Here is a 53782-nt window from a genome sequence, read left to right as displayed (position 1 = left end):
CCAGAATGCGGCGGACCGCTTCGAGCTTGAACTCTCGGCTGAAAACACGGGGAGATTTGTTGGGCATACGTTCTCCGTTAGAGAACTGTCCCTAATTTCCCGTGTCTCACTTTTGGGGGGCACTCCACTACCGGCGGTCCCGGGTTACGCTGGCGCTCCACCCGGGCTACGAGGCTACAGGACGCAGTTGGCCCTGCTCGCGCAGCACGCGCCGCCCCGCTAAATGAAAAGGGCGGCGGATCGCTCCGCCGCCCTCTTGATCCACGTGTATGGAACTTACTTCAGGTTCGAGATCGCGGTCAGGTCAGCCGAGAGCTTGGCGATACCCGTGGCGCCGCACCAGTTGGAGCTGAAGCCACCCGGGTTGATCGGCGTGAAGCTGCCGTCGAAGCGGGCGGTGTAGTCGCTGGTGAAGGCGTTGCAATCACCCTTCGAGAGGTTGGTGTCGGTGTAGCGCAGATCGAGCGTGAACACCTTGTAGGTGAAGCCGATGCCGATATTCCAGGTGTTGTAGCTCGGCTCCGGGATACCGCCGGGGAACGGTCCGCCGCCAAGCGGGCTGGCAACGGTGGTGCCATAGAAGGAGTCGGAGGTGCCGAGCCACTGCCGACCGAACTCGCCCGAGATGTACATGCCGACGCCGGAAGAACCGAAGATGGTCGAGGGCGCGGTCCACTTGGCGGTGACCGACGCGTAGTTGCCCCAGGCGCCGAGGTTCAGGAAGTTCGGCGAGTAGTACTCGTTGAAGCCAACCGCCCACTGGTCGTTGATGTTGATGTTGAGCTTGGCGTAACCTTCATAGAAGCTCGCGCTCTTCTTGGCGAAGTTGCCGTTGATCGGCAGGCCGCCCGTGATCGGGTCTGAATTGCCGAACGGGCTGGCGGCGCAGCTCGAGTCCGACCCCGGAATGCCGGAGCCCGGGAGCGCGGCGGAATTGAAGCACGAGCCGCCCGGATACAGGTAACCCCAGACACCGAAGTCGAAGGCGAAGATGCCGAAGGTCGGGCGGATACCGCCGTAGATGTCGATCTCGGCAGCGGCGCGGTTCGGGAAGGAGATGCTCTCACCGGCGGCGCCGATGTAGAGCTGCAGGTCCTTGGTGACGTTGTAGCGCGGTTCGAAATAAGCCGCGACCGAAGGCTTATGGTTCGACTGGGTGATGCCGCGGAACACGTAGTCGCTCATCAGTGCAGCGCCGAAGGCGAAATCCCAGGGTTCGAACGCGGGCGGCGGCGGCGCCTTGACGGCCTTCACCGCCATATCGGCAGCCATTGCCGAGCTTGAGAACGTTGCCAGCGCCGTTGCTAACAAGGCCAGTTTCTTCATGAAGGATCCCCACACGTTCAAAAAACAGTCCAGCTCTTCCGGCCCCCGGGGCGAGCGATCACCGACTGCGACCAAAATCCGCAGCCAATCTGGAACGCGACCCCCCTTGTGTTGAAGCAAAAAAGACGAGCATGTGCCGACTTTTTAGGCGTTCTGCCCCTTTTGAAAGAGGTTGTTGACGGGTGTTGCAATCTCACAACAACTTTACCGACTTCCCCTCCTCGTGAAGTGCGCCCGCGCCGCCCAACCGTGGCGGGCTGAGTCTCTTCTGCAACGGTCCGACGAATCATCCCTGTAGCGCTACGATCCATGCGCCTGAAAACGAAAGAGCCGCAGCGGTAAAGCGCTGCGGCTCTTGCGTCAGGTTTGGCTTGGTTGCGTCAGGACGGACTGGATGAGTCCTCCGAGCCTTCCGACCTCTCCGAAGGGCTGGGGGTAGCCCAGCTCGGACCGAGTTCAGGCTCCGGCGCGGGAGTGGGGGCAGCGACCGGGGCCGCCGGCTTGGGAGCTGCAGCTTTCTTTGCCGCGCTCTTCTTGGCAGCCTTCTTCGGCGCGGCCTTTTTGGGCGCCGCCTTCTTGGCGGCTTTTTTCGCGGCCTTCGTTACCGACTTCTTCGCGGTCTTCTTGGCAGCCTTCTTGGCAGATTTCTTCGCGGCCTTCTTGGCGACCTTCTTCGCAGACTTCTTCGCCGCTACCGCCTTCTTAACCTTCTTGGCCTTTTTCCCCTTCTTACCCTTCTTCGCTTTAGCCATCGTGATCCTCCTGTTGCCGCTGATTCAGTCTGTCGAGCGCTTCGAATAGTCCGCTTGCCCGGATCAGGATCGTGCTTGTTCGAAGCACCTCCCGCCCCGTCCTTGGTCGTGCATGGCCTCCGCGCAAACGCGTGCGCCTGTCGTGGAGAAAACCGCTACCCGCATCGCCCCAACACGGCCCCCGGGTCCGGTTCATGCTCGATAGGCAATCGATCAATTCACCCCTGGCCGAGGACCTCCTGTCGCCCAATCGAGAAGCTCAATCGTGTGCACCACAGGAACTGACGTACCGCTGGCAATCTGAACCATGCAGCCAATATTGCCCGCAGCGATCATGTCCGGCTTGATTGTCGCGAGGTTGGCGAGCTTCCGATCGCGCAACCTCATCGCAATGTCGGGCTGGAGAATGTTGTAGGTCCCCGCCGAACCGCAACACAAATGGCTCTCCGGCACATCTTTCACCACGAATCCATTCTTGGAAAGCAATACTTTCGGAAGGCCTGTGATTTTCTGCCCGTGCTGCAGCGAACAAGCGGAGTGATAGGCGATGGTGACCTCGTCTTCGAGGCGCGGCGGATCGAGCTCGATGCCGGCCAGATATTCGGTGATGTCCTTTGCCAGCGCGGAGACCTTTGCGGCCGGAGCAGCGAATTCGCGGTCCTCGCGCAGCATGAAACCATAGTCCTTGATCACGGTGCCGCAGCCTGACGTGGTCACCAGGATGGCGTCGAGGCCGCGCTGTTCCGCCTCCCTCCCCCATGCCGTGATGTTGGCCCGGGCGCGCGCGAGCGCATCGCCATCCTGTCCGAGGTGATGGGTCAACGCGCCGCAGCATTGCTCGTCCTTGACCAGCACCACCTCGATGCCGTGGCGGGTCAGTACGTTGACGGCGGCCTTGTTGATGCGCGGCGCGAGCACCTGCTGGGCACACCCCTGCAACAGCGCGACCCGTCCCCGCCGTGTCCCAACCGCCGGAAACACGCTTCCCGATGGCGGGCCCGCCGGCGGCAGATTGGATGGCGCCAGCGCCAGCATCGCCTTGATTCGCCGGAGCAGGCTTGGGGTGGGGTCAGCCTTGGGCGTCAGCAATAGCGCCGCGAACGGACGAGCCAAGCGGGCGAGCACCATGCTGGTGCGGAAGGCGGCGGGTCGCGGCAGCACGAAGCCGAGCACGGAGCGCAGCAGTCGCTCGGTGAACGGCCTCTGATAGTCCCGCTCGATCCTGCCCCGGGCCTGGTCGACGAGATGCATGTAATGCACGCCGGACGGACAGGTGGTCATGCAGGCGAGGCAAGAGAGGCAGCGGTCGATATGCTTGACCACCTCTGCCGTCGGCGGCTTGTCCTTCTCCAGCATCTCCTTGATCAGGTAGATGCGGCCGCGCGGACTATCGAGCTCGTCGCCGAGCAGCACATAGGTCGGGCAGGTCGCGGTGCAGAAGCCGCAATGGACACAGGCGCGCAGGATCTTGTCGGCCTCGGCGATATCGGGATCGGCGAGTTGAGCGAGCGAGAATTCGGTCTTCATGATGCATTCCCCCGCGTCAGTCGGCCGCGGTTGAGGATGTTCTTGGGGTCAAAGCTCTGGCGCACGCGCTCGCTGAGATCGGCGAGCCCGCGCGGCTGCGGATGGAACACGTCGACGGCGCGCCGGACCTCCTCGGATGCGCGGATCAGGGTGGCGTGGCCGCCGGCAGCCTCGATGCGGCCCCTCACCTGCGCGGCCTGCGCATCCGCCTTGGGCGGCACCGCCGCCCAGATCAACCCGCCGCCCCAATCGTAGATCACATCAGCGCCGGTCTCCCGTGCCAGTGCCTGCCCCAGCGCGCCGCCCGAGGCCGGGGGACAGACGATCCGCCATACCGGCCAGGCGCCGAGCGTGCCAGCCGCCGCGAACGGCGCGACGTCGCGCAGCGCGCTCCAGATCGAGAGGGAGGCGGCGTCCTCGATGGTCTCGACCGCGCCGTAGGAGGCGAGCGTCTTGGCGAGGTGGGCCGCACGGTGCGCGGCCGATGCCGCAATCCCCTCGAGCCGCAACAGCGTGACGGCCTGCTCCGGCGCCCCCAGAGCAGCGAGCGCGGCAACGGTCGGCCGGAACGCCGAGTTGGGCAGATGCGCCGCACCGGAGACATCGAAGGGCGAGCCGAGCGCCGCGGTCATGGCACGGCCCGCCGTGACGTCGTCCAGACCGCGCAGGACGAGCGTCCGCTCGGCTTCCGGCTTCGGCATCACCTTCAGCGTCACCTCGGTCATCACCGCCAGCGTTCCCCAGGAACCGCTGAGCAACTTGCAGAGGTCGTAGCCGGTGACGTTCTTCACCACCTTGCCGCCGGTCTTGAAGCTGTCGCCGAAGCCGGAGACGGCATGGGCGCCGAGCAGATGGTCGCGGACACCGCCGGACTTGATCCGGCGCGGCCCGGCGAGCCCCGCCCCGATCATGCCGCCGATGGTGCCGCTCCCTTTGGTGCCGAGCAGCACCGAGGTATCGACCGGCTCGAAGGCGAATTGCTGGTTCTTGGCGTCGATCAGCGACTGCACGTCGGCAAGCGGCGCGCCGGCCTGCACGGTGATGATCAGCTCGTTCGGCTCATAGGAGACGACCGCGTTCAGCGCGGCGAGATCGACCACCGCATTGGTCGCCATCGGATGGCCGATTTCTCGCCTGGAACCGTGGCCGATGATCTCGAGCGGCTGCTCGGCGGCGATCGCCGCCCGGACCACCTGCTCGACGTCTGCAGCATCCCGTACCTTCCTGATGTCCACGCCTACCGCCTTGCCCTTCCACCGCAACCGCTGCTGTTCTTGCCATCCCTTCTATAGGCATCGATGCCGGACACAAGGGCACGATGGTGGAAGATAACGCTTTCGCAGTCGCCCGCCGCCGATCGATTCGGCACGCGATCCCGGCGCCTCCATCCGCTTAGATATTTCGATCACCATCGAAGCGATTTCGAACATCCTTCGCTCGATATCGAATTATCTACGGCGGCAGGAGATGTAGGAAATAGCTTCTACGCAACCCAGTCAAAGGAGCAATGGCTATGGGTCAATATGCAATCGACAAGACCGTGAAAGACGCCGTCGAGGGCGGCGGCTTGCTGGTGGTCGCGCAATGGGAGGCGAAGGAAGGCCAGGCCGACCGGATCGCCGATATCCTGTCGCGCTTCCTGCCCGAGGCGCAGCGCGAGGCGGGTGCAAAGCTGTTCCTGATCTCGCGCGCCAAGGACAATCCGGCGCAGTTCCTGTTCTATGAACTGTTCCGCGACGAGGCCGCCTTCAAGGCGCATCAGGACAGCGCGCATTTCAAGACCTACATCGCCGGCGAAGCGCTGCCGCTATTGGCGAAACGCGAACGCACGCAATACGCGCTGCTGTGATGGTCGATAGTCGCGTGCCGCGGCGCCAATTGCCGCGCCCTCTCCCCTTGTGGGAGAGGGCTACTCCGGCGCGAGCAACGTATTCGCTGGGGTGAGGGATCTTCCCACGAGCACCTGCGCCCGCCGAGAGAACCCCTCATCCGGCGCTTCGCGCCACCTTCTCCCACAAGGGGAGAAGGGAAGAACGCCTTCGCGGCGCCAGTTGATGCGCCCTCTCCCCTTGTGGGAGAGGGCAGCTCCGCTGCCGGCAGCGAGCTCGCTTGGGTGAGGGGTCTCTCCCCACGAACACCTGCGCCCGTGGAAACAAGCCCTCATCTGGCGCTTCGCGCCACCTTCTCCTGCAAGGGGAAAAGGAAAGGCTAGAACCGCGGAATATCCGGAAATGCCAGCTTGCCGCCATGCACGTGCACGCGGCCGAGTTCGGCGCAGCGGTGCAGGGTCGGAAACACCTTGCCGGGGTTGAGCAGGCCTTGCGGATCGAAGGCGCATTTCAGGCGCTGCTGCTGGTTGAGATCGATCTCGGAAAACATTTCCGGCATCAGGTCGCGCTTCTCGATGCCGACGCCATGCTCGCCGGTGAGCACGCCGCCGAGCTCGACGCAGCAGCGCAGGATGTCGGCGCCGAAAGCTTCCGCCCGCTCCATCTCCCCGGGCTTGTTGGCATCATAGAGAATCAGCGGATGGAGGTTGCCGTCGCCGGCGTGAAACACGTTGGCAACGCCAAGCTGGTACTTTTCCGACAGCTCGCGGATGCGCGCCAAGGCCTTCGGCAGCGCGCCGCGTGGGATGGTGCCGTCCATGCAGAGGTAATCGGGCGAGATCCGCCCGACCGCGGGGAAGGCCGCCTTGCGGCCGGCCCAGAACAGGTTGCGCTCGGCTTCCGAATTGGAGATCTGGCAAGTCACCGAGCCACAGCCCTGCGCGATGGTCTCGACCCGCCGGATCAACTCGTCGACCTCGATGCTAGGGCCGTCGAGCTCGATGATCAGGAGCGCCTCGACGTCGAGCGGATAGCCGGCATGGACGAAGGCTTCGGCGGCATGGATCGCCGGCTTGTCCATCATCTCCATGCCTCCAGGGATGATGCCGGCGCCGATGATGCGCGCGACGCATTCGCCGGCGGCCTCGACTTCGGCAAAACCGACCATCAGCGCGCGCGCCGTCTCCGGCTTCTGCAGGATGCGCACGGTGATTTCGGTGATGACGCCGAGCAGGCCCTCCGAGCCCGTGATGATTCCCATGATGTCGTAGCCGGCGTTCTCCGCCGACTTGCCGCCGATGCGCAGGACCTCGCCGTTCATCAGCACGATCTCGCAGCCGAGCACGTTGTTGGTGGTCATGCCGTATTTCAGGCAATGCACGCCGCCGGAATTCTCCGCGACATTGCCGCCGATCGAGCAGGCGATCTGCGATGAGGGATCGGGCGCATAGTAGAAGCCGGCATGCGCCACCGCCTGGCTGATCGCGAGATTGGTGACGCCTGGCTCCGTCACGACGACGCGGTTGTCGAAATCGATCTCGCGGATGCGCTTGAATTTGCCGAGGCCCAGCAGCACGCCGTCCGCCAGCGGCAGCGCGCCGCCGGACAGCGACGTGCCGGAGCCACGCGGCACCACCTTGATGCTCCGCTGATGGCAATATTTCAGGACCTTGGAGACCTGCTCGGTGGTATCGGGCAACACCACGACCATCGGCGGCTGGCGATAGGCCGTGAGGCCGTCCGATTCGTAGGCCAGCATCTCGGCCGCACTGTCGATCACGCCCTCGCCCGGCACGATCGCCCGCAATGCAGCAACGATCTCGCTGCGGCGATTGAGAACCGCCTGATCGGCAGCCGGCATCATGATGGCCATGCGGGTCCCTCCAAGCTTTGCGCTTTATCGGTTTATCCGGGAAAATCAAGCATTTCCGGGCCCAAATGGGAAGCCCGGGCGAAACTTGCCGCCCGCAGATCAAAGTTCTCTCTCGGGCAAGCCTGCCGTCGTGAACACTGTCAAAGTTTCGTCACTTGTCCAATCGAGGCAGGCCTGCCACAAGCGACCCGCCCACCTACCAGGGAAGAAACAAAGAGCACCACATGAAAACATCGATCTTGAGCGCGCTGGCCGTCGTCACCTCAGTGTTCGTTGCGTCGGGCGCGCAGGCGCAGGATGTTGCCGCCGGCAAGACCTCGTTCAACAAGTGCCTCGCCTGCCATGCGATCGGCGAAGGCGCCAAGAACAAGGTCGGCCCCGAGCTCAATGGCATCGACGGCCGCCACTCCGGTACCGCGCCTGACTACAACTATTCGGACGCCAACAAGAACTCCGGCATCACCTGGAACAAGGAACAGTTCCTCGAATACATCAAGGACCCCAAGGCCAAGATTCCCGGCACCAAGATGGCATTCGCCGGCATCAAGAACGAGACGGAAGCCAACAACCTCTGGGCCTTCCTCTCGCAGTTCGACAAGGATGGGAAAATCAAGCAGCAGTAACGCTTCTTGACCGGCTACGGCGCTTGGGCGCGCCGTAGCCGGCCTCTTCACTTCCGACGCGTGAAGCGTTTCTACTATCCTCCCGCCGCAGCACTATGCGGCTTCCTAATCATCTTTTCGATCTCCCGGATCACCAAGCTAGGTGCAGCGTTCTGGATCATGTGGCCGGTGCCCGGCAGCACGATCAGCTTGGCATGCGGCACGGCGGCCGCGAGCGGGCGGGAGTGGATGTCGGTCGACACCGTCTTGTCGGCGTCGCCGCTGATGATGGTGAGGGGCGCCTTGATCATGCCGTAGCGCGGCGCCTGCTCGGCCACCGCTGCCTTCAACGTCACCAGGTCACGCGCGTTGGCGATGAATTCGCGCGGCCGCAGCAAAAGCGGCGTCGCGGTATCTTTTACGAAACCGTCCGGCATGGTCTGCGGCAGGAATACACCGCGCGCGCCCGGGCCGGCGAGCAGGGTACCAAGCGGCAGAGTGATCGTGTAGGCGAACAGCGGGCCGATCACAGGCGTGGCGATCAGTTCGTTATACCTGCCGACGCCGCCCCTCCAGGGATAGGCGACCGGCGCGAGCAGCACGAGGCCGGCTATGCGGTCGGGATCATCGAGCGCCAATCTCAGGCCCAGCGCGCCGCTCCAGGAATGCGCGACCACGACCGCCCGCTCGATGCCGAGCTTCGTCAGCGCCTCCGAGATCATCCGGCCCTGGATAGCAGGCGTGGAGTCGCTGGCCCGTGCGCGGGTGCTCCAGCCATGGCCGGGACGGTCGATCAGGATCACGCGGTGATCTCGGGCGAGGCGCTCGCCGAGCGGGCGGCGCATCACCTCGAGATTGGAGCTTGCGCCGTGCAGCATCACGATCGGTGGCGAGGGCCCCTCGCGCGGGCCGATATCGAGGACATGCAGCACATCGCCTGTCACCTCGATCATCACGCCCTGCGCGGGAAAGGCCCGTTGCACCAGCGCGACGCCTAGCTGCGTGGCTGCGGCCAGCAACGCCAGCGCCGCCACCGCGATCACAATCGTCATCAATGAGGCCCGGTTGATCTGTTGCAGGGGAAATTACGGCGCCCGGCGATGCCGATGTCGTATCGTCAGGCCCCTCCGGTTTTCCACAATGCGTCCAGCCTGTGGATAGCGGGTTCATACCAGCGTCATTACCTATTCCGTAGATTCTCGCCGGCATTCTGCCAAAACACGCGGCTTGATCGAGATGGAACACGGCAAGCCTGTCCACGCAATCCACAGGAACAGGACGCCGCAGCAACAGTTCATAAGGAAATTCGGAGGAGTATCAATGAGTTCCGATCCGTGCGAGACGGCTATCGACCAGATCGTCGCAAGCTGCAATGGTGACCTGCATGGCGCATTGAGGGCGCTGCTGCTGGTCAATGAACAACTCGAGGCCGAGCTGCAACAGCTCTATGCGGCAGCGGCGCGCGACCAGTTCACCCGCAGCGGCAGACTGCTGCATTAAGTAGGGCTCGATCCGGCGCCGTCACTTGAGCCCCTATTTGGGGTTGTCGGCCGGCGGTTGATCCTTTGGGCATTGGCTGATCGTGGAGCGCGCGAGCTTGGCGTCATCGACCGAGTTGTAGGGGCCGTCGGCAAACCAGATGTTCCCGTCGACGATCGGGTTGCTGGTGACGATGTCGCAGGTGTTGGTGGCGCGATTGCCCACCACCCAATAGAGCCCTTCGGCAAGACCGACGGCGGTCGTTGCGACGATCACCGTGCCAGCCAACAGCAAGGATTTCATGGCTTCGCTCCAGGCGGGTTCGAGCGTGAACCAAGCCGGGTAGCGGCAATTGTTCCGCGCTGCAATCGGCTGCCGGAAGTCGTGGTTAATCCCGTGAGACTAGATATCGCGGCCTTCGACCTTTTCGCCGAGCTGCTTCACCAATTCCGGCACCTTCTCCAGGTGCGGATTGATGGCAAGCGCCTTGCGGAAGGCGTCCAGCGCGCGCCTGTCGTCGCCGAGGTCCTGCATGATCATGCCAAGGCCGGCCAACGCGCCGAAATGGCGAGGTTCGCGGATCAGGACCTGCTGGATGTCCTCCAGCGCATGCGCATAATCATTCTTCAGGTAATAGAGCGTCGCGCGCCGGTTCCAGCCCTCGATATAGTCGGGGCGCAGCTTGATGACGGCATCGAGCAGTTTCAGCGCGACATCGGCGTTCTGGGCGTCCATCGCCGCTTTGGCGCGCACCATCAGAAGCATAGCGGTATCGCTCGGCGTCTGCAGCCACTGCGCCCAAATCCGCGCCTCCACGTGCTTCGCGCTGGCCTCATCAGGCGCCGCTTTCAGCGCCCCGAACAGGAAATCCAGTCCGCGGGTGCGGTCGGCGCCAACGTTCGGCAACTTGGTGGGCGCTTCGGGGAGCTTCTTCTGCTCCTTGGGCGGAGGGATGACCCGGGGATCGCCCTGGGCAAGCGCTGCCGCCGGCGCCGCAATCACGATCGCGGCGATCAGGAGCGCAAGCTTGCGGGTTATGAGCGTGAGGAATCTCAATTCCATCAGCATAGCTTAAACGCACAACGTCGCGCTGCAAAGCAGCGCGACGTCAAAGACGTGTGAAACGATTGCGTCCGGGCGAGCCGGCGGAACGACCCGCGATCAGCCTTGGCGGGCCTTGAAGCGGCGCTGCACCTTGTTGATCACATAGACCCGGCCCTTGCGGCGGACCAGACGGTTGTTGCGATGGCGGCCGCGCAGCGATTTCAGCGAGTTACGGACCTTCATGGGACAATCCTGATGCGTTGAAAGGCCGTGCTCAAGCCCGAACCTAAAACCTGCCCAAATGTGGCAAAATGGGATTCATCCCGAAAAACGGCTCTGCCGCCCGGGACGGCCGCGTTCTAAGCGATCGGTGGCATAAATGTCAATCCGAATAGGCTGCAACCCGCGGGCTTTCTGGCTGCCTTGCGGAATTCGTTATATAGTATAATCAATTTTGGAAACCAAACAAGCCGCCGGGAACCCCAAGGACGCCCAAGAATGCCCAAGCTCAAGCTGCCCGACATCGACAATGTCGTCGCGATCGACATCCACACCCACGCCGAGGAGCCCTGCGGCATGCATGGCGACGACGGCTATGACGATTTCCAGGCGCAGATGGCGGAGTACTTCAAGTCGCCGCATAAGCATCCGCCGACCGTGCCGGAAACCGCGGCCTATTACCGATCCAAGAACATCGCGGCCGTGATCTTCCCTGTTGATGCCGAGCGCGAGACCGGCTTCCGCCGCTACAACAATTACGAGATGCTGGAAGTCGCCTCGGAAAATCTCGATGTGCTGATTCCCTTCGTCAGCATCGATCCGCACAAGGGCAAGCTCGGCGTGCGCGAGGCGCGGAAGCTGATCGAGGACTACGGCGTCCGCGGCTTCAAATTCCACCCGACCATGCAGGGGTTCTATCCGAACGACCGCCTGGCCTATCCGCTCTATGAAGCGATCAATGACGGCGGCGCGATCGCGCTGTTCCACACCGGACAGACCGGCGTCGGCAGCGGCATGCCGGGCGGCATGGGGATGCGGCTGAAATATTCCAATCCGATGTACATGGACGATGTCGCCGCCGACTTCCCCGACCTGAAGATCATCCTCGCGCACCCATCCTTCCCCTGGCAGGAAGAGGCGCTCTCGGTCGCGACCCACAAGCCGAACGTCTACATCGACCTCTCCGGCTGGTCGCCGAAATATTTCCCGCCGATCCTCGTGCGCTACATCAACTCGATCCTGCAGGACAAGATGCTGTTCGGCTCGGACTGGCCGGTGATCACGCCGGACCGCTGGCTTGCGGATTTCGCCAAGCTCGACATCCGCGAGGAGATCCGCCCCAAAGTGCTGAAGGCCAACGCGCGGAAGATTTTGGGTATATAAGCGATCTTTGGATCATGATCCGATTAGACGAAATCGGATCATGATCTTATCTCTTTTGTTTGAGCATGATCTTTTCGGAAAACCGGTTTCCACTTTTCCGGATCATGCTCTAGATCGCCGGCAGGCGAGCGAACGGGAGGTGGTCGATGCCAAGCCTCGCCAAGGTCGCTGCCACTATCGCTGCCATCGTCGCTGCACTCCTGACCGCGAGCGCGACCGCGTGCCTCGCGACTGATCTACCCGAGGGCCGTCTCGTCGAGATCGAAAATCCGTTGGCGAGCCCCCAGCCCCTGCAAGGTTACCTGCGGCAGCCCCGCGATGCCGGCCCGTTGCCGGCCGTGGTGCTGCTTCATGGCTGCAATGGCGGCTGGCGCCAGCTCGACCAGCGCTGGGGCAAGCTGATCGTCTCCTGGGGCTATGTCACGCTCACGGTGGACCGCTTTGGTCCGCGCGGCCTCAGCAGCACCTGCACCGGCGGCCCGCCGCCCGCAACCGTCTTCGACGCCTATCGGGCGCTGGACTTCCTCGTACAGCAGCCTTTCGTCGATCGCGATCGTGTCGCGGTTCTCGGCTTCTCGCAGGGCGGATTGCTGGCGCTGACCTCGGTCGAGCGCGGCATGATCGAGCGGATATCGAACGACAAATTCCACGCGGCGATTGCATTCTATCCGCCGTGCCTCGGCATCAAGGACAGCATGACTGTGCCGACGCTGATCCTGATCGGCGAGCTCGACGACTGGACGCTGGCGAAGGAGTGCCGCAACCTTGTCGAAGGCCGCGATGACTACGGCATCTCGCGCCAGAAGGGCCTCGGCGTTCCGATCGAATTCATCGTCTATCCCGGCGCCTATCACGGCTTCGATGTTCCGGGCCTCGCAACGCCGATACAGTTTCTCGGGCATCGTCTCGAATTCAACCAGGCAGCCCGGGATCAATCGGTCGACGCGGTCCGCAAATTCCTGTATGCGACGATCGGCGGGCAAGAGAAGTGACAATGACCATCAAAGCCGTCGTCTTCGATGCCTATGGCACGCTTTATGACGTCCAATCGGTCGCAGAAGTGACCGAGGATGCGTTTCCCGGCTATGGCGAGATCATTACGCAGATCTGGCGGATCAAGCAGCTCGAATATAGCTGGCTGCGCTCGCTGATGCGGCGCTACCAGGATTTCTCCGTCGTCACGCGCGACTCGCTCGCCTACACACTGTGTAGCCTCGGCCTGCAATATGATGCCGGAACATTCGACAGGATCATCGACAAATACCTGCATCTTGATCTCTATCCGGATGCGCTCGCCTCACTCGAAGCGATGAAAGACAAGAAACTTGCGATCCTCTCCAACGGCAGCCCCGACATGCTGAACGCGCTGGTGCGCAACAGCGGGCTCGACCGCGTGCTGGACGCAACCATCAGCGTCGATACCAAGAAGGTCTTCAAGCCGAGCCCGGAGGCCTACACGCTGATCGAAGACGTGCTTGGCGTGCCCCCCGCGGACGTCCTGTTCATCTCCTCAAATCCGTGGGACGCCTGCGGTGCCAAGGCGTTCGGCTTGAATGTCGCCTGGATCGAGCGGGTGACGCCGCAGGCCATGGCGCTCGCCTGCGTCGAAAGCGAGACCTTGCCACCGCTCACGATGTTCAAGGCGCTGCGCACCCAGATGGACGAGCTCGGCGTTGTGCCCGACCATCGCATCCATGCACTATCCGACCTTCCCGCGCTGCTGTCTTCCCACAGGTCTTAGAATATGAGTCTCGAATCCGTTCGCGCCTTCTTCGCCGAGAAGGCGCCCGACGTCGCCGTGATCGAATCGACCAAGAGCTCCGCAACCGTTGCGCTGGCGGCGGAAGCCTATGGTGTCGAGCCGGGGCGCATCGCCAAGACGTTGTCGCTGCGGGTCGGCGAGCGCGTGGTGCTGATCGTCACCAGCGGCACTTCGCGGATGGACAACAAGAAGGTGAAGGCGCTGTTCGGCATCAAGCCGAAGATGCTGGGGCTGCACGAGGTCGCCAAAATCACCGGGCACGAAGTCGGCGGCGTCTGCCCCTTCGGCCTGAGGACACCGCTGCCGGTCTATTGCGATATGTCGCTGAAGGCTTTCGACATCGTCGTGCCGGCTGCGGGCTCGACCCACAGCGCGGTCAGGATCGCGCCAGCACGGATGGCGGAATTGACGTCGGCCGAATGGGTCGACGTCTGCGAGCATCGGCCGCAGGAAGAAGTGTCGGCCTATTCGTCGTAACGTCTCGACGGCGCCGACTGATGCTGCTGCACCGGCGGTGGCGCTCCCCGTGCACGCGGAGTGGCTTGTGGCGGCACACGTGAAGGCGGCTGCTGGGCGCTCGCGCTGGATTCGAATACCGCACGGCAATCATGGGAGAGCTGCGGCGTGTTCTGCCGCAAACATGCGGTGATCCGGTTGGCATCAGGAATTTGATCGCTGCAGAGCCGCCAGACGTCGGGCGTGCAGGCCATCTGCTGTTCCCAGGTTCCGCGATACTCTTCGGAGAATGCCGGGTTTTGCACGAGTAGTCCGGAGCCGATCAGGATTACATAACCCAAGGCAACGCGCGGCGTTCGCATGCGGGATCCTCTTCCAATATCTCGTCGATAAACATCTCGTTCAATTGCATCTCGGCGCGCCGGTTCCAGCACACGCCACGTTTTAACTATGACAAATGAATGAGACTGCGGAAGGTTCGCGACCCGCAACAAAACGTGAAATCGCCTACTCCACTTTGCCGATTTTCTTGACCGCCGCGATCAGCCGCGCGCTGTCGTCGTCGACGAATTTGGAAAACTCCGGCGCATCGAGATAGGCGACTGGACTGCCGGCGGTCTCGAAGATCTTGACGACCTCCGGCGCCTTCACTGCTTCCGCCATCGCCTCGCGCAGTCGCGTCATGACCGGCGCCGGCAATGCGCGCTGCGCAAACAGGCCGGCCCAGATGTAGAACTCGACATCCTTGTAGCCGAGCTCCTTGAACGTCGGCAGGTCGGGAAAGCTGGCGACGCGTTCGGCGCCCCAATTGGCAAGCACCCGCATCTTGCCGTCGGCGACCTGCTGTTTCAGCGTGCCCGGGGCGGATGCCACCGCCTGCACCGTGCCGCTCAGCAGCGCGGTCAGCGCCGGGCCCGCGCCGCGGAACGGCACGTGCAGCAATTTGATGCCGGCGCTCGCGGCAAACATTTCCATCGCGACGTGAAGCGTGCCATAGGGACCGGACGAGCCATAGGGAATCTGGCCCGGGCGCTGTTTGGCATCATCGACAAAATCCTGCAGCGTCTTCCATGGGGCGGAGGCCGGCACCGCGAGCAGCGTCGGATCGGCGAGCACGCGCGCGACCGGCGCGAATTGCGAGACCTCATAGGCGACGGGGCGATCGGACAGCCGATCGGCTTCGGGCAGCACGGCGAGCGAGGACAGCGTCATCAGCAGCGTGTAGCCGTCCGGCTCGGCGCGTGCCGCCTGCGCATTGCCGACGGAGCCGCCAGCTCCGCCGGCGCGGTTGTCGACGATCACGGGCTTGCCGAGGATCCGCTCCAGCGCCAGCGCCACCGGCCGCGCCGCAAGATCAGCCTGCCCACCGGCCGGAAACGGCACGATCATGGTGACGTTGCGGTTGGGATAGACAGTGCCTTGCGCAAAGGCAGCGTGCGAAAGCGCGGCATGCGCAAGCGGCAAGACGGCGGCAGTTTTCAAAAGCTCGCGGCGATTCATCGGCATTTTCTCCCCAGTGGTTTGTTTGGTTTCTGGAGAAGAGCCTAACCACAAATTGTAGGGTGGGCAAAGCGAAGCGTGCCCACCATTCACTCACCGAACGATCCTCGAATCTGCTTCATATCCCCGCCCCAATCCGCATCAAGCAACCCGCGCTCGACGTAGCGATGAAAACTGCTATGCGGCCAGTCCGCAACGCGCGTGACATGCCCGTGCTTCACCGGATTGAAGTGAATGTAGTCCACATGCCGCTCGAGATCAGTGTCATCGCGGATCGCATGCTCCCAAAAGCGACGCTGCCAGATACCTTTCTCCCGCTTGACGATCTTGCTTGGGGATTGCGGCTCGTTCTCAACACCGCGTAAGAAACCACTTTTGATCAGGCTCCAGCGAGCGGAGAAGTCCGCATCTTGCTCTGGAAGGGTCCAGACGGTGTGAATGTGGTCCGGCAAAATACAGATTGCGACGGTCTCAAACGGACGACGTTCGCAGACCATTCGATAGATCCGTCGCAAGCGGTCAATTCCGCTGACGAGCAAGTTGCTCGATCGATCGGCGAGGACAACCGTGAAGAAGAAAGTGCTGCCTTTTGCACGTCGGCACTGCGGCATGGTCTCTCCACCGCCCTAGAATGGTGGGCACGCTTCGCTTTGCCCACCCTACCGCCTCTTGCCCTTTACGAAATGCTTCGCCAGGAAATCGGCGAGCACTTCGACACGCGCGGGGCGCGGGCCGCCGGGAGGCGTCACCAGGTGCACGGCAGCTTCTGGCTGCTTCCAACCCTTGAGGATCACCTCGACCTCGCCGCGCGCGATGGCTTCTCCGATGATGAAATCAGGGAGATCGGCGATGCCGAGGCCGGCGACAACCGCCGGCAGCAGCGCTTCGCCGTTGTTGACACGCAACTGTCCGGCGGGACGCACGCTCGCCTGCTCGCCGGCCGCGTTAGTGTAGTGCCAGACGCCTGCGGTCGAGAGATAGGCGTAGCCGAAGCATTTGTGCTCGGCGAGATGCATCGGATGCGTCGGCCGGCCGTAGCGCTTCAGGTAGGATGGCGCCGCCACCGTGTAACGCGGCATCGGGCAGAGCCGCCGCGCGATCAGGGATGAATCCGGCAGGCGCGCGATGCGCAGGCCGGCATCGAAACCTTCGCCGATCAGGTCGACAGTGGCGTCGCTCAAATGCAGGTCGATCGACACTTCCGGATATTTCTCCAGAAACTCCGGCAACAGCGGCGCGACCGATTTCACCCCGAAGGTCATGGGCACCGCGAGCCGCACCAGGCCGCGCGGGGTGACTGATTGTGCCAGGGCCTCATTCTCGGCCGCCTCGCCGTCGGCAAGCAGCCGCGCGGCGCGCTCGGACAGTTTTTGCCCGGCATCCGTCAGCGCCAGCCGCCGCGAGGTGCGGTTGAACAATCGGGCCCCGAGCCGCTCCTCAAGCCGGCTGACCGCCTTGGAGACAGTGGCCTTCGACAGCGCAAGCTCGGTTGCGGCGGCCGCAAATGACCGTAATTCCACGACTTTTGCGAAGATCGCGAGCGCTTCGAAATCCGGGAGCTTTGACATTTTGGCAACCGCCTCTGCCACAAACGGAAACAATGAGTTTCGATAGTTTCTATTTCTATACCACGTGCGCCGGCATATCCAAACGCAATCGAAATTTGAGGAAGCATCCGATGATCGAACTCAGACCCTATGCGAAGCTAGGCAGCGCGAACCATGGTTGGCTGAAGGCGAGGCACCACTTCTCCTTCGGCAGCCATTACGACCCCAGCAATATGGGCTACGGCGCCCTGCGCGTGTGGAACGACGACGAGATCGCGCCGAACACCGGCTTTCCGCCGCATCCCCATGCCAACATGGAGATCATCACCTACGTCCGCGAAGGCGCGATCACGCACCAGGATTCGCTCGGCAACAAGGGGCGGACCGAGGCCGGCGATGTGCAGGTGATGAGCGCGGGGAGCGGCATCCGCCATGCCGAGTACAATCTCGAGCCCTCGAAGACGAAGATCTTCCAGATCTGGATCGAGCCGACGACGCAAGGCGGCGAGCCGACCTGGGGCTCCAAGCCGTTTCCAAAAGGCGATCGCTCCGGCAAGCTCGTCACGATCGCGAGCGGCTTTGCGGACGATGCCGATGCGCTGCCGATCCGCGCCAAGGCGCGGGTGCTTGCCACCACGCTGAAGGCCGGCGAAAGCGCGGAATATGCGCCGGAGCGAAAGCGGCATCTCTATCTCGTGCCTGCGGCCGGCAGCATCGAAGTCAACGGCGTGCGCGTCGATGCCCGCGACGGCGCCGCGATCCGCGACGAAGCCAAGCTGACGATCACCGCGCTGGAAGATTCCGAGCTGGTGCTGGTCGACGCGGCGTAAGTCCACTCGTCATGCCCGGGCGCCTGTCCCCAGCCTGATCGGGGACGACTTCAACAACACCCAACCAAAGGAGAGCCATCATGGCCAAAGTTCTCGTCCTTTATTATTCCGCCTATGGTCACATCGAGGCCATGGCCAACGCGGTCGCCGAAGGCGCGCGCGAAGCTGGCGCCACCGTCGATATCAAGCGCGTGCCCGAGCTGGTGCCGGCCGAAGTCGCAAAAGCGTCATACTATAAGCTTGACCAGGCAGCGCCGGTCGCGAAGATCGATGATCTCGTCAATTATGATGCGATCATCATCGGCACCGGCACCCGATTTGGCCGCATGTCCTCGCAGATGGCGAACTTCCTCGATCAGGCCGGCGGTCTCTGGGCGAAGGGTGCCCTGCATGGCAAGGTCGGTGGCGCCTTCACCTCGACGGCGACCCAGCATGGCGGGCAGGAAACGACGCTGTTCTCGATCATCACCAACCTCCTGCATTTCGGCCTCACCGTGGTCGGGCTCAATTACGGATTTGCCGGCCAGATGAAGCTCGACGAGGTCACCGGCGGATCGCCCTATGGCGCCACCACGATCACCGGCGGCGACGGCAGCCGGCAACCGAGCGCGAATGAGCTTGCGGGGGCGCGTTATCAAGGACGTGTGATCGCGGAGACCGCGAAGAAACTGCATGGCTGATGCGAGTTCGAGGGCGTTCTCGTTTGCGAGCATCGCCCTATGTAGAGCGTGCGGTCGGAGCCTTCATTTCGATCGCACCTTCATGTTCAAAACCGCATGACTGCAGCCGCCAGGTCCCTGCCCCCCGGACCTGGCGGCACATGCGCGTCGGGGACCACGACATGGTTGAAATGCTTTTCATGGCGCAGTTGGTGCGCAGACCACTGCAGGCGATGGCGCGACGCTGGTGGTGCAAGAGTCTTTTCCGTGCCACGCGCGGGCAACGCCGTTGCCCGGAATGCACGAAGTCGTGATGTCGATTTGTCGGCCCGCATGCTTGAAGCTGCCATAACGAACTCGTGATAAGGTGATTACCTTCACGGTCACTAAGCAGCGAGATGCTGGCATGAGCAACACCAAGCAAACTCAATGGCCGGAACTGCCGACCGCGGCATGGCGTGACACCTGTGCCACTCTGCATCTCTGGACCCAGATCGTCGGCAAGATCCGGTTGGCCAAGTCGCCCTGGCTGAATCATTCGTGGCACGTCACGCTTTATGTCACCGCGCGCGGGCTGACCACCTCGCCGATCGCTAACGGCACTAGAACCTTTCAAATCGATTTCGACTTCATCGATCACGCCTTGCGCATTTCGACCAGTGACGGCGCCGAGCGGCACTTTGCGCTGGCCGGGCTCTCGGTGGCGAGCTTCTACGCGGCAGTGCTGGCTGCACTGAAAGAGCTCGACATCGATGTTGCGATCGACGACATGCCGAACGAATTACCGGACCCGATTCGCTTCTCGGAAGACAACCAGCATCGCTCTTACGATGCGGACGCGGTGCGGCGCTTCTTCCAGATCCTCTTGAACTGCGACCGGCTGTTCAAGCAGTTCCGCACCGGCTTCCTCGGTAAAGCCAGCCCGGTGCATTTCTTCTGGGGCAGCTTTGATCTCGCGGTGACGCGTTTCTCCGGCAGGAGCGCACCACGCCATCCCGGCGGCGTGCCGAACCTGCCGGATGCGGTGGCACACGAAGCCTATTCGCACGAGGTGAGCAGCGCGGGTTTCTGGCCAGGCGGCGGCGCCATCGATTATCCGGCGTTCTATTCCTATGCCTATCCCGAGCCTGCGGGCTTCCGCACCGCCAAGGTGCGACCCGACGCAGCCTTCTTCAGCGAGGCCCTCAGCGAATTCGTCCTGCCCTATGATGCCGCGCGCATCTCCGCCGATCCCGACCGGGCGGTGCTGGAATTCCTGCAAAGCACCTATGAGGCCGCCGCTATTGCCGCAAAATGGGATCGCGATGCGCTGGAATGCCCGCTTGGTCGACCCGGCGTGGTGCGGCAGCTCCGAGGCACGCCGGCCTTGGATCGTGATCCGATCAGGTTTGATCGGCTCTAATTCAACAGCTCCGGCTGTGTCACCGTTTGCCTGATCTGCGCACCACAATCGGAGCATTCATAGGTGAAGTCGATCTTGGCCAGGCTCCAATGCGGCGCGACATCCGTGACGAACATCGGAAGACCTGCGCAGCTCGGGCACATGATGAAGTCCGGTTCCACGGCATGGTGATGGATGTAGGCTGGCATGTCGGCTCTCCTTGCGGAACATTCCCCGGTGGCCCAACCCAGAAGCCAGCATACGGCGCTGCAGCGATCACAATTGTGGACTTTTGCGAACATAGAAGGAACACCCACACAATCCTCGTGAGTGTGACAATTCTGCATTGAAGCGGCGTTGGTACGTAGGGTGGGCAAAACGAAGCGTGCCCACCATTGCGAGCGGTGATGGTGGGCACGTCGCTGTGCTCCTTTGCCCACCCCTACTGCGTCGCGATCAGCTCTCTTCCCGTGAAGGCGGCTTGCCGAGCGCGCATTTCAGATACGTCGTCAGCCTCGGATATCTGCGCAATTCCTGCGCGGCCCGATCGCGGAGCGCGTGGGGCAATCCGCGCCAGCTCAAGGCAGCGCTGATATCGAGCAATGGCAGGCGCTTGACTCCAAAACGGCGCTTGTAGGCGTAGTTGCCGATCGAGAAATCGAACTCGCGCACACCCTGCTTGTGCAGCGCCGCCATGGTGCGCTCGATGATCAGCCGGCCCGGCGAACAATTGCTCCATTTGTCGCCGGCGTTGCTGATGCGGATCATCACATAGCGCGAACCGTTGCGGACACCGAGCAGCGTCGCCACCACCTCCTCGCCCGCTGTCAGTGCCGACACGATGGCGTAGCCGCTGCCGGTGCCGCTGCTGACCAGGCTGCGATAGAACGCGGCGCAATTCTCGTCATTGAGAATGAAATTGACTCCCAGGCTCTGCATCCGCGAGCTTTGCTGAGCCTCGGTGGTCGTGAGAATCCGAAGCGCTTCATCACTGTCCGCGGCGATCGCGAAGTTCGCCGTCGGATCGCGCGTAAACACGCGCCAGCTCCGCTCCAGCTCCTTGCGCACCGTCCGCTCCAGCGTGTAGCGCCAGGCGTCGTAATCGTCGCCCGTGGTGACGAGGTTGCCATTAACCGGGCAGACCGCCGCGCCATCGAGCAGCGCCAACGGATTGGGCCGGCCGTCGAGATCGGATGTGACCTTGCGCAAGCGGATGAGATCGGCGCCGCCGGGCAGCTTGCGCAACGCGGCGCGCAGGTCGCGCCAGAAGACACGCGCTGCCGCGGCATCGCGCGGCGCGGCGGGCCCGAGCAACGGCGCGTTGTAATCGGTGAGATCAAGGTCTGCGAACGCGATCGTTTGCATGCTGCCTTGCCGATGACGGATCAACGGCAACAGCGCGGCGGGCTCGCCGGTCGCGGCATCGGTGACGAAGGCGATCACCGGCGAGACGTCGTCGGTATCGGCGAAGGCGGCGTACCAGGCTTCATACCATAGCGGATTTTGGAACGCTGTCGGCGGAGCGAATGCGCCCCACCGCGCCGCGGCCTGCTTCCAGTCCGCAAGAATCTCGATGCGGTAGCCGGCCGCGCGTGCTTCTGCCCGCGCCGAGAGCCTGCCCGCCGATGTCGCAAGGACCGTCATCGCCGCATGCCGCGCTCACGCCGCCTTCGGCAAGTCGACGATCTTGCCAAGCTCGATCTCGTCGAGACGGAAGTCGATCGGGCGGCGCACGGCGCGCTCGCGCTTCACCCACTTGCCGTCGCGCAGGAGCTTCTGCATCACCTGCTTGGCAAAGAAGGACGGACCGTGCAGGCTGCGGCTCTTCGGCCTGTAGCCGAAACGATGACGCAACATGCCATTGGCGAGATTGAGGATCTGGGCGCGCCGGATCTCGTCGTCGACGTAGGACACCGTCATCGAGATGTTGACGACACCGAGATTCTCGACCCGATGCGGCGCATTCAGCGGCCAGTTCAACATCTGGCCAGGCTCGAGATCGATCACCTGCGCATGCTGGTCGTACCAGGACGCATAGGGAATATCGACCTCGACGTCGAACAGCGCGATGTCTTCGAGGTGCTCCGGCCGGATGAACGGCGGTGTGTTCGGATAGATATAGACGCGCTTGCGGCCGGCGATCTGGATCAATCCCTGCCCCGGCAGGTCGGAGTGGTAATAGACCTGCGCGTCTGGCGAGGAGATGAGGATGCCTGCCTGATGCGTCGGCGCATCAAAGCTGGGAACCTTGGCCGCGACCTCCGCAAACATCTGGTCGACCATCACGCGGAAACGGCGATCGACGGCAGTGACGTTGCGCAGGTTGAGCCAGAGACCGCCGCGTGAGATTGCCTCGATCACCTCGCGGCCACTGAGCTTGCCGATCTCGCCTTCGCGCCAGACCCGGCTGGAACCCTTCGCACCTGTCTTGACCAGGCTGTAATGCTCGCGCGGATAGTTCTCGATCAGCTTCGCGAGTTCGTCCATCGAGAACGCGGGCTGCTTGTGCATCGCATGCTCGAGCCGGATCGGCTGATGGCTCCAGAGCTCCGAATGGGTGTCGTCCCATTTGGTGAAGATCTTGCCTGTCGTCATGTCGCGCTCCTGGTCGCCTTGCGTCGTTTTGATCATCCGATGTCCCGTTACGGGACGAACGGGCAGCCTTCACGCCAGGATTGGCAAAATCGGTGCCGGCACTGTTTCGGGCGCTTACCGGAAGCTAAGGTCTGCGCGGTATGGCTAACCGAGATCACCCCGGAAGCCCTGCCGCTGCGCGATGACCTCCACACCCCGATATCGGGCGCTGTTCCTCGGCGCGGGAGCCGAGATGCATTGCGGCGTCGGGCAGTTCACGCGCTTGTTGACTGACGCGATCGAAAAGCTCGATCCCGGCAGTAGCCAAACGTTAACCCTGACGCGCGGCCGGGGATCGCTCTGCGACATCTGGCGCGCGGTCGGCTCGGCGCAGAGCGTCATCTGCAATTTTCCGATCGTGGCCTGGAAGCGTGTGATCCTGCGGCCGCTCATCGCGCTCGCAATCGCGAAGCTCCGGCGGCGCAAGGTCGTCCTGGTCGAACATGAATGGGCCGGGCTGAACTGGATGCGGCGGATCACCTACATCCCCGCGGTTTGGCTCGCCGACAGCATCGTCATGTTCTCGCCGCTGGTGCGGAAGGAGCTTGCCGACGACGCTGCGGTCAGCTCCGCTGTGACGAAATCCGTGTTGGCGCCACTGCCGCCCAACGTCGAGGCGCCCTCGAAGATCGAAGACTCCGAATTGCGGCAACGGCTATCAGCGGCACGCGCCAGCGGGCAATTGGTGATCGGCCATTTCGGCTCGATCTATCCGGGCAAGCAGCCGAATGCGCTGCTCGAGATCGGCGCGATCCTGAAGGCACGCGGATTGCGGCCGCTGCTGGTCTATATCGGCTCCTTCATTCGCGGCGTCGACAAGGTCGAGGAGAATTTCCACGCCCGCGCCGCCGAGCTTGGCCTCGGTGAGGACGTGATCGTCTCCGGCTACGTTGCCTCGGATGCCGAAGTGTTCGGCCTGTTCGGCGAGGTCGACGCCTTCTGCTATCCGCTGGACGAAGGCATCACAGCCCGCCGTTCGAGCATCCTCACCTGCGCGCAGGCGAGCCGGCCGCTGGTCGCGACCGGCCCCGCACTAGCGGACGAGTTCGACCATCATCCGCGCTTCAGGCAGTTGATCGATCGCGGCGCGGTCGTCCTGGTTCCGCGCGGATCGGCGGGCGAGGCCTATGCTGATGCGATCCTGGCCGCGGCGAAGCAACCACCGCCGCAGGCGCCCTTCGATTTCACCGGCTGGTGGCACGATGTGGCAACGACGGTGGCGACCGTCATCTATGCCCGCAAACGGAAGCGCGCGAGATAGTGCAGGCCGAACAGGGCGATCAGAAACGTCGCCCAGATCGGATCGGCGCGGTCGAGGAAGAAGCTCTCCATCGACGACAGATAGAGCCCGAACAGCCATATCCGCAGGAACATCATCGACAGCGGGCCGTCATTGCCACCCTCGTCGGCGGCCTGGAAGTCGCGCAGCGGCTTGACGACAACAGCAGCGATCAGAAAGACGAGACCCGGCAGCCCGGTGCCGAGCGCGGTGTCGAGATAGCCGTTATGGCTGTGCGAGGCGTACCCTGCCCATTCCTTGCCTTCCTTCAGATTCGTGATCGCGTTGCTGCCCCAGAAGGCTTCGAAGCCATAGCCGGTCAGGAGCCGCTGATGCAGCGAATCGACGGCAAAGACCCAGATGTCGGAACGACCGGTGAAGCTGGTATCCAGCGGCAGCAGCTTTGCGATTGACGCCAGCGTGTCGCTCAGCACCGTGCCTACGCTAAACAGATTGAGCACGATGAGCGGCAGCAACAACATCAATCCACGTCCCCACAAGGAACGAACGAACGACGTCAGCGAGGTCAGCAGCAGCACGGCCAGGCAAAGCGAGATCGAGCTTTTGCCCGCGGAATAGACCAGGAATAAGGCGGAGAGCGCCATGACGATGACGCCGGAGATCCATCCGCCGGCGCGGATGAAGTAGACGCCGAAGAACATCATCATCGCCATTATCGCGGCGGCGACGTTCTTGTGCCCGAACGCGCCACGCCAATTGCCGGCGAGCGCCGGCTCCTGCGGGTCCGTCGCCAGGTGGATCGACAGGTTCGGAGCCAGCAAGATTCCGAGATAGCAGGTCGCGAGCAAGACCAGCGCGGCGATGCTGAACCAGCGCATCAACTCGCTCTGCGACTTCGGCAACAGCATTACCGTTGCCGTCACCACCACGACGAATACCGACAGCGCAAAGCGGCGGCTCGAGGTGGCCGGATCGAACGACAGTACGACCGTCAGGCAAAGCCAAACCCCGAACAGCACATAGGCCGGGGTCAGCAGCGACGCCAACGCGGGCATGTTGTCGCGCATGGTCAACACGAGCATCAGCACCATGAGCAGGCCGAACAGCGCGTAGAGCACGGCCTCCTTGCCGGAGGTCACCTCACCGACGCGCATGTCGCTGAGATCGTCGAACGGATGCAGCGAGATCCACACCAGCAGCAGGATGCCGATGAAGGCCGCGGCGCGGACGAAATGCATCACCGGCCGCCGCCACACATCGGCGAAGACAGCCCGGGCTTCGGACGTGATGAGGAACTCGGTCACGAAACGATCTTCGAGGCGGCGTAAGGCTGTGGCTCGATGCCGAGCACTGCGAGCGCGCTGCCCACCGCGACCATCATCGGATGCATGGCGATGACGGGCTGGTGTTCTTTCAAGACAATGCGCGTAGCGCGGAACAGCGAGAACGGCACCAGGCCGAACATCTTGGCCATCACAGCGGCACGCGACCACGTCGACTGCGCACCCTTGCGCTCGATGTGATAATTGATCGCACCGATCCGCAGGCCGCGCCGCACGATCCAGCCGAGCTTGGTCCGGCTCCGCGGCACCGTCTCCGAGATGGCCGCATCGGTTGCCCAATAGAATCGGAAGCCGGCGCGGCGCGAGCGCGCGAAGAAATCATGGTCGCCGCCACCTAGGAAATTGAAGCGCAAATCGAACGCGGGACTGCCGAGGCGGGCGAACACCTGGCGCCGGATCAGGCAATTGCCGCAGCCATAGATCACGGGCACCGGCCCGCTGCTATGATAGGCCGGCGCAAATGCCGGATGACGCTTCAGGCCGCGCTTGCGCTCGTCGTCGAAATGCGGCCAGACCGGCCCGCCGATCACGTCCGCCCCGGTCGTCTCAGCGGCCTCGATCATGCGCTCGAGCCAATCCGGCGAGGCGATCTCGTCATCGTCGATCATCAGGAAGTTCGCGGCCTGCGGGAAGGTTGCGAGCGCCGTCTCGAAAGCTGCATTGATGGCGTAACAGTTGCCCTGCCGCGGCTCGACGAGGCAGAGGCCATTCAGCCTTCCCGACGCCAAAAATTCCGCGGCCACCGGCGCGCTTTCACAATTGGCCGCATCGTTCTCGACCACCACGACCGCAAAGCGGCGCGCGGTGCGCTGTGCCGCGACCGATTCCAGCGTCAGCCGCAGATGCTGCGGCCGGCGGAAGCTCGGGATGCAGACCACGGTCTCGACCGAGCAGTCGAGCCCGGGCGAGGCCGCGACCCAGGCGCGGTCCGTTGCAAGAAACTCGGTCGCAATCGACATCTTGTTCATGGCTTCAATCCCAATCCGCGACACGCCGTCCCAGAACGGGTCACGCCACCATCATGGGACGCAATCGTCCCGAAATCGTTGATGAGCGGAGCCGCACGAAAGCGATTCGCAGGGTATGGCCGTGTCATGGCAAAATCCGATCCAGCCGCGCACGGCGCTGCGACGATCTCTTGCGAGGGTTAATCGGGGGACATTTCGCGCGGTTTGCGCTCGACCGCATTCGATTCGCACCGATGCGCGCGCGATGGCCTGCGCGTCGGCAGCAATTCGTTAAGGTTAAACGCGTCGCGAGCGCCGGCACGAAGAGCCTTCATCCCCACTGGCATTCGATTTGCTGTCTCTCGGTACGACAAAGAAATCGATCGAGACCGTAACAACACTCGCAAACGTCTGAGGTTTCACCTTGAAAGCGCTAGACCTCGTTTCGCTGGGCACAAAGCATGTCCGCAACGCGCTGTCGGAAGAGCTCTATCTGCGCACCGGCCGCGATGTCACCCGGCCAGCCGCGATCTTCGCGGAGGTCGTCGAGCGCTGCAATTACAAGTGCCGCTATTGCGATTATTGGCGTCGCCCGAACTACCGCGAGGAGATGTCGATCGAGGAATGGCAGCGCGCGCTCTCCAGCCTGAAGGAATTCATCGGCGCCTATCATGTCGAGTTCGCCGGCGGCGAGCCCTATATCAAGAAGGGTTTCCTCGACCTGGTCCGGTTCTGCCGCGACAACGACATCCATTGGGGCGTGACCACCAATGGCGGCGCCTATCTTAACAAGAAGATCGTCGCGCAGACGGTCGAGGCGCATCCCTTCAACATCAATATCTCGATCGACTCGCGGGATCCGAACATCCACAACTATTCGCGCGGTGTCGAGAATTCGCTGAACGACATCGTGCAGGGCATCCGGAATGTCTCCGAGAAGCGCCGCGCCGAAGGATTGGATTTTCCAATCATCATCAAGCCGGTCGTGCACCGGCTGAACTTCCGCCAGCTCCCGCAGATGGTCGACTGGATCCAGCAGATCGGCGCCACAGCGCTGAGCTTCCAGCCGGTCGAGATGGGCACGCAGGAGGTCGAGGACGAGTTGTGGATCGGCGAACGGGAGATGGACGATCTGATCGCCGTCCGCGACGAGCTGCTGCGGCTGAAGCGCCAGGGCGCGCCGATCCTCAACGGCGAGGCGGTGCTGAACGCCTGGCCCAGTCATTTCCGCCGCGAGAAGGCGCCGCCCGAGGTCATGCCCTGCAGGGTCGGCATGCGTAACTATTTCATCCGCTCCGACGGCCGCCTCGAGGTCTGCTGGTTCTTCAAGCCGATCGGCAACGTCCGCACGCAGACCGCGCGCGAGATCTGGTACAGCGAGGAAGCGCGCATGCGCCGCAAGGAAACCGTGGCCTGCGACAAGCTCTGCCTCTTCACCTGCCTTGCCCAGCGCACGCTGCAGGACAAGCTCAAGATGGGCCTGACCCTGTTGACCGGAACAAAGGCCCAGGCGAACGAAGTCAACAGCAATCGCACCCCGGGTGAAGCGGCAGCGTAACCTGGGACCGCCGGTAAACGTTGCTGGAGATATCCCGGGTTGCGCTGCGCTCCACCCGGGTCACGAGGTCACCTACCTCCGAACAGCTTTCGGAACAGCTTTTCCGACTCCGGGAAGCGGCCGGTGTCGATCTGTGTCGGCCATAGGCCATCGACGTTGAAGTAGGCCGCATAGGCGATGCTGTCGCTGTTCTCGACGAACCAGTCGTGCATTTTCTGGATGAAGTAAGGATTGTCGCCGGCATGGCCGACGCCCCACTCCGGAAAGCTGATCCGCTTGCCGTGGCGCGCGGCGAAATCGCGATGCCATTCGAGACCGAACGGCGCCTTGAGGTAAAGCGTCTGCCAGCGCTCCTCCACCGAGCCTTCCGATTTGAAGTCGTAGACGTCGAGCCCGATATAGTCGACAACGTCGTCGCCGGGATAGGCCAGATCGGCCGGCATCTCCTGCGCCCCCCAGCCGGGACACCAATCAAACTTGAACTCGCTGGACGCGCGGCGGAAGATCTCCGCAACGCGCCGGAACGCCCTGATATAATCGGCTTCCTGGCCCTTGGCGAACCAGCCCATCTGCGAAAGGTTCATCTCCCAGCCGAGCCGGATGATCGCGCGCGGCTGCGCATCGGAGATCGCGCGTGCCGCCGCCTCGAACTCGGAGTCGTGCAGGCCGTCCGCGACATCGACCAGCGGCGTTCCCGTGATCGTCAGCGGCATCGACCAGACCACGTTCCGTTTCGGATTAAGCCGTCTCCAGATGCCCGGCACCCAATCCACTTTGCGAAAATCTTCCCAGGTCGATTGGCCGTAGAAATCCATACCCAGCACAGATGACGGCTTCTGCTTCAGCCATTTCTCCCAGGCCTGCAACGCATGCTCACGGCCATCAGCCTCCCAGTTCACGAAGGCGCCGGCAAACCGCGCAGGATCGGCGCCGAGGCGGGAGGTTGCGCCGGCTGCGTCGCGCGCGGTGGCGACGCCGCCGAGAACTGCGCCGATCGAGGCCGTCAGCATCCCGCCGACGAACCGCCGCCGGCTCAATCGTTCAATTCCAGCCATGTGCTGTCCTCGCGAGCTTGCGAAGCAATGGCGTCAACCTCTTGCCCACCGTTTCAAAAGCGGACACCGCCGACGGAACGGCTGTGCCGAAACGAACTGATGGCACAGTCTTCGCATCACCCGCGGCGACCCCGCGCAGAAATCCCGTAGTCCCACATGCACGCATACCCGCTCCGAACGGCATCGGCGATTCGCGGGTCACGCTCTGCAATATACGGGCAAGCCGCGCCGACGCACACGGAGCACGGCTTCTTATGGTTACTTCGCGCCTTAACGGCGCGGCGATCATCAACGCAAACAAAATTAACCAACGGCGATCCCGGCCGCGGCCGATGCGCCGATTCGGCATCGATCTTGCTGAAAGGCTCACCGAGAAGAACCGCGGCTTGGAAAGCGACAACCGTGAACGTGATCGCCAGAGAGATCTACGAGATGGACCCAGTTGCGTTGTTAACCCCGACTTACGGGCGCGACCTGGAAATCTGTACCTTGCTTTGCGAGAGCGTGGACCGGCATGTCACCTCGTTCTCCAAGCATTATCTCCTGGTTCCCGATTGCGACCTGCCGCTGTTCGCGCCGCTCGCCAGCGAGCATCGCGTCATCATCCCGGCCTCGGCCTTCCTGCCCGACTGGCTGCGGCCGCTGCCGCGCATGATCCAGCGCCGCCGCCGCCAGTTCTGGTGGTCGCTGCGGGCCAAGCCGGTGAACGGCTGGCATGTGCAGCAGATCCTGAAGATCGCCGCCACCATTGCACTGCCTCACCAGCGCTTTTGCATCCTGGATTCCGACATTGTGTTCTTCCGCGACTTCGACCTGACGCGGTTCGAATATCCGAACGCGATCCCGATGCTGACCATGTCTGATGTGGTGACCGCAGACCAGCCGCGGCATTCGCGCTGGCTTGTGACCAGCCATGAACTGCTGGGGCTGCCGACGCCGCCGTTCCCGGCCGACGATTTCATCGGGCACATCATCTTCTGGGACAAGCAGACCACCCGAGCGCTGGCCGAGCGCATCGAGGCCGTCACCGGTCTCGGCTGGATCGAGGCGCTGTGCAAGACCCGCGAGTTCTCCGAATACATGCTGTACGGCTATTTCGTACAGAACGATGCCGCGGCCTCGCTGCGGCATACCGCGGTCCCGAGCACGCCCTGCGTCAGCTATTGGGACGATCCGCGGCTCAACAAAGGCGAGCTGCAGGATCTCTTGCGCCGCGCCAGCAAGGACGACGTCGCGTTCTCGATCGCATCCTTCTCCGGAACGCCGGTCGAGACCATCCGCGCCTCGATCGCCGACAGCGACGAGATCCTCTCGCTCACCAGCAGCGGCGACCGCACGGAGTTTGCGGCGTTATGCTGATCGGTCAAGCCAGCATCAACCTGACCGCCAACATCCTCTCGGCGCTGCTGGGGCTGCTCAGCGTGTTCGTTTTCACGCGGCTGTTCTCGCCGCATGATTACGGCGTCTATCTGCTCGGCATCGGCTTCGCCTCCGTGATCAGCGTATTCCTGGTCGGCTGGTTCCGAAATCTGATCCTGAGCGAGCACGCCCGCAACGACGGCACCGACGTCCGCGGCCTTGTGCTGTCAGGCTATATGATCTGCTGCCTGACGGCGCCGATCGCCTATGTGCTCGCCCGGCTCGCGGGCCTCGACGGCACTGCGGCGTTCGCTACAGTTGTGCTCTCGGTCGCGATCGGCCTGTTCGAACTGACGCAGGACCTGGTTCGCGCGCGGCTGATGGCGCTTTCGGTGATGAAGGCGACGCTGGTGCGCGCTGTGTCCGTGCTCGCACTCGGCATTGTCGTCGCGCTGGTCAGCCCGAACGGCTTCTGGCTGTTGCTCTCTTCTGCCCTCGCTTATCTGCTCGCCGTGCTCGTGCAGTCGCGCACCGCCTGGCGCGGCACGCATATCAGCTTCGATCGCACCTCGCTCGTGGCCGTGGCCAGGACCGGCCTGCCGCTGACGCTCTCGCTGACCCTGCTTGCGATCGCCAGCGTCACCGACCGTTTCATGATCGCCAACCTGGTCGGTGCCGCCGATGCCGGCCGCTATGTCGCCTCGCTCGACCTGGTCCGCCAGACGCTGATGATGCCGGCGATGAGCATGGCGGCAGCGTTTTTTCCGCTCGCCGTCCAGATCCACGCCAAGCAGGGTGACGGCGCGGTGCGCTCGCATCTCGCCGAATGTCTCGAGTTGCTGTTGTCCATCACGCTGCCGGCCTCGCTCGGTTTTGCAGTGATCTCCACCCATGTCGCCAACATCATCCTTGGCGCTGATTTTCGTGCGCTCGCGGCCGAGATCATGCCGGTGATCGCGATCGCCGTGGTGTTCCAGGTCCTGACGCAGCAATATCTGCATGCGAGCTTCCTGCTGTCGGGCCGCAACGGCTTCTATCTCGTCAACACCGCCTCGCTGATCGCGGCCAATGTGATCCTGTCCTATCTTTTGGTCAGCCACTACGGCACTGTCGGCGCGGCCTGGGCGCGGCTCGGCGCCGACATCATCGGCTTTGCCTGTGCGCTGGTGCTTACCCGCTATGCCTTCCGCGTTCCGCTGCCGCTCGGCCGGCTGGCGCTGGTCCTGATCGCCGCGCTCGCGATGGCGCTGACGGTCGCCGCACTCGATCGCATCCTGCGCATTCCGGATCTCGCCGCCTGCATCGTGCTGGCGGTGGTTGGCATCCTCACCTACGCCGTCCTGGCCTGGCTGTTCGACATCGCACGCATTCGCGGCCGACTGAAGCATGGCCTCATGGCAGTCAGAGCAAAATTCGCAAACAGCAACATTGGATAAGAGGCAATGACCGATACCCTTACCTTTGATCGCATTCATGCAACGCTCCCCGTGGTCGACGCGGCTGGGCCGGCCGCGCATCCACAGTCGCTGCTCGACCTGCCGCCGGGCGAAGCGCGGCAGAGTCTCCTCACCGTGCACAGCATCCTGGAGGCGGCGCTGCCGGCGGGCCCGCTCGCGATCTACGAGGCCGGCGGCGGTTCGACCAGCTTCCTGCCGCTCAAGGTGTTGCGCCGCAGCCATATTACCGTCGTCGACATCGACGAAGATCAAGTCAAGAACAACCAGTACGCACAGGCAACGATCCTGGGCGACATCCAGACCTATCGTTTCGCGCCGAAAAGCTTCGATTTCATCGTCTGCTACAACGTCATCGAGCACGTGCCCGATGTCGAGGCCGCGCTCAGCGGTTTCTGCGAGGCGATCAAGCCGAACGGCTTGATCCTGATCGGCGCCCCCAATCCGAAATCGCTATCGGGCATGGTGACAAAGTATTCGCCGCATTGGTTTCACGTCTGGTTCTATCGCTATGTCCGCGGCGACAAGAAGGCCGGCCTGCCGGGCGAGGCGCCGTTCCCGACCCATTTCCATCCGCTGGTCACGCTGGGCAAGCTCGAAGCCTTCGCCAGGGCACATGGCCTGCAAGTGATCTACCGCAAGGTCTATGAGAGCCCGCGCTATCCGGAGATGCGCCTGCGCAAGCCCCTGCTCGCCGCGCTGGTCGATGCCGCCGCGAAAGCGATGAACTTCTTTCTCCCCGGCAGGACCGACGTGCGGCACGGCGACTACCACGTGATCCTGCGGAAGCTGTGAGAGAATGCGCGGGTTGTGGTCCGAAGCGGTCGTGAAGGTCAGCCACCGGCTGGCGATGCATCTGCCGGTCGATCGGGTTCGGCTGCGCAACGCCACGCCGATAGTCAGCTTCACCTTCGACGACCTGCCGAAGAGCGCGGTGACATCAGGCGCCGACTTGCTGGAGACACATGGCGCCCGCGGCACCTTCTATGTGTCGGGCGGCCTGGTCGGCGTCGATACGGCGGACTGGAGCTCCGGCGATGATGATGACGTGCTGTCGCTGCATCGCCGCGGTCACGAGATCGGCTGCCACACCTTCTCGCACCGGCGCGCCTGCGATCTCGATGAGACCTCGCTTGCCTGCGACATCGCCTGCAACCGCCGCTACTTCGACTTGCTCGATCCGTCGATGCAGATCGAAACCTTTGCCTATCCGTTCGGCTATGGCTCGTTCGCGCACAAATATCTGCTCAAGTCCAGATTTGCGACCTGCCGCTCGATCGTGGAGGGCGTGAACTTCGGCAATGTGGACCTGCAGTTCCTGCGCGCGATGCCGCTGATCGATCGCCGGATGGATCGCGATGCAATCGAGCGCGCCTTCGACGAGGCGCAAATCCATAACGGTTGGTTAATTTTCTACAGTCACGACGTTGCCACGCGGCCCAGCCTGTACGGCTGCTCGCCGGAACTGCTGAATCACGCGCTGGAAACGGCGGCGAAGCGGAATATTCCGGCGCTCACCATGGCAGAGGCGTTCCGATGCGCGAGCGCTTAAACGCTTTGTTTGCCTTTTCAGTGAATAGTCTCTCAAAGACTATGGTTAATTTTTCCTGCTGCGTTGTTGCCGCGCGGTCCGCTCTCGCGCATCGCGCAGCCCGAAGAGTAACCCCTCAGCCGATGCGTGCGGCGTTTGGAATGGAAGCTGGGGTCGATGCTTGATTACGACCAGCCGATAAACAGCCAGGCCAAAAGCCGGGATGCCGGCGAGCCACGCCGAAGCCAGGGCTTCGACGTGATCGACCTGGTCATGCTGCTGTGGCGGCGCAAAGCCGCGGTCGCGGCTGCCGCGTTGCTCTGCGCCTGCATCGCGGTTGGGATCGGCAAGAGCCTCACTCCGAAGTACACCGCGACCGCGCAGCTCTATGTCGACCCGCGCGAATTGCAGCTCGTCGAGCGAGAGCTGACACCGCGCGCGCAGGACGTTTCGGGTCTCGCAATGGTGGTCGACAGCGAGGCGCGGGTGATCACCTCCAACAGCGTGCTGTTGCAGGTCATCAAGAACACCGATCTCGACAAGGACCCGGAATTCGGCGGCGGCGACGGCAAGAGCCTCCTCGGCGCGCTGCTCGGCCTGGTCGGGATCGAGCAGCGTCCGACGGTGGAACAGCAGCACCAGGCGACGATGAGCGCGCTGGACGCCCTCAGTCGTCATATCAATGTGCGCAAGACCGACCGCACCTTCGTCGTCGATATCGACGTCTGGTCCTATGAGCCGGTCAAGGCGGCGATGCTCGCCAACGCGCTTTCCACGGCCTATCTCGCCGAATCCAAGCAATCGCAGGCCGCCGCCGCCCGGCGCGCCACCAGAGATCTCTCGGGGCGGCTGAAGGAACTGCAGGAACGGCTGCGCAACGCCGAGAACGTGCTTGCGGTCTACAAAGCGCAGAACAATTTCGTCGGCACCCAGGACACGCTGATCGCCGACCAGCAGCTTTCCGCCAGCAACCAGCGGCTCGCCGCCGCGCGCGCACTAACGCTCGATGCGCAGGCGAAGTACGATCAGATCGAGGCCAGCCGGCGCAATGCGAGCGACCCCGGCGCGATCCCCGAGGCGCTGCAATCGCCGACCATCGCGAACCTGCGCGCGCAATACGCCGATGCCAAGAAGCGGCAGGCCGAGCTGCAGAGCGAACTCGGCCCGCGGCATCCGGCGCTCCGGCAGGTCGAGCAGCAGGTCGAGGATCTCCGCCGTACCATCAGGGAAGAGATCGACCGCTTCGCGCAGGCCGCGAAGAACGATTTGACGCGTGCTCGCGACTATGAGGCATCGCTGAACAAGGCGCTCGACGCGCAGAAGCGCCAGAGCGTGCAGATGAGCCAGGCCTCGGTGCGCCTACGCGAGCTCGAGCGCGACGTCGAGGCGAGTCGCGACGTCTACCAGTCCTTCCTCAAGCGTTCGCGCGAGACGGAGGAACAGGAAAGCCTGAATACCTCGAGCGCACGTGTCATCGGCGAAGCCACAGTGCCGCAGCGGCGCACCTTTCCACCGGCTATGAGCCTGCTTGCCATGATCGGCTTCGTGCTCGGCGGGCTCGCGGCCGCTGCCTGGATCATCGCGGTCGACCAGCTTGCGCCCGGCGCCGACCCGCTGCGGCCGAGCAAGTCGACCTCGCCCGAGAAACAGGCGACGGCGGCGCCCGCGAAACAGCCGGTCCTCAGCAAGCCGGCGCCGCAGGCGGCGGTCAGCGTCATCGAGAAGCCGGTGATCGCCCGGCTGCAGGAATCCGACGTGATGCGCACGCTGGGTGGCATCCTCACCGGCGGCCAGATCGCCGACGTCACACGGCTGGGCTGGCCGACATTGCGCGCGGGTTTTCCGCTGATGACCTTCCTCGGCGCCATCCGCGACATGTGCGCGACCCTCAAGAAGCGCGCATCCGCGAGCGGCGCGCCGGTCATGGCGGTGATCGGCGCGGGACCATCCGTCGACCGCAGCGTGGTGGCGCTGAACGTCGCGCTCTCGGCGGCGCGCGACGGCGCCAAGGTGCTGATGATTGATGCCGATCATCGGAAACGCGAATTGTCGGGCAAAGTTACCAGGCTCGGCAAGCGCGAGGCCGGCCGCCTCGGCTGGCTCAGCATCGGCAGCAAGGCAACGCGTGCCATCAACACGGCGAACGGAATTTCCATCCTGCCCGTTATCGAGGGCGGCGACGCCAGGGCCGCGGAAGCCATCCGCAAGTCGGTCACGCAGGCGCGATCCGTTGGCGGTTACGATCTCATCATTCTCGACGGGCCGGCGATGCCGTGGAGCGCGGCGGATCGCAAGCTCCTCGAGCTCGCGGATGGCTTCCTCGCGGTGCTGCCGGTCCATCTCGATATCAACGACTGCATGGAAGACATCCTCAGCGCGCTGGGTGGAGCGGAGCGCAAGCTGGTCGGTGTCATCCTGAACGAGCTCAATCCCACGGTGGAGAGCCGTCAGCAAGACAAGCAATATGCGTGAATGAGCGCCGCGCCGGCGCTATTTGACCGGCGAAGGTCCGAAGCGCAGCTAACCGCGCTCCGGGCTTCCTTCACCTCGCCTTGAAAAGGGGAGGTCGGTTTGCGCGTATAGCGCGCAAGCCGGGTGGGGATCATCTCTCTCCACGCGCACCGGTGGGAGGGAGAACACCGTCACAACGGCTTGATCTGCACTTTCCGGAACTTGACCACGCCCGAGCCATATTGAAGCGCGATCGGACCGCTCGCGTGCTTGCTGTCCTGCGCGTCGACGGTCTTCTCGCCGTTGAGCACGACCACGAGATGCGGGCCCTGCGCCGTGATCTCAAAGGTATTCCACTTGCCCGCCGCCTTGGGCATCGGGTTGACCTTGCCGACATCGACGATCGCGCCGGTGCCGTAGGTCGGATCGGGCCGCTTGTCGAAGATATTGACCTCGTAGCAGACCTTGGAATCAATGGTCTTGTTGGTGTCGCAGCGGATGAAGATGCCGCTGTTGGCATCCTCGTCGGTCCAGAACTCCGCTCTGATCTGGAAATCCTTGTAGGGAGTCTTGCTGACGAGATAGGACAGATCCTTGCCGTCGAGCTTGTCGGCGACCAGCGCGCCGTCTTTCAACGTCCAGTTCGCCTTGCCCACCTCGTCCCAATCGCCCTTTTTGGTGCCGTCGACCAACGTGATCCAGCCGTCTCCCTCGGCGGCAGCGAGATTGAAGGACAGAGCGGTGCCGATCAGAAGACAGGCCGCAAGCGTCCACGCATGTTTCATGAAAAGCATCCTCCCGATGTTGTTTTGATTTGTGCGGGCAAACTAATCACGGCGGCGTGCGAGCGCAAATCGATTTCGATGCTGCAGTTGCGTTGTGCGGCAAGCCGCGCATCCGCCGATCACGCATGCATGCGTGCGTCTTGTCCTTTGCGAGCGCCCCCGACCAGCATCGAGGACAACGGAGATGGACGAGCCCAATAGACAGGCCTAAGCGTCCATCCGAAAACGGGAGGAAGTCATGATCGTCAGCACCTGGCGTTACCTTGCAATCCCGCTTGCCCTCGCCGCCACGCTGAGCATCGGCTCCGCCGCCGAGCTCAATCCCGCCGCCGTCGTCTATAAGTTGCCTGACCAGATCCCCTGGGGACCGGTGGATGCGCGCGGCGCGCAGAATGCCGTGGTGGTTGGTGATCCCGCAAAGCCCGGCTTCTACGTGGTCTATACCAAGTGGACCAAAGGCAACCATTTCAGCCATCCGCATTTTCATCCGAACGACCGCTATATCGTCGTGCTGCAAGGCACCTGGTGGGTTGGATCGGGACCGAAGTTCGATCCGGACAAGGGCACCGTGGCGATGCCCGCCGGCAGTTTCGTCACCCATTACGGCAAGCAGGTGCATTGGGATGGCGCCAAGGACGAGGACGCCGTGCTCCTGATCATGGGCGAAGGACCGGCGACGGCAACCGCGGCGGAGGAGAAGTGATTTCGTAGGGTGGGCAACCTTTGCGGTCACCAAACGTTCATCTCCGCAAACGTTGAAGGAGATAAAACATGGCAATGGCCGCAGAGATCAAGGAACATATGGACGTCATCTCGTCGGACCGGAAGACGGTCGGAAAGGTCGATCATCTCGAAGGAACCGACAAGATCAAGTTGACCAAGCAAAGCTCGCCCGACGGACAGCACCATCATTTCATTCCGCTGTCCTGGGTCGACCATGTCGACCAGCACGTGCACCTGAACAAGACGGGCACCGAGGTGACTACGCACTGGCAACACGGCCGGCAATAGACGGCGACAGCGCCTTTGCGCGGGGCGCGGAGGCGGATATCATCGGGAGCAGAACAGAGAGAGCCCCCGATGCATCCAGCCGCGAAACTGCAATTCGAGCGCATCGTCGACGAATACGGACGCTGGCGCGCCATTCCGGAAAGTGAACGGCCGCCGGCGCCGGCCTGGTGGTGGGGCCCGGCATTCGAACTGCGCGAATCCGTGGTCGAATTGCCGACCGACTGGAGTGTCCGATTGCGCCTTGCCAAGGGCGCGACTTATGCAGCAGGCGCCGCCATCCTGCTCAAATCGCTCGCCGGCCAGACTTATCTGCCGTGGCCTTATGATTTCTCGCGCAAGGTGAAGTCGACCGATTCGGATGTACGCGAGCTGCATGTGCAGCCGTCAGATGACAGCGCGTTTCCGCCCTAAATCCGACGCTGCCTGATCGTCCGCGGCATCTTCCTCCGGCTGCAGTGGCGGAGAGATAAGCGCCGGCGCCGAGCGCAACAACTCGGCGAGCTCGCGCGGCGGCAGCGGCTTGCTGAGCCGAAAGCCCTGCATCTCGTCGCAGCCATGGTCGCGCAGGAAGCGCTCCTGCTCGGCCGTCTCCACGCCCTCGGCGATCACGGTCATGCCGAGCGCCTTGCCCATGCTGATGATGGCCTGCGCGATCGCCTGGTCCTCGCTGTCGCGGGCGAGGTCGCGCACGAAGGAGCGGTCGATCTTGATGGTGTCGATCGGAAACTGCTTCATCAGCGACATCGACGAATAACCGGTGCCGAAATCGTCGATCGCGAGGCGAATGCCGCGGCTCTGGATCGCATCCAGCACCCGGATCGCCCGGTGCACGTTGCGCATCACCATGCTTTCGGTGACCTCGAGCTGCAGCAACGCCGGCGACATGCCGCTTGAAATCAGCGCGCCATCGATGTCGTGCAGGAGATTCTCGTCGCCGAACTGCCGCGGCGAGAGGTTGACCGCCATCGTCACCGGCCGCAAGCCGCGGCGCTGCCAGGCCATGTTCTGCGCGCAGGCCTCCTTCAGCACCCAGCGCCCGATCGGCACGATCAGCCCGATCTCCTCCGCGAGCGGAATGAACTGGGCCGGCGCGACCTGCCCGAGATCGGGATGGGTCCAGCGCAAGAGCGCTTCGACGCCAGTGATCTGGCCGCTCGCGATGTCGATCTTCGGCTGGTAGAAGAGCGAGAACTGATCGCGCTCCAGCGCGCGGCGCAGGGCATTCTCGAGCGTCAGCCGCTCAATCGACTGCGCCTTGATTTCCCTGGAGTAGAAGCGGAAGCCGTTCTTGCCGTCCTCCTTGGCGAGATACATCGCCATGTCGGCGTTCTTGGTCAGCGTCTTGGCATCTAAGCCATCAGCAGGATACATCGCAACGCCGATCGAGGCCGTGGTCTGGCATTCGTGGCCGCTCAGTTGCAGCGGCTGGCTGAGCGCCGACAACAGGCTCTCGGCGATCGTTTCGACGTCGCCACGGTCGGTTTCTTCCAGGATGACGACGAATTCATCGCCGCCGAGGCGGGCGATGACGTCGCTCGAACGCAAGGTCCCGCGCAACCGGTCGGCGATCTTGACGAGCAGCAGGTCGCCGGCGTCGTGGCCAAGCGAATCGTTGATGACCTTGAAACGGTCGAGATCGATGAACAGCAGCGCGAACTGACGCTGGTGGCGGCCGGCCACCTCGATCGCGTGACGAAGCAATTCGTTGAAGGTTTCCCGGTTGGGCAAGCGCGTCAGGCCGTCATGCGAGGCGAGATATTCGATCCGTTCGTCGGCCCTTGCCTTCTCGTCGGCGCGGTCGAAATTTTCCAGCGCGAACGAGACGTTTTCGGCGAGACGTCGCAACAGCCCGATCAACTCGGGGCTGAAGGCGCCGATCTCGCAGGAGAGGAAGATGATGGCGCCGATCGGCTTGCCGTTCTTCAATAACGGAAATGCGGCGCCAGAGCGGGTGCCAGCGTCGCGCAGGACCTGATAGAATGGGCTCGAATCGCCGAAGTCGCCGAGATAGTCGTTGCTGATGCAGGGTTTCCGGGTGCGGAATGCGATGCCGGTGAGGCTCCGCCCTTCCGGATGCGATGCATTGATGGACAGGCGCACGTTGAACGCGCGCTCGCCGTCCGGACCGGCCGAAGCGACGTTTTCCAGGTAATCGTCGCCTGGCCGCTCCAGCGCGATCGCGGTAGAGGTGAAATTGCCGCCGACGACGGCGGCCTCGCAGACCAGGTGGAACAGCTCGGTCCGCGACTTCGCCCGCATGATCGCTTCATTGGTGGCGCTGAGCGCCCCGAACATCCGCGTCAGCCGCTCCTTCTGCTCCTCGGTCCTCGCCTTCTCGTCCGCGCGCTCAAAGCTGCCGAGCGCGAACGACACGTTGTCGGCCAGCCGCTGCAGCAGTTCGGCGAACTCGGCGGTAAAGGTGTCGTGCTCGGACGCGATGAAGAGCATCACGCCGACCGGCTCACCGTCGACGAACAACGGGAACGCCGCGCCCGATCGCGCCCCCTCGCGTTCGATGATGTCCCGGAACGCACTGTCCGCGATGTCCTTCAGGAAGTTGTTGTTGATGCTGGCCTGCCTGGAACGGAATGCCGTCCCGCAAAGCCCGCGTCCCTCCGGAACGGCCTCGTCGATCGATACCTTGAGATTGCGGGCGTTCTCGGACGTCGGTCCTGCGGTCGCCGCCATCTCGAGATAGTCGCTGCCGGGCGCGACCAGGAAGATGCTGGTCGAGTTGAACCTAGCGCCCTTGCCGGCCGCCTGGCACACCAGCTTGAACATCTCCTCTCGTGACTTCGCCCGCATGATCGCTTCGTTGGTCGCGCTCAACGCCGCGAACATTCGCGACAACCGGTCCTTCTGCCGGTCGGCCCTGGCCTTTTCGTTGGCGCGTTCGAAATTTTCGAGCGCCACCGATACGTTCTCGGCGATCCGCGCCATCAGGGCGACGATCTCTTCGTCCGTCGCCAACGACCTGCCGACGAAGAACAACAAGACGCCGATGCTCTTGCCGAACTTGGTCACGGGGACCGCGATGCAGGCCATGACGCCAGCCTCGTGTCCCACCTGTCGCCACGGACCGTCCGATTTCGGGATATCGTTGTTGATGCACGGCCGCTGCGTCCGGAACGCCTGCCCGCAGACGCCCTTGCCGTAGATATTGTCCGGATCGATCGAGAAGCGCGTTTGCGTGATCAGGTCGATCGCGTCGCCGGTGCCGGCGACCGGCTCGAGCCAATGGTTGTCAGGCTCGGCGAGCAGGACCACGGCGGCGACTGATTTCCCGCTATGAACGGCGGCATCGCAGACACGCTGATAGAGGTCGTGCTCGGTCTTGGCGCGAAGGATCGCTTCGTTGGTCGCGCTGATGGCGCCGAACATCTGGTTCAGGCGGCGCATCGCCCGCTCGCTGCTCTTGCGCATGCGCTCATGTTCGAAATTATCCAGCGCAAACGAAACATTCGCAGCCATGCGCGCCAGCAGCGACACGAGCTCGTTGTCGAGCGAGCCGACCTCGCGCCGGGTGACGAGGAAAACGCCGACGCTGCGGCCATTGCAGATCAACGGCATTGCCGCCGCCGCGGTGACCTCGCTATCGCGAGCGCCCGCACGCCAGGCGAGCGAGCGCGGGTCATTCAGATAGTCATTGCTGACGCAGGCCTTCTGGTCCCGAAACGCCTGTCCGCACACCCCCTCGCCCTCAGGCGTATTCGCAATGATCGAGATGTTGATGCCGCGCAGCCGCACGACATCGTCGCCGAACCCGACCGCAAAGCGCAGCAGGCTGGTCTCGGCATCCAGCAGGAAGACCGCCGTCGCCAGGAAGTCACCGCTTGAAAACGCGGCCTCGCAGACCTTGGCGTACAGCTCCTCCGGCGATTTGGCGTACAGGATCGCTTCGTTGCTGGCGTTCAACGCCGCGAAGGTACCCCTGATGGTCTGCTCCAAGCGATCAACTCCCTGCGGCCGGTCTCGGCCGGCCCCGCGGGATTTTATGCGGAGCAGAGACCTAAGTGGACGTTAGGAACAGCTATAAGTTGCGAGTCAAAGTAAATGTGTGACGAACAAAGTCGGATAGAACCCCCGCAAAATTGCCGGTTTGTTGACGATTTCCTCCGCCCGCGAGTGCGACGCAATACCCGCGAGGCACTGGTTCCCTGCCATGAGATCCGCCGCCCTGAAAAGCCGCGCCGGCGTCATGGCGGACCGGACATTCTGGCCTTGCTCGCCGGCCACGGCTTTGAGACCATGGCGAACCACAAACAAGCAAGACCCGCCGCGTGACGCGGGCGTCGATACGAGGAAACCCCATGCCGATCGTCCACGCCGATCGTCTCACCCGCATCGGTGCGGCGCTGCTGCGCGGCGCCGGCGCCTTGGAGGAGGAAGCCCAGGCGGTCGCGATCGGCTGCGTCAACGCCAACCTCGCCGGACATGACTCGCACGGGATCATCGCGGTCGCGACCTATATCGACCGCATCAAGGCCGGCCATATCGTGCCCGGCGCGAAATGGACCATCGTCCAGGAATCGCCGACCACGACCGTGATCGACGGCCATTGGGGCTTCGGCTTCCACGTCAATGCCAAGGCGATGGAATTGACGATTGCCAAGGCGAAGACCGCCAATGTCGCCGCCTGTACCGTGTTCCGACAGAGCCATGTCGGGCGGCTTGCGCACTATCCCATGATGGCGATGCGCGAAGGCATGATCGGCATCGCCACCGCCGATTCCGGCCGCTCGCCAAAACACGTCGCGCCATTCGGCGGCCGCGAGGCGCGGCTCGGCACCAACCCGATCTCAATCGCGGTGCCGTCCGAGCTCGAGGCGCCGTTCTATCTGGACATGGCAACCTCGGCGGTCGCCGCGGGCAAGATCCAGCTCGCGGTCGCACGCGGCGAGCGGATTCCGACCGGATGGATCATCGACGCCGAAGGCCGCCACACCACCGACCCGACGGACTATCGCAAGGGCGGCGCGCTGCTGCCGCTTGGTGGCAGCGAGGGCTATAAGGGCTCTGGCTTGGCGGCCATGGTGGAAGTCCTGTGGGGCCTGCTCACCGGGCTTGGATTCGGCGTCGAGCCGACCGGACGCCACAATGACGGATGCTTCATGGCGGTGTTCAATGTCGCCGCCTTCCGTCCGTTGCAGGATTTCAAGCGCGAGGTGGCCGAGTTCGCCCGCTACCTGAAATCGACGCCGCCCTCGGACGGAAGTCCGGGCGTGTTCTATCCCGGCGAGGTCGAATTTCTGCGCGAACAGGAGCGGCGGAAGAACGGCATCGAGATCGAGGAAGCGACCTGGGACAAGCTGCGCGCGCTCGCCGGCGAGTACGGGCTGACAAAACAACTCGATCTGGCGTGAGAGGGGGACAGCGGCATGACACGGCAAATGGCACTGGTCGGTTTCCTGCAGGCGCAGAACTGCACCAATCTGCCGGGCTCCTGGCGCCATCCGCAATCGCGCGACGATTCGATGTCGGCGGATTACTACCAGGAGATCGCGCGGATCCTCGAGGCTGGCAAATTCCACATGGCGTTCTTCGACGACCGCCTGGCGATGCCGGACCGCTATGGCAACGATCACGCCCACACCGTCGAATACGGCATCCGCTGCGTGAAGATGGACCCGGTGATCGTGCTGACCACGATGGGCATGGTCACCGAGAAACTCGGCCTCGCCTCGACCTGTTCGACCACTTACTACGAGCCGTTCGACGTCGCGCGCCGCTTCGCCACCCTCGACCTCATGACCGGCGGCCGTGCCGGTTGGAATGTGGTGACTTCGGTCAATGACGGCGAAGCCCTCAACATGGGCCGCGAGCACCATCTCGAACACGATTTGCGCTACGACCGCGCCGACGAATTCATGGAGGTCGTGCTCGGCCATTGGGATTCCTGGGAGGACGGCGCACTCATCGTCGACAAGAAGAGCGGCCGTTTCGCCGATCCGACCAAGGTGAAGCGGCTCGATCACGACGGAAAGTTCTTCAAGTCGCGCGGACCCTTCACGGTGCCGCGTTCGCCGCAGGGTCATCCCGTCATTATCCAGGCCGGCGCTTCCGGCCGCGGCCAGCGTTTTGCGGGGCGATGGGGCGAGGTGATCTTCACCGCCGCGCGCAATCTTGCCAGCGCAAGGCAAGGCTATGAGGCGATCCGCGATGAGGCGGCAAAGGCCGGTCGCGATCCCGACCAGATGTTCCTCTGCAATCTGATCACGCCGGTGTGCGGCGCGACCAAGGCCGAGGCGGAAGACCGGATGGCGCTGATCCAGAAGCTGCCGCTGGAGATCGACGCGCTGTCCCTGCTCGCCGAGGGACTGAACTTCGACTTCGGCGCCAAGGGCATCGACGAGCCGCTGACGACGGAGGAACTGCAGGGCATGCAAGGCATGCTCGGCATCCGCGACGGCGTGCTGAAAACCTCCGGCAAGACCAATCCAACCACGCGCGACTTCATCACCTTCTCCGGCCGCGGCCTGGTGAAGGATGCGATCGTCGGCGGGCCGAAGGACATCGCCGATCGGCTGGAGGAGATGTTCGTCGGGCGCGGCTGCGATGGATTTGTCACTGCGGCCAGCTATGTGCCCGGTTCCTACGCTGATTTCGTTCGCCATGTCGTGCCGGAATTGCAACGCCGCGGGCTATTCCACCGTGACTATACCGGCAAGACGCTGCGCGAGAATCTCGGCCTGCCCCGTCCCGCGGCCGGAGCCTGGAAAATCTCGCCGCAGGTTGCGGCGGAATGAGAGAGCAGATCGATGCGCTGGCTTAAATTCACCGCCCAAGAGAAGACCTCCTGGGGTCTCGTCGAGGGTGAAAAGGTCGTCTCAGTGGACGGCGATCCCTTCGGCGAATGGCGGCGTACCGCGGAGACGCATGCGCTCCGAGACGTAAAGATCGAGCTGCCGCTGATCCCGCGCACCTTCTATTGCGTCGGGCTCAATTATCTGAAGCACCTGAAGGAGGCCGCCGATAAGCGCGGCGAAATCCCCGCCGTGCCCGACCGGCCCGAAATCGGCTACCGCGCCCAGAACGCCCTGATCGCCCACGATGAGGACGTGGTGATCCCGGCGACCGGAACGGAAAAGATTCACTACGAAGGTGAGCTCGTGGTCGTCATCGGCAAGAAGGCAAAACACCTCGATGCGGCGAACGCGATGTCCTGCGTGTTCGGCTACGCCATCGGCAATGACGTCAGCGAGCGCAGTTGGCAGAAGGCCGACCGCGGCCTCTGGCGCTCCAAGAACGCCGATACCTTCAAGCCGATGGGTCCATGGATCGAGACCGATGTCGATCTCGACAAGATGGAGACGGTGGTGCGGGTCAACGGCACGGAGACCAACCGCTTTCGCACCAACGATATGATTTTCGGCATCGTCCCCTTCATCGTCGAACTGACGAAGTATTTCACGCTTTGGCCCGGCGACGTGATCTGGATGGGCACCGACGGCGCCTCGCCGGACCTGAAAGCGGGTGACGTGGTCGAGATCGACATCACCGGCATCGGCACCCTGCGTAACCGGTTCGTGAGGGAGTAGCGATAAGGTTTGTAGGGTGGGCAAAGCGAAGCGTGCCCACCATCACGAGCGGAGTGCTCGAAGGTGGGCACGCTTCGCTTTGCCCACCCTACGTCTCAATCCTTCCGCGGCCGCCTGGTATCGAACGGCAGGGCGACGCCGGTCTTGATCTCCTTCAGGATCATGTTGGTGCGGACGTAGCGGATGCCGGGCACGCGGAACATGAATTCGTCCAGGAACTGATTATACGCGTGCATGTCGCGCACCACGACACGCAGATGATAGTCGGCGTCTCCCGTGGTCGCGAAACATTCCAGGACTTCGCTGCGCCGTTTCACCCGCGCCACGAACTCGTCGACGAATTTCGCATCATGCCGCTCCAGCGAAACATGAAGGATCGCCGACGTTGCAAAGCCGGCACGCTCACGTTCCACCAGCGCCGAATAGCCCGATATCACGCCGGATTCCTCCAGCCCGCGCACGCGCCGCCAGCAGGCCGAGGTCGACATGCCGACCGCCTCGGCAAGTTCCTGGTTGGTCGCGCGCCCGTTCTTCTGCAGTTCCGTGAGGATGCGTTCGTCCTGCTCTTCGACCATGAGGGCATCTCCGTTTGGTAGATTCTACCAAGAAACACGACTTCTTACAAAAGCCTACCGATTTACGGCGTATCGCAGGGATGAATTGGTAACACTTGCCGAAGGGAGGGGACTACCGTCAACCGACTCCAATCCGATGCGAGGCCGGCCATGGATGCCATTCCCTCCCTCGACACCTACCAGCTTTCCGACCGCTATGAACGCGATGACGGCCGCGTCTTCCTCACGGGCACGCAGGCCATCGTCCGTATCGTGCTCGACCAGGCCAGACGCGATCGCGCGGCGGGGCTGAACACCGCCGGCTTCATCTCCGGCTATCGTGGCTCGCCCCTCGGCGGCGTCGATCTCGAACTCTGGCGCATCGCCAATCGTCTCAAGGCGGAGCGCATCGAATTCCTGCCCGCGGTCAACGAGGACCTCGCGGCAACCGCAGTGCTCGGCTCGCAACAAGTCGAGACCCAACCCGATCGCACCGTGCAGGGCGTGTTCGGCCTCTGGTATGGCAAGGGCCCGGGCGTCGACCGTTCCGGCGATGCGCTCAAGCATGGCAACGCCTATGGCTCGTCACCGCATGGCGGCGTGCTTGTTGTCGCGGGCGACGATCATGGCTGCGTTTCCTCCTCGATGCCGCACCAGTCCGACGTCGCCTTCATGAGCTGGTTCATGCCGACGCTGCATCCGGCCAGCGTCGCCGAATATCTCGAATTCGGCGAATACGGCTACGCGCTCAGCCGCTTCTCCGGCATGTGGGTCGGCTTCAAGGCGATCTCGGAGATCGTCGAATCCGGCGCCTCCGTCGCGCTGCGCCCGCCACGCGTTTTTCACGTCCCCGATTTCACGCCGCCGCCCGGCAGCTTGCACTATCGCTGGCCCGATCTTCCCGGACCGCAGATCGAGGAGCGATTGGAAGCGAAGAAGCACGCGGTCTACGCCTTTGCAAAAGCCAACCCGATCGACCGCCACATCTACGACATCCCGCACGCGACCTATGGCATCGTCACGACCGGCAAGGCGCATCTGGACCTGATGGAAGCGCTGCGGCTGATTGGCCTCGATGAGGCTGCCTGCCGCCGCCTTGGCATCGACATCTACAAGGTCGGCATGGTCTGGCCGCTCGCGCTGCACGACGCGATGGAGTTCGTGAAGGGCAAGCGCGAGATCCTGGTGGTGGAGGAAAAGCGCGGCATCATCGAGAGCCAGTTCAAGGAATATTTCTACGACTATCCGGGCTCGAAGCCGGAGCGGATGGTCGGCAAGCACGACGAGACCGGCGCACGGCTGATCTCATGGATCGGCGAATTGTCGCCGCGCGCGCTCGCCGAGGTGCTGGCGCGGCGCCTCGACCCGATCTTCCCCGGCCTCGATCTTGCGAAGCGCGCCGCCGCACTCACCCCTGACGCACAGCGCGTGATCACGATCGCGGGCGCGACCCGCACACCCTATTTCTGCTCCGGCTGCCCGCACAACACCTCGACCAAAGTGCCGGAGGGATCGAAGGCGCTCGCCGGCATCGGCTGTCATTTCATGGCGAGCTGGATGGACCGCGAGACCTCGTCCTTGATCCAGATGGGCGGCGAAGGCGTCAACTGGGCGGCATCGTCGCGGTTCACTAACCACAAGCACATCTTCCAGAATCTCGGCGAAGGCACCTATTATCACTCCGGATCGATGGCGATCCGCCAAGCCATCGCAGCCGGCGCCAACATCACCTACAAGATCCTGTTCAACGACGCCGTGGCCATGACCGGCGGCCAACCGGTCGACGGGCCTGTGAGCGTGCATGCTATCGCACACAGCGTCCGCGCCGAAGGCGTGGCGCGGATCGCACTGGTCTCGGACGAGCCCTCGCAGTTCGCGCCCGCCGACTTCCCCATCGGCGTCACCATCCATCCGCGCGAGGAGATGGATGGCGTGCAGCGCGAGCTGCGCGACATTCCCGGCGTCTCCGTGCTGATCTACCAGCAGACCTGCGCCACCGAAAAACGCCGCCGCCGCAAGCGCGGCCAGATCGAAGAGCCGCCGCGCTTTGCCTATATCAACGACCTGGTCTGCGAAGGCTGCGGCGACTGTTCGGTGGAATCGAACTGCCTCAGCGTCGAGCCGAAGGAGACGCCGTTCGGCCGCAAGCGCCGCATCAATCTCTCGACCTGCAATAAGGATTTCTCCTGCCTCAACGGCTTCTGCCCGAGCTTTGTCACTATCGAGGGCGCCAGGCGCCGCGCGAAGCCGGAAAGCAGCATCGATCCGCAGGCGCGCGCGGCCATGCTGCCGCTGCCGGTGCTCGCACCACTCGATCGCCCCTATGATCTCCTGGTGACTGGCGTCGGCGGCACCGGCGTCATCACGGTCGGCGCGCTGATCAGCATGGCCGCGCATCTCGAGCGCCGCGGCGTCTCGGTGCTCGATTTCACCGGCTTTGCGCAAAAGTTCGGCCCGGTTTTGAGCTATATCCGTATCGCCGCTCAGCCGGACGAACTGCACCAGGTCCGCATCGACCAGGGCGCGGCCGACGCGCTGATCGGCTGCGATGTCGTCGTCAGCTCCTCCGCCAAGGCATCGGGCACCTATCGGAAGGGCATGCGCGCCGCGCTCAACGGTGCGGAGATGCCGACCGGCGACGTCGTGCGCTTCCGAGATGCGGACCTTGCCGCATCAACCCGCCTGCGCGCCATCGAGAACGTGATCGGCAGCGGTCATCTCAGCACGATCGACGCGAATGCGCTGGCCGAGCGGCTGCTCGGCGACACCGTCTATGCCAACATCATCATGCTTGGCTTCGCCTGGCAGCAGGGCCTCGTCCCGGTCTCGCTGAACGCGCTGCTCCGTGCGATCGAGCTCAACGGCGTCGCCATCGAGCGCAACAAGCAGGCCTTTGCCTGGGGACGCATCGCCAGCGTCGATCCGGACTTTCTGCCCGACGCGGATAGCGCGAGAACGATCGAAGCGGAAACGCTCGATCAGGTGATCGCGCGCCGCGCCGATTTTCTGACGGCCTACCAGGACGTAGCCTATGCTGCGCGCTATCGGAAAACGGTGAAGCGGGTGCAGGATGCCGAGGCTTCGCTCGGAACCGAGGCGCTGACGGACGCGGTCGCGCGCGCTCTGTTCAAGCTGATGGCGTACAAGGACGAATATGAGGTGGCGCGGCTTCACATGGAGACCGGCTTCCTCGACGAGCTGCGCCAGCAGTTCGAAGGCGATTTCTCGGTGAGATATCATCTGGCGCCGCCGTTCCTGCCGGCGAAGGAGGACGCGCGCGGTCGGCCGCGCAAACGCAGCTTCGGCCCATGGATCGGGACGCCGCTGAAGATTCTTGCGTGCCTGAAGAGGCTGCGGGGCACACCGTTCGACGTCTTCGGCTACACCGCCGAGCGCCGCGCTGAGCGCGACCTTATCGCCTGGTATGAGGAACAGATCGATGCCCTGCTCGGCCGGATCGATGCCCGGCGCATGCCCGACATCCTCGCGATTGCCCGAGCGCCGATGGACATCCGCGGCTACGGCCCGGTGAAGGACGCGGCGATCGCCAAAGTGAAGGCGGAGGTCGCGGGCCTGTCGGCGCAGCTCGCACAAGCTGCGCCGAACGAAGCTGCGTCAGGATCGCGCCGGGGCGCCGCGTTGAGCCGCCCGTGACAGCCAGCTCACGATCACGGTGGCGATCGCCGCAACGGCGATGTTGAGGATCAGCGCGCCGAGCCCGACATAGAAGGTGTAGCTGTCGCCGCCAAAATTGATCGTCGCCAGCGGCTTCAGCCCATTGCTCCACGCCGTCCATGATCCCCAGCCGATGCCGGCCGCCCAGCCGAGCAGCAACCCCTCGGCACGGAACCAGCGCGTAAACAGGCTGAACACCAGCGCCGGCAGGATCTGCATGATCCAGAGGCCGCCGAGCAGTTGCAGGTCGAGCGCATATTGCGTCGGCAGGAACAGGATGAAGGCCAATGCGCCGACCTTCACCACCAGCGAAGCGATCTTCGCCACCGACGCTTCGCCGGCATGGGTGATATCTGGATTGACGTAGGACTTCCAGATATTGCGCGTGAACAGGTTGGCGGCGCCGATGCTCATCACCGCCGCCGGCACCAGCGCGCCGATCGCGATCGCCGAGAAGGCGAAGCCCGCAAACCAGGATGGAAACAGCGCCTTGAACAGCATCGGCACGACGTCGTTCGGCGAGGACACCTGAATGTGCGCGGCATGGGCCATGTAGCCGAGCAGCGCGATCAAGCCGAGCAGCAGCGTATAGGCCGGCAGCAGGATCGCATTCTTGCGGATCGTGTCGGCAGATTTGGAAGCAAAGACGCCGGTCAGCGTGTGCGGATACATGAAGGCCGCAAGCGCCGAGCCGAGCGCGAGCGTCGCATAGGCCAGCATCTGCGACGGTTTCAGGATCAGGCCGGTGTCGCCGCCCTTCGCCATGAAGGCATCGTTCGCGGCGGCGAACACTGCGCCATAACCGCCGAGCTTCGCCGGCACCACCACGACCGCCACCAGCACAACGATATAGATCATGATGTCCTTGACGAAGGCGATCAGCGCCGGCGCGCGCAGGCCGGAACTATAGGTATAGAGCGCAAGGATGACGAAGGCCGCGACGAGCGGCAGTTCGCCGCTCAGCCCCATCGCCTTGATCACGACGCCCATGCCGATCAATTGCAGCGCGATATAGGGCATCGTCGCGACGATGCCGGTGAGCGCGACCACGAATTCGAGCGCCCGCAAGTCATGGGTGCCGTGCACGACGTCAGCAGCGGTGACGTAGCCTTTCGAATGCGCCACTTTCCAGAGTAGAGGCATCACCGCGAACACGAAGGGATAGACGATGATGGTGTAAGGCAGCGCGAAGAAGCCGTAAGCGCCGACCGCATAGACCAGCGCGGGCACGGCGATGATGGTGTAGGCGGTGTAGAAGTCGCCGCCGACGAGGAACCAGGTGACCCAGGTGCCAAATTGGCGGCCACCCAGGCCCCATTCATCGAGATGCTCGCTGACGGCGCCGGATTTCCAGCGCGCCGCCATGAAGCCCATGACGGTGACGAGCGCAAAGAAGAAAACAAAGACGGAAAGCGGAATCCATTCGATCTGATCAGCCATGACGTGCACCTTCCTTCAGGCTTCGTCAGGCTTGCGGCTGCGATAGACCAGCCAGATCAAGAATGAAGTGATCGGCACCCAGGCGAGTTGATACCAATAGAAGAAGGGGAAGCCGAACAGCGACGGTTCCAGGAAATTATAAAATGGCACCCACAACAGGCCGACGAACGGCAGTAGCAACAAGATCCACATCGCGGGACTCTATCTCCAGGCTCGCCGGCGATCTCGCACCGGCTCGTGACTGGAAACGCTCTAATCAGTGGATCGTTGCTGAACCAAGCACATTTCGGCATTGCTGCGTTGCGCGAGTGGGCTTCATCTCAGGGCTTGGGAAAACAACCTCGTAGAAAACGGCCTCGTAGCCCGGATGGAGCGTCGGCGTAACCCGGGGAAACTCGTAAACGCTGGTGCAGGTGTCCCGGGTTCCGCGTTCCGCTCCACCCAGGCTACGCTACGAGACTAGATCACCCGCGCAACGAGCGGAATCCTGCGCAGCGCCACTGTTAGCGCCCAGCTCGCCGCAAGTGTGCCGGCGAACACGATGGCTGCCTTCAGGCCGGCTGGCCAGGCACGGTCGTAGACCAGGTACTGCAGGTAGATGATGAAGATGTAGTGCAGGAGATAGATGCCATAGGCCGAAGGCTGCATGGCATCTAACAGGGGCAGTTTGGCCCTCGCGAAACGCAGGAAGGTTGCCGGCAGCGCGAACGCCATCGCCGCGCTGAACAGCGCGAAGGCAAACGCGTAAGCCACTTCCCACCACGTCGGCGGATTGTTGAAATCGATCCTGTTGTGGTGAGCGTAGACCAGGAACAGGATCGCGCCGTAGAACGCGAGCGCGTAGCCAAGCCACAGCAACCAGCGATTTGCCACTTCGCCGTTCTCCGCGAAAATGCCCGTGCGCAGGCTGACCACGCCGATGCCGACGCCGGTGAAGAAATAGGCGGCATAAAGCAAGATGCGGCTGGTCTGGATCGGCAGCGGATAACCGCCCGGCTCGAGCCAACTCGCATCACCAAAGATGAGGCGCATCGGCACGTAGGAAACAAGCGAGACCACCAGGAATGCCGCGAACGCCGTCATCGGCCGGTTGCGCGTCAAGAAGATCACCTGGCCCAAGCCCTTGAGCAGCCGCGGCCCGACCGACCACACGATGACGGTCAGAATATTGAGCGCGAGCAGCACCCACAGGAACCACGCCGGTCCCGACGGCCATGGCCCGATGGTGAGCGTGTGCCACCAGAAATGGAAGAAGTTGAAATCGGTCGTGCCAGGCAGATGATAGCGCAGGAAGGTCGGATAGTAGGCCACCGGCATCAGCACGAAGATCGACACCAGATAGGGAATGCCGAGCCGCCAGGCGCGGCTGGCAATGAAATTCGCCCCTCCCCGGCGCGTCAGGCTGTCGTGCACGAACAGGCCCGAGATCATGAACATGCAGGCCATGAAGAAGCTGTCGTTGAACAACACGACAAGGTCGAAGCCGAGCCAGCGCGCTTTGTCGCCGCTGCCGAAATGAGTGTAGTTCACCACCGAATGATGGACCAGCACCAATAGGATGATGAAGGTGCGCGCGCGGTCGAGCGCAACGATGCGGGTCGTCGCGATTGCGCCTTGATCGGTTCCGTCGGTCTTGCGCAGCATCGGGGGCCGTTTCGGATCAGGCTTCTGTTCGATCACTTTTCGAACGCATCGTAAACGATCTTCTTGACGTTGACCTCGACGTGCCATCGCCCGGAGGGCGCGTTCAAGAGCAGCACGAAGAACATGTCCTGGGCCGGGTCAACGACGATATACGCCCCCGAAGCGCCGTCCCACTTGATCTCGCCGGGCGAGCCCGGCGGAGGCGGCACGGCATTGCCGGCATCGGTGCGGATCCCGAACCCGTAGCCGAAGCCGAAGCCGTCGCCCGGATAGTAGAAATAGTTGCGGGCGACGCCCGATCCCGGCCCGATATGGTCAGTCATCATCGCCTTGAAGGTTTTCGGGCCGAGAATGGTCTTGCCATCCAGCGTGCCGCCATTGAGCAGCATCTCGCCGTAACGCGCCATGTCGGCGACCGTCGATACCAGGCCGCCGCCACCGGACTCCCAGCGCGTGACGTCGAGCGGATTGCGCTCGATGCGCTCGTCACTGCGCAGCCGCCGCGCATAGCGGGCGCGCTCCGCCGGGTCGGTCAGGAAATATTTGGTCGTGGTCATGCCGAGCGGCTCGAACAGCGCCGTCTTCTCGAACTCATAGAGCGATTGTCCCGATGCGACCTCGATGACGCGGCCGAGCACATCGATCGAATGGCCGTAGTCCCATAATGTGCGCGGCTGCTCGGCAAGCGGCAGCTTCGCGATCCGCTCCGCGAATTCGGCATTGTCGAAGTCGCCGAGATAGATGCCGTCATAGGCCGCCTTCACCAGCCCCGCGCCATAGAAGCCGTAGGTGATGCCCGACGTGTGCAGCAACAGATCCTCGATCGTGACCGGACGGATCAGCGGCACCAGATCGAGCACCGGGCGACCCGACTCGTCCTTGCGCTCGACGCCGACCTTCATGTTGGCAAAGGAAGGGATGTATTTGCTGACGGGATCGTCGAGCGCGATCTTGCCGCGGTCGATCAGGATCATCGCCGCCACGCTGGTGACCGTCTTCGTCACCGAATGCAGTGGAAAGATCGTATCCGCAGTCATATCGATGTTCGCTTCGACGTCGCGCTTGCCGAAGCATTTGAAATAGATCGGCTTGCCATGCCGCTGGATCAGCAGCGCCGCGCCGGGAATCTTTCCGGTCGCGCTTTGCTCGGTGAGGAAGTCATCGAGACGCGAGAGCTTTTCCATCGACAGCGGCGCATTCGGTGGCGGCCCGAACGCCGCGGCCGGCAACGGCGCGAGCAAGCAGGCGAGCATCACGGCAAGCGGCGTCATGGTTCGGCACAATGACACCCGCTTCAGCGCAAACATGCCGCTCCCTCCTGCCCTATTCTCATGCAATCTATTGGATTGCGGCGCGCCGCGCCATCACCTCGTTACAAGCGATGATTTATCGGCGGGCGAATAGGAAAAGGCCGACGAATTGTAGATGGGGTAACGGGCCGCGGTCTGCCCTCCAAGCAAGCCGCGCTTGCTACGGCGCTATGGGTGGCGCGCTGCGCGCGGCTTGCTTGGAGGGCGGGCGGTCGTCCCTCACATTGATGGTGTGACGGAGTCGAGGATGGACCTCGCTCCAAGCATCGAGGAGAGTCGACCATGGAGCACTATGCCGGAATC

Annotated in this window: 50 protein-coding genes; 25 read left to right on the top strand and 25 right to left on the bottom strand. The window is 63.3% G+C overall.

Annotation, left to right across the window (positions count from 1 at the left end):
- Window positions 1-276: 276 nt before the first annotated feature.
- Window positions 277-1326, bottom strand: coding sequence for a TorF family putative porin (locus ACZIRK_RS36615; RefSeq protein WP_130226837.1), 1050 nt, complete (start codon window positions 1324-1326; stop codon window positions 277-279).
- A gap of 375 nt (window positions 1327-1701) precedes the next feature.
- Between ACZIRK_RS36615 and ACZIRK_RS36610 the strand changes: the two genes are divergently transcribed.
- Window positions 1702-2127: a hypothetical protein gene (locus ACZIRK_RS36610; RefSeq protein ID WP_165435288.1), complete on the top strand. Its 426-nt coding sequence runs from the start codon at window positions 1702-1704 to the stop codon at window positions 2125-2127.
- 164 nt (window positions 2128-2291) lie between these two features.
- On the opposite strand, the gene glcF is transcribed toward ACZIRK_RS36610, so the two are convergent.
- The gene (gene glcF / locus ACZIRK_RS36605) at window positions 2292-3605 is read right to left on the bottom strand and encodes a glycolate oxidase subunit GlcF (RefSeq protein ID WP_130226839.1); all 1314 of its coding nucleotides are present in this window, start codon (window positions 3603-3605) and stop codon (window positions 2292-2294) included.
- Window positions 3602-4840, bottom strand: a complete 1239-nt coding sequence (locus tag ACZIRK_RS36600) for an FAD-binding protein (protein WP_130226840.1) — start codon at window positions 4838-4840, stop codon at window positions 3602-3604. The genes glcF and ACZIRK_RS36600 overlap by 4 nt, the downstream gene beginning before the upstream one ends.
- A gap of 278 nt (window positions 4841-5118) precedes the next feature.
- Here ACZIRK_RS36600 and ACZIRK_RS36595 point away from each other — a divergent pair, with 278 nt between their 5' ends.
- Window positions 5119-5454, top strand: a complete 336-nt coding sequence (locus tag ACZIRK_RS36595; protein ID WP_028166968.1) for a putative quinol monooxygenase — start codon at window positions 5119-5121, stop codon at window positions 5452-5454.
- A 359-nt stretch (window positions 5455-5813) separates the two neighbouring features.
- On the opposite strand, the gene ACZIRK_RS36590 is transcribed toward ACZIRK_RS36595, so the two are convergent.
- Window positions 5814-7307, bottom strand: coding sequence for an FAD-linked oxidase C-terminal domain-containing protein (locus ACZIRK_RS36590; protein ID WP_130226841.1), 1494 nt, complete (start codon window positions 7305-7307; stop codon window positions 5814-5816).
- A gap of 224 nt (window positions 7308-7531) precedes the next feature.
- On the opposite strand from ACZIRK_RS36590, the gene cycA reads away from it, so the two are divergent.
- Window positions 7532-7930, top strand: a complete 399-nt coding sequence (gene cycA, locus ACZIRK_RS36585; protein WP_028166970.1) for a cytochrome c-550 CycA — start codon at window positions 7532-7534, stop codon at window positions 7928-7930.
- Window positions 7931-8004: 74 nt separating this feature from the next.
- Here the strand turns inward: cycA and ACZIRK_RS36580 are convergent, their stop codons facing one another.
- Window positions 8005-8961, bottom strand: coding sequence for an alpha/beta fold hydrolase (locus ACZIRK_RS36580; RefSeq protein ID WP_130226842.1), 957 nt, complete (start codon window positions 8959-8961; stop codon window positions 8005-8007).
- A 268-nt stretch (window positions 8962-9229) separates the two neighbouring features.
- Here ACZIRK_RS36580 and ACZIRK_RS36575 point away from each other — a divergent pair, with 268 nt between their 5' ends.
- Window positions 9230-9409 (top strand): hypothetical protein, encoded by a 180-nt coding sequence (locus ACZIRK_RS36575; RefSeq protein WP_028166972.1) that lies wholly within the window; start codon window positions 9230-9232, stop codon window positions 9407-9409.
- Window positions 9410-9442: 33 nt separating this feature from the next.
- Here ACZIRK_RS36575 and ACZIRK_RS36570 read toward each other — a convergent pair whose 3' ends face one another.
- From ACZIRK_RS36570 to ykgO, 3 genes are all read right to left on the bottom strand, one after another.
- Window positions 9443-9691 (bottom strand): hypothetical protein, encoded by a 249-nt coding sequence (locus tag ACZIRK_RS36570; protein WP_130226843.1) that lies wholly within the window; start codon window positions 9689-9691, stop codon window positions 9443-9445.
- Window positions 9692-9790: 99 nt separating this feature from the next.
- Window positions 9791-10450 carry a tetratricopeptide repeat protein gene (locus ACZIRK_RS36565; protein ID WP_130226844.1) on the bottom strand — a complete coding sequence of 220 codons (660 nt, stop codon included), beginning with the start codon at window positions 10448-10450 and terminating at the stop codon, window positions 9791-9793.
- Between the two features lie 99 nt (window positions 10451-10549).
- Window positions 10550-10675: a type B 50S ribosomal protein L36 gene (ykgO, locus tag ACZIRK_RS36560; RefSeq protein ID WP_002718645.1), complete on the bottom strand. Its 126-nt coding sequence runs from the start codon at window positions 10673-10675 to the stop codon at window positions 10550-10552.
- A gap of 255 nt (window positions 10676-10930) precedes the next feature.
- On the opposite strand from ykgO, the gene ACZIRK_RS36555 reads away from it, so the two are divergent.
- The 4 genes from ACZIRK_RS36555 (at window position 10931) to ACZIRK_RS36540 (ending at window position 14054) form a co-directional block, all read left to right on the top strand.
- On the top strand, window positions 10931-11815 hold the full coding sequence (locus ACZIRK_RS36555) for an amidohydrolase family protein (RefSeq protein WP_028166975.1): 885 nt from the start codon (window positions 10931-10933) through the stop codon (window positions 11813-11815).
- Window positions 11816-11961: 146 nt separating this feature from the next.
- Window positions 11962-12807: a dienelactone hydrolase family protein gene (locus ACZIRK_RS36550; RefSeq protein ID WP_130226845.1), complete on the top strand. Its 846-nt coding sequence runs from the start codon at window positions 11962-11964 to the stop codon at window positions 12805-12807.
- A 2-nt stretch (window positions 12808-12809) separates the two neighbouring features.
- Entirely contained in the window at window positions 12810-13556 is a 747-nt protein-coding gene (locus tag ACZIRK_RS36545; RefSeq protein WP_130226846.1) for a haloacid dehalogenase type II, read from the top strand.
- A gap of 3 nt (window positions 13557-13559) precedes the next feature.
- A complete protein-coding gene (locus tag ACZIRK_RS36540; protein WP_130226847.1) occupies window positions 13560-14054 on the top strand; it encodes a YbaK/EbsC family protein in 495 nt (164 codons plus the stop codon).
- Here the strand turns inward: ACZIRK_RS36540 and ACZIRK_RS36535 are convergent.
- The 4 genes from ACZIRK_RS36535 to ACZIRK_RS36520 form a co-directional block, all read right to left on the bottom strand.
- Window positions 14042-14395 carry a hypothetical protein gene (locus ACZIRK_RS36535; RefSeq protein ID WP_130226848.1) on the bottom strand — a complete coding sequence of 118 codons (354 nt, stop codon included), beginning with the start codon at window positions 14393-14395 and terminating at the stop codon, window positions 14042-14044. The two genes, ACZIRK_RS36540 and ACZIRK_RS36535, sit on opposite strands and share 13 nt — an antisense overlap.
- A 145-nt stretch (window positions 14396-14540) precedes the next feature.
- Window positions 14541-15533: a tripartite tricarboxylate transporter substrate binding protein gene (locus ACZIRK_RS36530; RefSeq protein ID WP_130226849.1), complete on the bottom strand. Its 993-nt coding sequence runs from the start codon at window positions 15531-15533 to the stop codon at window positions 14541-14543.
- An 89-nt stretch (window positions 15534-15622) separates the two neighbouring features.
- Window positions 15623-16144: an REP-associated tyrosine transposase gene (locus ACZIRK_RS36525; RefSeq protein WP_130226850.1), complete on the bottom strand. Its 522-nt coding sequence runs from the start codon at window positions 16142-16144 to the stop codon at window positions 15623-15625.
- A gap of 48 nt (window positions 16145-16192) precedes the next feature.
- A complete protein-coding gene (locus ACZIRK_RS36520; protein ID WP_130226851.1) occupies window positions 16193-17101 on the bottom strand; it encodes a LysR family transcriptional regulator in 909 nt (302 codons plus the stop codon).
- 110 nt (window positions 17102-17211) lie between these two features.
- Here ACZIRK_RS36520 and ACZIRK_RS36515 point away from each other — a divergent pair, with 110 nt between their 5' ends.
- From ACZIRK_RS36515 to ACZIRK_RS36505, 3 genes are all read left to right on the top strand, one after another.
- A complete protein-coding gene (locus tag ACZIRK_RS36515; RefSeq protein ID WP_130226852.1) occupies window positions 17212-17910 on the top strand; it encodes a pirin family protein in 699 nt (232 codons plus the stop codon).
- 80 nt (window positions 17911-17990) lie between these two features.
- Entirely contained in the window at window positions 17991-18590 is a 600-nt protein-coding gene (gene wrbA, locus ACZIRK_RS36510; protein ID WP_130226853.1) for an NAD(P)H:quinone oxidoreductase, read from the top strand.
- A 385-nt stretch (window positions 18591-18975) separates the two neighbouring features.
- Window positions 18976-19971, top strand: coding sequence for a DUF5996 family protein (locus ACZIRK_RS36505; protein ID WP_130226854.1), 996 nt, complete (start codon window positions 18976-18978; stop codon window positions 19969-19971).
- Here the strand turns inward: ACZIRK_RS36505 and ACZIRK_RS36500 are convergent.
- The 3 genes from ACZIRK_RS36500 to ACZIRK_RS36490 all read right to left on the bottom strand — a co-directional run bounded on the left by ACZIRK_RS36500 (window position 19968) and on the right by ACZIRK_RS36490 (window position 22581).
- Window positions 19968-20159 carry a hypothetical protein gene (locus ACZIRK_RS36500; protein ID WP_028166985.1) on the bottom strand — a complete coding sequence of 64 codons (192 nt, stop codon included), beginning with the start codon at window positions 20157-20159 and terminating at the stop codon, window positions 19968-19970. The two genes, ACZIRK_RS36505 and ACZIRK_RS36500, sit on opposite strands and share 4 nt — an antisense overlap.
- A 247-nt stretch (window positions 20160-20406) precedes the next feature.
- Window positions 20407-21594 (bottom strand): GNAT family N-acetyltransferase, encoded by a 1188-nt coding sequence (locus tag ACZIRK_RS36495; RefSeq protein ID WP_130226855.1) that lies wholly within the window; start codon window positions 21592-21594, stop codon window positions 20407-20409.
- Window positions 21595-21609: 15 nt separating this feature from the next.
- Window positions 21610-22581 carry a cupin-like domain-containing protein gene (locus ACZIRK_RS36490; protein ID WP_245474783.1) on the bottom strand — a complete coding sequence of 324 codons (972 nt, stop codon included), beginning with the start codon at window positions 22579-22581 and terminating at the stop codon, window positions 21610-21612.
- Between the two features lie 145 nt (window positions 22582-22726).
- On the opposite strand from ACZIRK_RS36490, the gene ACZIRK_RS36485 reads away from it, so the two are divergent.
- A complete protein-coding gene (locus ACZIRK_RS36485; RefSeq protein ID WP_474419171.1) occupies window positions 22727-23845 on the top strand; it encodes a glycosyltransferase family protein in 1119 nt (372 codons plus the stop codon).
- Here the strand turns inward: ACZIRK_RS36485 and ACZIRK_RS36480 are convergent.
- Together ACZIRK_RS36480 and ACZIRK_RS36475 are read right to left on the bottom strand one after the other, a co-directional pair.
- Window positions 23815-25128 carry an O-antigen ligase family protein gene (locus ACZIRK_RS36480; RefSeq protein ID WP_130226857.1) on the bottom strand — a complete coding sequence of 438 codons (1314 nt, stop codon included), beginning with the start codon at window positions 25126-25128 and terminating at the stop codon, window positions 23815-23817. The two genes, ACZIRK_RS36485 and ACZIRK_RS36480, sit on opposite strands and share 31 nt — an antisense overlap.
- Complete coding sequence (locus tag ACZIRK_RS36475) at window positions 25125-26135, bottom strand: glycosyltransferase family 2 protein (RefSeq protein ID WP_130226858.1); 1011 nt, start codon at window positions 26133-26135, stop codon at window positions 25125-25127. Before ACZIRK_RS36475 ends, ACZIRK_RS36480 begins: the two co-directional genes overlap by 4 nt.
- Before the next feature lie 403 nt (window positions 26136-26538).
- On the opposite strand from ACZIRK_RS36475, the gene ACZIRK_RS36470 reads away from it, so the two are divergent.
- Window positions 26539-27672 (top strand): radical SAM protein, encoded by a 1134-nt coding sequence (locus ACZIRK_RS36470; protein ID WP_130226859.1) that lies wholly within the window; start codon window positions 26539-26541, stop codon window positions 27670-27672.
- 68 nt (window positions 27673-27740) lie between these two features.
- Here ACZIRK_RS36470 and ACZIRK_RS36465 read toward each other — a convergent pair whose 3' ends face one another.
- Window positions 27741-28727 carry a glycoside hydrolase family 26 protein gene (locus ACZIRK_RS36465; RefSeq protein ID WP_130226860.1) on the bottom strand — a complete coding sequence of 329 codons (987 nt, stop codon included), beginning with the start codon at window positions 28725-28727 and terminating at the stop codon, window positions 27741-27743.
- A gap of 402 nt (window positions 28728-29129) precedes the next feature.
- Between ACZIRK_RS36465 and ACZIRK_RS36460 the strand changes: the two genes are divergently transcribed.
- From ACZIRK_RS36460 to ACZIRK_RS36440, 5 genes are all read left to right on the top strand, one after another.
- Window positions 29130-30086, top strand: a complete 957-nt coding sequence (locus ACZIRK_RS36460; protein WP_130226861.1) for a DUF6492 family protein — start codon at window positions 29130-29132, stop codon at window positions 30084-30086.
- Entirely contained in the window at window positions 30080-31522 is a 1443-nt protein-coding gene (locus ACZIRK_RS36455) for a lipopolysaccharide biosynthesis protein (protein ID WP_130226862.1), read from the top strand. Before ACZIRK_RS36460 ends, ACZIRK_RS36455 begins: the two co-directional genes overlap by 7 nt.
- Before the next feature lie 6 nt (window positions 31523-31528).
- Window positions 31529-32335, top strand: a complete 807-nt coding sequence (locus ACZIRK_RS36450) for a class I SAM-dependent methyltransferase (protein WP_130226863.1) — start codon at window positions 31529-31531, stop codon at window positions 32333-32335.
- Between the two features lie 4 nt (window positions 32336-32339).
- Window positions 32340-33092: a polysaccharide deacetylase family protein gene (locus ACZIRK_RS36445; protein ID WP_130226864.1), complete on the top strand. Its 753-nt coding sequence runs from the start codon at window positions 32340-32342 to the stop codon at window positions 33090-33092.
- A 156-nt stretch (window positions 33093-33248) separates the two neighbouring features.
- A complete protein-coding gene (locus tag ACZIRK_RS36440; RefSeq protein ID WP_130226865.1) occupies window positions 33249-35543 on the top strand; it encodes an exopolysaccharide transport family protein in 2295 nt (764 codons plus the stop codon).
- 170 nt (window positions 35544-35713) lie between these two features.
- On the opposite strand, the gene ACZIRK_RS36435 is transcribed toward ACZIRK_RS36440, so the two are convergent.
- Entirely contained in the window at window positions 35714-36307 is a 594-nt protein-coding gene (locus ACZIRK_RS36435; protein WP_130226866.1) for a 3-keto-disaccharide hydrolase, read from the bottom strand.
- 238 nt (window positions 36308-36545) lie between these two features.
- Here ACZIRK_RS36435 and ACZIRK_RS36430 point away from each other — a divergent pair, with 238 nt between their 5' ends.
- The 3 genes from ACZIRK_RS36430 (at window position 36546) to ACZIRK_RS36420 (ending at window position 37729) form a co-directional block, all read left to right on the top strand.
- Entirely contained in the window at window positions 36546-37010 is a 465-nt protein-coding gene (locus ACZIRK_RS36430) for a cupin domain-containing protein (RefSeq protein WP_130226867.1), read from the top strand.
- 68 nt (window positions 37011-37078) lie between these two features.
- Entirely contained in the window at window positions 37079-37318 is a 240-nt protein-coding gene (locus tag ACZIRK_RS36425) for a DUF2171 domain-containing protein (protein ID WP_028168725.1), read from the top strand.
- A gap of 69 nt (window positions 37319-37387) precedes the next feature.
- A complete protein-coding gene (locus ACZIRK_RS36420; protein WP_028168724.1) occupies window positions 37388-37729 on the top strand; it encodes a hypothetical protein in 342 nt (113 codons plus the stop codon).
- Here the strand turns inward: ACZIRK_RS36420 and ACZIRK_RS36415 are convergent.
- Window positions 37703-41266 carry a bifunctional diguanylate cyclase/phosphodiesterase gene (locus tag ACZIRK_RS36415; RefSeq protein ID WP_474419170.1) on the bottom strand — a complete coding sequence of 1188 codons (3564 nt, stop codon included), beginning with the start codon at window positions 41264-41266 and terminating at the stop codon, window positions 37703-37705. The two genes, ACZIRK_RS36420 and ACZIRK_RS36415, sit on opposite strands and share 27 nt — an antisense overlap.
- 362 nt (window positions 41267-41628) lie before the next feature.
- Between ACZIRK_RS36415 and ACZIRK_RS36410 the strand changes: the two genes are divergently transcribed.
- Genes ACZIRK_RS36410 through ACZIRK_RS36400 form a run of 3 tightly spaced genes read left to right on the top strand, consistent with a single transcriptional unit; the run spans window position 41629 to window position 44856 of the window.
- The gene (locus ACZIRK_RS36410; protein WP_474419169.1) at window positions 41629-42681 is read left to right on the top strand and encodes an Ldh family oxidoreductase; all 1053 of its coding nucleotides are present in this window, start codon (window positions 41629-41631) and stop codon (window positions 42679-42681) included.
- A gap of 15 nt (window positions 42682-42696) precedes the next feature.
- A complete protein-coding gene (locus ACZIRK_RS36405) occupies window positions 42697-44064 on the top strand; it encodes an LLM class flavin-dependent oxidoreductase (protein WP_130226870.1) in 1368 nt (455 codons plus the stop codon).
- A 12-nt stretch (window positions 44065-44076) separates the two neighbouring features.
- Entirely contained in the window at window positions 44077-44856 is a 780-nt protein-coding gene (locus ACZIRK_RS36400; protein WP_130226871.1) for a fumarylacetoacetate hydrolase family protein, read from the top strand.
- Window positions 44857-44951: 95 nt separating this feature from the next.
- Here ACZIRK_RS36400 and ACZIRK_RS36395 read toward each other — a convergent pair whose 3' ends face one another.
- Window positions 44952-45431 carry an Lrp/AsnC family transcriptional regulator gene (locus ACZIRK_RS36395; RefSeq protein WP_028169319.1) on the bottom strand — a complete coding sequence of 160 codons (480 nt, stop codon included), beginning with the start codon at window positions 45429-45431 and terminating at the stop codon, window positions 44952-44954.
- Between the two features lie 150 nt (window positions 45432-45581).
- Between ACZIRK_RS36395 and ACZIRK_RS36390 the strand changes: the two genes are divergently transcribed.
- Entirely contained in the window at window positions 45582-49064 is a 3483-nt protein-coding gene (locus ACZIRK_RS36390; protein ID WP_474419168.1) for an indolepyruvate ferredoxin oxidoreductase family protein, read from the top strand.
- Here ACZIRK_RS36390 and mctP read toward each other — a convergent pair.
- The 4 genes from mctP to ACZIRK_RS36370 all read right to left on the bottom strand — a co-directional run bounded on the left by mctP (window position 49026) and on the right by ACZIRK_RS36370 (window position 53476).
- Window positions 49026-50525: a monocarboxylate uptake permease MctP gene (gene mctP / locus ACZIRK_RS36385; RefSeq protein WP_130230792.1), complete on the bottom strand. Its 1500-nt coding sequence runs from the start codon at window positions 50523-50525 to the stop codon at window positions 49026-49028. The two genes, ACZIRK_RS36390 and mctP, sit on opposite strands and share 39 nt — an antisense overlap.
- Window positions 50526-50540: 15 nt before the next feature.
- The gene (locus ACZIRK_RS36380) at window positions 50541-50717 is read right to left on the bottom strand and encodes a DUF3311 domain-containing protein (RefSeq protein WP_028169316.1); all 177 of its coding nucleotides are present in this window, start codon (window positions 50715-50717) and stop codon (window positions 50541-50543) included.
- A 267-nt stretch (window positions 50718-50984) separates the two neighbouring features.
- A complete protein-coding gene (locus ACZIRK_RS36375; RefSeq protein ID WP_474419167.1) occupies window positions 50985-52205 on the bottom strand; it encodes an acyltransferase family protein in 1221 nt (406 codons plus the stop codon).
- Entirely contained in the window at window positions 52202-53476 is a 1275-nt protein-coding gene (locus tag ACZIRK_RS36370; protein ID WP_474419166.1) for a serine hydrolase domain-containing protein, read from the bottom strand. The genes ACZIRK_RS36375 and ACZIRK_RS36370 overlap by 4 nt, the downstream gene beginning before the upstream one ends.
- Window positions 53477-53782: the final 306 nt, after the last annotated feature.

Source organism: Bradyrhizobium sp. Leo114, assembly GCF_055229415.2.
The sequence above is the reverse complement of the archived record's forward strand: the minus strand, read 5'-3'. Positions and strand labels throughout refer to the sequence as shown.

Excerpts from the sequence above, each read along its gene's own strand:
- ACZIRK_RS36615 (WP_130226837.1), bottom strand. The coding sequence starts at position 1,326 with ATGAAGAAACTGGCCTTGTTAGCAACGGCGCTGGCAACGTTCTCAAGC.
- glcF (WP_130226839.1), bottom strand. The coding sequence starts at position 3,605 with ATGAAGACCGAATTCTCGCTCGCTCAACTCGCCGATCCCGATATCGCC.
- ACZIRK_RS36595 (WP_028166968.1), top strand. The coding sequence starts at position 5,119 with ATGGGTCAATATGCAATCGACAAGACCGTGAAAGACGCCGTCGAGGGC.
- ACZIRK_RS36590 (WP_130226841.1), bottom strand. The coding sequence starts at position 7,307 with ATGGCCATCATGATGCCGGCTGCCGATCAGGCGGTTCTCAATCGCCGC.
- cycA (WP_028166970.1), top strand. The coding sequence starts at position 7,532 with ATGAAAACATCGATCTTGAGCGCGCTGGCCGTCGTCACCTCAGTGTTC.
- ACZIRK_RS36580 (WP_130226842.1), bottom strand. The coding sequence starts at position 8,961 with ATGACGATTGTGATCGCGGTGGCGGCGCTGGCGTTGCTGGCCGCAGCC.
- ACZIRK_RS36575 (WP_028166972.1), top strand. The coding sequence starts at position 9,230 with ATGAGTTCCGATCCGTGCGAGACGGCTATCGACCAGATCGTCGCAAGC.
- ACZIRK_RS36570 (WP_130226843.1), bottom strand. The coding sequence starts at position 9,691 with ATGAAATCCTTGCTGTTGGCTGGCACGGTGATCGTCGCAACGACCGCC.
- ACZIRK_RS36565 (WP_130226844.1), bottom strand. The coding sequence starts at position 10,450 with ATGGAATTGAGATTCCTCACGCTCATAACCCGCAAGCTTGCGCTCCTG.
- ykgO (WP_002718645.1), bottom strand. The coding sequence starts at position 10,675 with ATGAAGGTCCGTAACTCGCTGAAATCGCTGCGCGGCCGCCATCGCAAC.
- ACZIRK_RS36555 (WP_028166975.1), top strand. The coding sequence starts at position 10,931 with ATGCCCAAGCTCAAGCTGCCCGACATCGACAATGTCGTCGCGATCGAC.
- ACZIRK_RS36550 (WP_130226845.1), top strand. The coding sequence starts at position 11,962 with ATGCCAAGCCTCGCCAAGGTCGCTGCCACTATCGCTGCCATCGTCGCT.
- ACZIRK_RS36545 (WP_130226846.1), top strand. The coding sequence starts at position 12,810 with ATGACCATCAAAGCCGTCGTCTTCGATGCCTATGGCACGCTTTATGAC.
- ACZIRK_RS36540 (WP_130226847.1), top strand. The coding sequence starts at position 13,560 with ATGAGTCTCGAATCCGTTCGCGCCTTCTTCGCCGAGAAGGCGCCCGAC.
- ACZIRK_RS36535 (WP_130226848.1), bottom strand. The coding sequence starts at position 14,395 with ATGCGAACGCCGCGCGTTGCCTTGGGTTATGTAATCCTGATCGGCTCC.
- ACZIRK_RS36530 (WP_130226849.1), bottom strand. The coding sequence starts at position 15,533 with ATGAATCGCCGCGAGCTTTTGAAAACTGCCGCCGTCTTGCCGCTTGCG.
- ACZIRK_RS36525 (WP_130226850.1), bottom strand. The coding sequence starts at position 16,144 with ATGCCGCAGTGCCGACGTGCAAAAGGCAGCACTTTCTTCTTCACGGTT.
- ACZIRK_RS36520 (WP_130226851.1), bottom strand. The coding sequence starts at position 17,101 with ATGTCAAAGCTCCCGGATTTCGAAGCGCTCGCGATCTTCGCAAAAGTC.
- ACZIRK_RS36515 (WP_130226852.1), top strand. The coding sequence starts at position 17,212 with ATGATCGAACTCAGACCCTATGCGAAGCTAGGCAGCGCGAACCATGGT.
- wrbA (WP_130226853.1), top strand. The coding sequence starts at position 17,991 with ATGGCCAAAGTTCTCGTCCTTTATTATTCCGCCTATGGTCACATCGAG.
- ACZIRK_RS36505 (WP_130226854.1), top strand. The coding sequence starts at position 18,976 with ATGAGCAACACCAAGCAAACTCAATGGCCGGAACTGCCGACCGCGGCA.
- ACZIRK_RS36500 (WP_028166985.1), bottom strand. The coding sequence starts at position 20,159 with ATGCCAGCCTACATCCATCACCATGCCGTGGAACCGGACTTCATCATG.
- ACZIRK_RS36495 (WP_130226855.1), bottom strand. The coding sequence starts at position 21,594 with ATGACGGTCCTTGCGACATCGGCGGGCAGGCTCTCGGCGCGGGCAGAA.
- ACZIRK_RS36490 (WP_245474783.1), bottom strand. The coding sequence starts at position 22,581 with ATGATCAAAACGACGCAAGGCGACCAGGAGCGCGACATGACGACAGGC.
- ACZIRK_RS36485 (WP_474419171.1), top strand. The coding sequence starts at position 22,727 with ATGACCTCCACACCCCGATATCGGGCGCTGTTCCTCGGCGCGGGAGCC.
- ACZIRK_RS36475 (WP_130226858.1), bottom strand. The coding sequence starts at position 26,135 with ATGAACAAGATGTCGATTGCGACCGAGTTTCTTGCAACGGACCGCGCC.
- ACZIRK_RS36465 (WP_130226860.1), bottom strand. The coding sequence starts at position 28,727 with ATGGCTGGAATTGAACGATTGAGCCGGCGGCGGTTCGTCGGCGGGATG.
- ACZIRK_RS36455 (WP_130226862.1), top strand. The coding sequence starts at position 30,080 with ATGCTGATCGGTCAAGCCAGCATCAACCTGACCGCCAACATCCTCTCG.
- ACZIRK_RS36450 (WP_130226863.1), top strand. The coding sequence starts at position 31,529 with ATGACCGATACCCTTACCTTTGATCGCATTCATGCAACGCTCCCCGTG.
- ACZIRK_RS36445 (WP_130226864.1), top strand. The coding sequence starts at position 32,340 with ATGCGCGGGTTGTGGTCCGAAGCGGTCGTGAAGGTCAGCCACCGGCTG.
- ACZIRK_RS36440 (WP_130226865.1), top strand. The coding sequence starts at position 33,249 with ATGCTTGATTACGACCAGCCGATAAACAGCCAGGCCAAAAGCCGGGAT.
- ACZIRK_RS36435 (WP_130226866.1), bottom strand. The coding sequence starts at position 36,307 with ATGAAACATGCGTGGACGCTTGCGGCCTGTCTTCTGATCGGCACCGCT.
- ACZIRK_RS36430 (WP_130226867.1), top strand. The coding sequence starts at position 36,546 with ATGATCGTCAGCACCTGGCGTTACCTTGCAATCCCGCTTGCCCTCGCC.
- ACZIRK_RS36425 (WP_028168725.1), top strand. The coding sequence starts at position 37,079 with ATGGCAATGGCCGCAGAGATCAAGGAACATATGGACGTCATCTCGTCG.
- ACZIRK_RS36420 (WP_028168724.1), top strand. The coding sequence starts at position 37,388 with ATGCATCCAGCCGCGAAACTGCAATTCGAGCGCATCGTCGACGAATAC.
- ACZIRK_RS36410 (WP_474419169.1), top strand. The coding sequence starts at position 41,629 with ATGCCGATCGTCCACGCCGATCGTCTCACCCGCATCGGTGCGGCGCTG.
- ACZIRK_RS36405 (WP_130226870.1), top strand. The coding sequence starts at position 42,697 with ATGACACGGCAAATGGCACTGGTCGGTTTCCTGCAGGCGCAGAACTGC.
- ACZIRK_RS36400 (WP_130226871.1), top strand. The coding sequence starts at position 44,077 with ATGCGCTGGCTTAAATTCACCGCCCAAGAGAAGACCTCCTGGGGTCTC.
- ACZIRK_RS36395 (WP_028169319.1), bottom strand. The coding sequence starts at position 45,431 with ATGGTCGAAGAGCAGGACGAACGCATCCTCACGGAACTGCAGAAGAAC.
- ACZIRK_RS36390 (WP_474419168.1), top strand. The coding sequence starts at position 45,582 with ATGGATGCCATTCCCTCCCTCGACACCTACCAGCTTTCCGACCGCTAT.
- mctP (WP_130230792.1), bottom strand. The coding sequence starts at position 50,525 with ATGGCTGATCAGATCGAATGGATTCCGCTTTCCGTCTTTGTTTTCTTC.
- ACZIRK_RS36380 (WP_028169316.1), bottom strand. The coding sequence starts at position 50,717 with ATGTGGATCTTGTTGCTACTGCCGTTCGTCGGCCTGTTGTGGGTGCCA.
- ACZIRK_RS36370 (WP_474419166.1), bottom strand. The coding sequence starts at position 53,476 with ATGTTTGCGCTGAAGCGGGTGTCATTGTGCCGAACCATGACGCCGCTT.